This is a genomic window from Acidovorax sp. Leaf160 (genome assembly GCF_001424265.1).
In the GTDB taxonomy this organism is placed as follows: Bacteria; Pseudomonadota; Gammaproteobacteria; order Burkholderiales; family Burkholderiaceae_C; genus Paracidovorax.
Genome location: NZ_LMOV01000024.1, coordinates 168,030 through 224,530, shown reverse-complemented (window position 1 = coordinate 224,530; position 56,501 = coordinate 168,030). Strand labels below are relative to the sequence as shown.

The 56,501-nt window shown below is 69.4% G+C and carries 48 protein-coding genes (2 of these 48 cut by a window edge); 31 read left to right on the top strand and 17 right to left on the bottom strand.

Translation table 11 applies throughout. The features are described 5' to 3' along the window. A protein-coding gene (gene yccS, locus ASF94_RS14570; protein ID WP_235505376.1) for a YccS family putative transporter crosses the window boundary here: on the top strand, positions 1–1,689 show its 3' portion. It extends 546 nt beyond the left edge of the window; only the last 1,689 of its 2,235 coding nucleotides appear in the window; its start codon lies off the left edge, out of view; it ends in the stop codon at positions 1,687–1,689. Here the strand turns inward: yccS and ASF94_RS14565 are convergent. After that, positions 1,675–3,099 carry an AI-2E family transporter gene (locus ASF94_RS14565; protein WP_082493333.1) on the bottom strand — a complete coding sequence of 475 codons (1,425 nt, stop codon included), beginning with the start codon at positions 3,097–3,099 and terminating at the stop codon, positions 1,675–1,677. The two genes, yccS and ASF94_RS14565, sit on opposite strands and share 15 nt — an antisense overlap. A gap of 330 nt (positions 3,100–3,429) precedes the next feature. On the opposite strand from ASF94_RS14565, the gene ASF94_RS14560 reads away from it, so the two are divergent. Further along, the gene (locus tag ASF94_RS14560) at positions 3,430–4,110 is read left to right on the top strand and encodes a hypothetical protein (RefSeq protein ID WP_056667778.1); all 681 of its coding nucleotides are present in this window, start codon (positions 3,430–3,432) and stop codon (positions 4,108–4,110) included. Beyond that, positions 4,107–4,694 (top strand): FlgO family outer membrane protein, encoded by a 588-nt coding sequence (locus ASF94_RS14555; RefSeq protein WP_056667775.1) that lies wholly within the window; start codon positions 4,107–4,109, stop codon positions 4,692–4,694. Before ASF94_RS14560 ends, ASF94_RS14555 begins: the two co-directional genes overlap by 4 nt. Before the next feature lie 143 nt (positions 4,695–4,837). Here the strand turns inward: ASF94_RS14555 and flhC are convergent, their stop codons facing one another. The 3 genes from flhC to bfr form a co-directional block, all read right to left on the bottom strand. After that, positions 4,838–5,377, bottom strand: a complete 540-nt coding sequence (gene flhC, locus ASF94_RS14550; RefSeq protein ID WP_056667771.1) for a flagellar transcriptional regulator FlhC — start codon at positions 5,375–5,377, stop codon at positions 4,838–4,840. Between the two features lie 63 nt (positions 5,378–5,440). Then, the gene (gene flhD, locus ASF94_RS14545; RefSeq protein WP_056667768.1) at positions 5,441–5,770 is read right to left on the bottom strand and encodes a flagellar transcriptional regulator FlhD; all 330 of its coding nucleotides are present in this window, start codon (positions 5,768–5,770) and stop codon (positions 5,441–5,443) included. A 502-nt stretch (positions 5,771–6,272) separates the two neighbouring features. Further along, a complete protein-coding gene (bfr, locus tag ASF94_RS14540) occupies positions 6,273–6,749 on the bottom strand; it encodes a bacterioferritin (protein WP_056667766.1) in 477 nt (158 codons plus the stop codon). Between the two features lie 283 nt (positions 6,750–7,032). Here bfr and ahpC point away from each other — a divergent pair, with 283 nt between their 5' ends. Both ahpC and ahpF read left to right on the top strand, forming a co-directional pair. Further along, entirely contained in the window at positions 7,033–7,608 is a 576-nt protein-coding gene (gene ahpC, locus ASF94_RS14535; RefSeq protein ID WP_056667763.1) for an alkyl hydroperoxide reductase subunit C, read from the top strand. Between the two features lie 177 nt (positions 7,609–7,785). Next, positions 7,786–9,354, top strand: a complete 1,569-nt coding sequence (gene ahpF / locus ASF94_RS14530; RefSeq protein WP_056667760.1) for an alkyl hydroperoxide reductase subunit F — start codon at positions 7,786–7,788, stop codon at positions 9,352–9,354. 104 nt (positions 9,355–9,458) lie between these two features. On the opposite strand, the gene ASF94_RS14525 is transcribed toward ahpF, so the two are convergent. The 3 genes from ASF94_RS14525 to ASF94_RS14515 are packed head-to-tail and all read right to left on the bottom strand — an operon-like array spanning position 9,459 to position 15,589. Then, positions 9,459–11,045 carry an efflux transporter outer membrane subunit gene (locus ASF94_RS14525; RefSeq protein WP_082493311.1) on the bottom strand — a complete coding sequence of 529 codons (1,587 nt, stop codon included), beginning with the start codon at positions 11,043–11,045 and terminating at the stop codon, positions 9,459–9,461. Continuing rightward, entirely contained in the window at positions 11,042–14,227 is a 3,186-nt protein-coding gene (locus ASF94_RS14520) for an efflux RND transporter permease subunit (protein ID WP_056667757.1), read from the bottom strand. Before ASF94_RS14520 ends, ASF94_RS14525 begins: the two co-directional genes overlap by 4 nt. A 15-nt stretch (positions 14,228–14,242) precedes the next feature. Continuing rightward, positions 14,243–15,589, bottom strand: coding sequence for an efflux RND transporter periplasmic adaptor subunit (locus ASF94_RS14515; RefSeq protein WP_082493310.1), 1,347 nt, complete (start codon positions 15,587–15,589; stop codon positions 14,243–14,245). A gap of 237 nt (positions 15,590–15,826) precedes the next feature. On the opposite strand from ASF94_RS14515, the gene baeS reads away from it, so the two are divergent. From baeS to ASF94_RS14460, 11 genes are all read left to right on the top strand, one after another. Then, positions 15,827–17,287, top strand: coding sequence for a sensor histidine kinase efflux regulator BaeS (gene baeS / locus ASF94_RS14510; protein WP_200933078.1), 1,461 nt, complete (start codon positions 15,827–15,829; stop codon positions 17,285–17,287). After that, positions 17,284–18,042, top strand: a complete 759-nt coding sequence (locus ASF94_RS14505; protein WP_056667754.1) for a response regulator — start codon at positions 17,284–17,286, stop codon at positions 18,040–18,042. Before baeS ends, ASF94_RS14505 begins: the two co-directional genes overlap by 4 nt. Before the next feature lie 35 nt (positions 18,043–18,077). Then, a complete protein-coding gene (locus tag ASF94_RS14500; protein ID WP_056667751.1) occupies positions 18,078–18,989 on the top strand; it encodes a glutaminase in 912 nt (303 codons plus the stop codon). A gap of 364 nt (positions 18,990–19,353) precedes the next feature. Next, positions 19,354–21,030 carry a PAS domain-containing methyl-accepting chemotaxis protein gene (locus tag ASF94_RS14495; RefSeq protein WP_056667748.1) on the top strand — a complete coding sequence of 559 codons (1,677 nt, stop codon included), beginning with the start codon at positions 19,354–19,356 and terminating at the stop codon, positions 21,028–21,030. Positions 21,031–21,240: 210 nt separating this feature from the next. Beyond that, entirely contained in the window at positions 21,241–21,912 is a 672-nt protein-coding gene (locus tag ASF94_RS14490) for a DUF937 domain-containing protein (RefSeq protein WP_056667744.1), read from the top strand. Between the two features lie 81 nt (positions 21,913–21,993). Next, a complete protein-coding gene (locus ASF94_RS14485) occupies positions 21,994–22,434 on the top strand; it encodes a CBS domain-containing protein (protein WP_056667740.1) in 441 nt (146 codons plus the stop codon). A gap of 1,239 nt (positions 22,435–23,673) precedes the next feature. Beyond that, positions 23,674–26,025: an ATP-binding protein gene (locus tag ASF94_RS14480; RefSeq protein ID WP_056667738.1), complete on the top strand. Its 2,352-nt coding sequence runs from the start codon at positions 23,674–23,676 to the stop codon at positions 26,023–26,025. After that, complete coding sequence (locus ASF94_RS21935) at positions 26,025–26,780, top strand: methyl-accepting chemotaxis protein (RefSeq protein ID WP_156382552.1); 756 nt, start codon at positions 26,025–26,027, stop codon at positions 26,778–26,780. The genes ASF94_RS14480 and ASF94_RS21935 overlap by 1 nt, the downstream gene beginning before the upstream one ends. Beyond that, positions 26,777–27,394 carry a hypothetical protein gene (locus ASF94_RS14470; RefSeq protein WP_056667732.1) on the top strand — a complete coding sequence of 206 codons (618 nt, stop codon included), beginning with the start codon at positions 26,777–26,779 and terminating at the stop codon, positions 27,392–27,394. Before ASF94_RS21935 ends, ASF94_RS14470 begins: the two co-directional genes overlap by 4 nt. Before the next feature lie 193 nt (positions 27,395–27,587). Then, the gene (locus ASF94_RS14465; RefSeq protein WP_082493308.1) at positions 27,588–28,637 is read left to right on the top strand and encodes a chemotaxis protein CheX; all 1,050 of its coding nucleotides are present in this window, start codon (positions 27,588–27,590) and stop codon (positions 28,635–28,637) included. Between the two features lie 58 nt (positions 28,638–28,695). Then, the gene (locus ASF94_RS14460; RefSeq protein WP_056667730.1) at positions 28,696–29,061 is read left to right on the top strand and encodes a response regulator; all 366 of its coding nucleotides are present in this window, start codon (positions 28,696–28,698) and stop codon (positions 29,059–29,061) included. A 156-nt stretch (positions 29,062–29,217) separates the two neighbouring features. Here ASF94_RS14460 and ASF94_RS14455 read toward each other — a convergent pair whose 3' ends face one another. From ASF94_RS14455 to ASF94_RS14440, 4 genes are all read right to left on the bottom strand, one after another. Then, positions 29,218–30,030 (bottom strand): ABC transporter ATP-binding protein, encoded by an 813-nt coding sequence (locus ASF94_RS14455; RefSeq protein WP_056667727.1) that lies wholly within the window; start codon positions 30,028–30,030, stop codon positions 29,218–29,220. Further along, positions 30,027–30,992, bottom strand: coding sequence for a nitrate ABC transporter permease (gene ntrB / locus ASF94_RS14450; RefSeq protein ID WP_056667726.1), 966 nt, complete (start codon positions 30,990–30,992; stop codon positions 30,027–30,029). Before ntrB ends, ASF94_RS14455 begins: the two co-directional genes overlap by 4 nt. A 66-nt stretch (positions 30,993–31,058) precedes the next feature. Then, a complete protein-coding gene (locus ASF94_RS14445; RefSeq protein ID WP_056667723.1) occupies positions 31,059–32,303 on the bottom strand; it encodes a CmpA/NrtA family ABC transporter substrate-binding protein in 1,245 nt (414 codons plus the stop codon). 431 nt (positions 32,304–32,734) lie between these two features. Next, on the bottom strand, positions 32,735–33,361 hold the full coding sequence (locus ASF94_RS14440; RefSeq protein WP_056667722.1) for an ANTAR domain-containing response regulator: 627 nt from the start codon (positions 33,359–33,361) through the stop codon (positions 32,735–32,737). A gap of 246 nt (positions 33,362–33,607) precedes the next feature. On the opposite strand from ASF94_RS14440, the gene ASF94_RS14435 reads away from it, so the two are divergent. Both ASF94_RS14435 and tsaD read left to right on the top strand, forming a co-directional pair. After that, the gene (locus ASF94_RS14435) at positions 33,608–34,816 is read left to right on the top strand and encodes a branched-chain amino acid ABC transporter substrate-binding protein (RefSeq protein WP_235505381.1); all 1,209 of its coding nucleotides are present in this window, start codon (positions 33,608–33,610) and stop codon (positions 34,814–34,816) included. A gap of 55 nt (positions 34,817–34,871) precedes the next feature. Further along, positions 34,872–35,948 (top strand): tRNA (adenosine(37)-N6)-threonylcarbamoyltransferase complex transferase subunit TsaD, encoded by a 1,077-nt coding sequence (tsaD, locus tag ASF94_RS14430; protein ID WP_056667717.1) that lies wholly within the window; start codon positions 34,872–34,874, stop codon positions 35,946–35,948. A 169-nt stretch (positions 35,949–36,117) separates the two neighbouring features. On the opposite strand, the gene ASF94_RS14425 is transcribed toward tsaD, so the two are convergent. Continuing rightward, positions 36,118–36,939: a pyruvate, water dikinase regulatory protein gene (locus tag ASF94_RS14425; protein ID WP_056667716.1), complete on the bottom strand. Its 822-nt coding sequence runs from the start codon at positions 36,937–36,939 to the stop codon at positions 36,118–36,120. A gap of 226 nt (positions 36,940–37,165) precedes the next feature. On the opposite strand from ASF94_RS14425, the gene ppsA reads away from it, so the two are divergent. The 4 genes from ppsA (at position 37,166) to ASF94_RS14405 (ending at position 42,705) form a co-directional block, all read left to right on the top strand. Continuing rightward, positions 37,166–39,556 (top strand): phosphoenolpyruvate synthase, encoded by a 2,391-nt coding sequence (gene ppsA, locus ASF94_RS14420; protein ID WP_056667713.1) that lies wholly within the window; start codon positions 37,166–37,168, stop codon positions 39,554–39,556. A gap of 15 nt (positions 39,557–39,571) precedes the next feature. After that, on the top strand, positions 39,572–39,922 hold the full coding sequence (locus tag ASF94_RS14415; protein ID WP_056667709.1) for a DUF4212 domain-containing protein: 351 nt from the start codon (positions 39,572–39,574) through the stop codon (positions 39,920–39,922). Next, positions 39,915–41,996: a VC_2705 family sodium/solute symporter gene (locus ASF94_RS14410; RefSeq protein WP_056667706.1), complete on the top strand. Its 2,082-nt coding sequence runs from the start codon at positions 39,915–39,917 to the stop codon at positions 41,994–41,996. The genes ASF94_RS14415 and ASF94_RS14410 overlap by 8 nt, the downstream gene beginning before the upstream one ends. 160 nt (positions 41,997–42,156) lie before the next feature. Then, positions 42,157–42,705 carry a hypothetical protein gene (locus tag ASF94_RS14405; protein ID WP_056667703.1) on the top strand — a complete coding sequence of 183 codons (549 nt, stop codon included), beginning with the start codon at positions 42,157–42,159 and terminating at the stop codon, positions 42,703–42,705. 264 nt (positions 42,706–42,969) lie between these two features. On the opposite strand, the gene ASF94_RS14400 is transcribed toward ASF94_RS14405, so the two are convergent. Both ASF94_RS14400 and ASF94_RS14395 read right to left on the bottom strand, forming a co-directional pair. Continuing rightward, positions 42,970–43,329 (bottom strand): FKBP-type peptidyl-prolyl cis-trans isomerase, encoded by a 360-nt coding sequence (locus ASF94_RS14400; protein ID WP_056667700.1) that lies wholly within the window; start codon positions 43,327–43,329, stop codon positions 42,970–42,972. Positions 43,330–43,480: 151 nt separating this feature from the next. Next, positions 43,481–43,786, bottom strand: a complete 306-nt coding sequence (locus ASF94_RS14395) for a helix-turn-helix domain-containing protein (RefSeq protein ID WP_056667698.1) — start codon at positions 43,784–43,786, stop codon at positions 43,481–43,483. 525 nt (positions 43,787–44,311) lie between these two features. On the opposite strand from ASF94_RS14395, the gene ASF94_RS14390 reads away from it, so the two are divergent. The 3 genes from ASF94_RS14390 to ASF94_RS14380 are packed head-to-tail and all read left to right on the top strand — an operon-like array spanning position 44,312 to position 47,734. Then, positions 44,312–45,214, top strand: coding sequence for a hypothetical protein (locus ASF94_RS14390; RefSeq protein ID WP_156382551.1), 903 nt, complete (start codon positions 44,312–44,314; stop codon positions 45,212–45,214). Positions 45,215–45,216: 2 nt separating this feature from the next. Next, a complete protein-coding gene (locus tag ASF94_RS14385) occupies positions 45,217–46,827 on the top strand; it encodes a hypothetical protein (RefSeq protein ID WP_056667693.1) in 1,611 nt (536 codons plus the stop codon). Then, on the top strand, positions 46,805–47,734 hold the full coding sequence (locus ASF94_RS14380) for a glycerophosphodiester phosphodiesterase family protein (RefSeq protein ID WP_162244644.1): 930 nt from the start codon (positions 46,805–46,807) through the stop codon (positions 47,732–47,734). Before ASF94_RS14385 ends, ASF94_RS14380 begins: the two co-directional genes overlap by 23 nt. Positions 47,735–47,760: 26 nt before the next feature. Here ASF94_RS14380 and ASF94_RS14375 read toward each other — a convergent pair whose 3' ends face one another. Next, on the bottom strand, positions 47,761–48,438 hold the full coding sequence (locus ASF94_RS14375; RefSeq protein WP_056667688.1) for a hypothetical protein: 678 nt from the start codon (positions 48,436–48,438) through the stop codon (positions 47,761–47,763). Next, positions 48,435–49,052: an RNA polymerase sigma factor gene (locus ASF94_RS14370; protein ID WP_056667686.1), complete on the bottom strand. Its 618-nt coding sequence runs from the start codon at positions 49,050–49,052 to the stop codon at positions 48,435–48,437. The genes ASF94_RS14375 and ASF94_RS14370 overlap by 4 nt, the downstream gene beginning before the upstream one ends. A 121-nt stretch (positions 49,053–49,173) precedes the next feature. Here ASF94_RS14370 and ASF94_RS14365 point away from each other — a divergent pair, with 121 nt between their 5' ends. The 3 genes from ASF94_RS14365 to ASF94_RS14355 are packed head-to-tail and all read left to right on the top strand — an operon-like array spanning position 49,174 to position 52,656. After that, positions 49,174–49,587, top strand: a complete 414-nt coding sequence (locus ASF94_RS14365; protein WP_156382550.1) for a hypothetical protein — start codon at positions 49,174–49,176, stop codon at positions 49,585–49,587. Beyond that, positions 49,584–51,245 (top strand): SulP family inorganic anion transporter, encoded by a 1,662-nt coding sequence (locus ASF94_RS14360; protein ID WP_156382549.1) that lies wholly within the window; start codon positions 49,584–49,586, stop codon positions 51,243–51,245. Before ASF94_RS14365 ends, ASF94_RS14360 begins: the two co-directional genes overlap by 4 nt. Positions 51,246–51,273: 28 nt before the next feature. Further along, entirely contained in the window at positions 51,274–52,656 is a 1,383-nt protein-coding gene (locus ASF94_RS14355) for a caspase family protein (protein ID WP_082493305.1), read from the top strand. A gap of 144 nt (positions 52,657–52,800) precedes the next feature. Here ASF94_RS14355 and ASF94_RS14350 read toward each other — a convergent pair whose 3' ends face one another. Further along, a complete protein-coding gene (locus ASF94_RS14350; RefSeq protein WP_056667677.1) occupies positions 52,801–53,814 on the bottom strand; it encodes a LysR family transcriptional regulator in 1,014 nt (337 codons plus the stop codon). A gap of 122 nt (positions 53,815–53,936) precedes the next feature. Here ASF94_RS14350 and ASF94_RS14345 point away from each other — a divergent pair, with 122 nt between their 5' ends. From ASF94_RS14345 to ASF94_RS14335, 3 genes are all read left to right on the top strand, one after another. Further along, positions 53,937–54,875, top strand: coding sequence for a dihydrodipicolinate synthase family protein (locus ASF94_RS14345; protein WP_056667674.1), 939 nt, complete (start codon positions 53,937–53,939; stop codon positions 54,873–54,875). A 73-nt stretch (positions 54,876–54,948) separates the two neighbouring features. Further along, positions 54,949–55,914: a tripartite tricarboxylate transporter substrate binding protein gene (locus ASF94_RS14340; protein WP_056667672.1), complete on the top strand. Its 966-nt coding sequence runs from the start codon at positions 54,949–54,951 to the stop codon at positions 55,912–55,914. Further along, positions 55,904–56,501: the 5' portion of an SDR family NAD(P)-dependent oxidoreductase gene (locus ASF94_RS14335; RefSeq protein ID WP_056667669.1), read on the top strand. 119 nt of this gene lie beyond the right edge of the window; 598 of the gene's 717 nt are visible here — the first part of the coding sequence; its start codon is at positions 55,904–55,906; its stop codon lies beyond the right edge, outside the window. Before ASF94_RS14340 ends, ASF94_RS14335 begins: the two co-directional genes overlap by 11 nt.

Genomic DNA, 56,501 nt, shown 5'->3' with positions numbered 1-56,501 from the left:
CGTGAACTGGGTGCCTACCTGCGCCTGAAGGCCAGCGTGTTCGAGCCGGTGCGCGCGGTGGACGTGGAGCGCCGCCGCCTGGCGCTGGCCCAGACCAATGGCCGCGTGGTCGCCGCGCTCAACACGGCCAAGGAAAGCCTCTTCGCGCGCCTGGGCCGGCAGCCGCCCGCGGGCCGCCTGCTGCGCCACCTGAACCTCTACTTCGTCGCGCAGGACATCCACGAGCGGGCCAGCTCGTCCCACTACCACTACAACGAATGGGCCGACGTGCTGTTCCACAGCGACGTGCTCTACCGCTGCCAGCGCGTGCTGAAGCTGCAGGGCGTGGACTGCACGCAGCTGGCCGGCGCGCTGCAGCTGCACCAGCCTTTCGTGCGGGACGGCGAAGCCGAGCGCGCGCTGGCCGACCTGCACGACTCCATCGCCTACCTGGAACGCCAGCAGCAGCCCGCTTGGCAGCGGCCGCTCAAGTCGCTGCGCGCCCTGGCGCGCAACCTGGCCACGCTGGACGCGCAGCTGACCGCCGCGGCCCGCCCCGAGGGTGGCGAGCGGCCGGGCGACAGCAGCCTGCTGGACCGCACGCCGCGCTCGCTGGCCGACGCCTGGGGCCGGGTGCGCGCGCAGCTGCACGCGGGCTCGCCGTTGCTGCGGCATGCGGTGCGGCTGTCGCTGGCGCTGGCCGCCGGCTGCGCGGCCATGCAGTTCACCGATCCCACCCACGGCTACTGGATTCCGCTCGCCACGCTGTTCGTCTGCCAGCCCACCTACGGCGCCACGCTGTCGAAGGTGACGCAGCGGGTGGCGGGCACGGCGGTGGGCCTGGTGGCCGGCTGGGCGCTGCTGCGGCTCTTTCCCAGCCTGCCGCTGCAGGCGCTGTTCGCGGTGGCCTCGGGCGTGCTGTTCTTCGTCACCCGCACCCGCCACTACCTGACGGCGACCGCCGCCATCACCCTGCTGGTGCTGATGTGCTTCAACCAGAGCACGGGCAACGGCTATGCGCTGATCTGGCCGCGCCTGCTGGACACGCTGGTGGGCAGCGCCATTGCCGCCATCGCCATGTTCCTGGTGCTGCCCGACTGGCAGGGCCGGCGCCTGGCCGCCGTGGTGGCGCAGGCGGTGCGCGCCAACGGCCTCTACCTGCGCGAGATCATGTCGCAGTACGCCACCGGCAAGGTGGACGACCTGGACTACCGCCTGGCCCGCCGCACGGCGCACAACGCCGATGCGGCGCTCTCGACCGCGCTCTCGCACATGCTGCAGGAGCCCCGCGCCGTGCGCCGCCAGGCGGGCGTGGGCATGCAGGTGCTGGTGCGTTCGCACACCTTGCTCAACTTCCTCTCGGCGCTGGGCGCGCACCGCGGGCAGCTGGCCGTGGAGGACAGCGATCCGCTGGTCACCCGCGCTGCCGACCATGCGGCGCTGCGCATCGAAGCGATCGCGCAGGCGCTGTCGCAGCGCCTGCCGCCCCTGCCGGACGACGGCACCGCCGCTGCGCTGGCCGACGCGCTGGAACGCCAGGCCGACACCGCGCAGGAGCCGCTGCGGCTGGTGCTGACCCAGCTGGCGCTGGTGTGCCGCCAGATCGCGCCGCTGGCCACCCTGGCTGGGCAGCTGGTAGCCGTGTCGGGGCCGGGGCAGGGGGGAGCCCCGCACGCCGGGCGGCCCGCGCCGGCGTCAGTCGCCCAGTAGCTCGCCCACCGGGCGCAGGTCGTCCACCCGGTCGCACACGGCCTTGACGATCATCATCACCGGAATGCCCAGCAGCAGGCCCCACAGGCCCCAGAGCCAGCCCCAGGCCAACACGCTGACGAACACCGCCACGGGGCTCATGGCGCTGGTGCGGCTGGTGAGCCAGGGGGTGATCAGGTTGCCGATGATGGTGTGGATGATCAGCGAGGCGCCGCCGATGGCGATGGCCATGTCCAGCGTGCCGAACTGCAGGAAGGCGACCAGGCCCGATGCGCCCGTCACCACCACCGAGCCGATATAGGGCGCGAGGTTCAGCGCCGCTGCCACCACGCCCCAGACCGCCGCGTTCTGCATGCCGAGCGCCGCATACACCGCCCAGGTCGCCAGCCCCACCAGCACGCTGGTGAAGACCTGCACCAGCAGGTAGCGCTGGATCTGCCCGGTGATGTCTTCCAGCACGGCCGCCGTGATCTTGCGCCGCTCCAGGCTGCTGCCGGCGATGCGCATCAGCTTGCGCTTGAAGAGATTGCCCGACGCCAGCGAGAAGAAGGTGAGAAAGATCACCACCGTCATCTGCCCTGCGGCGGAGGCGAGGCCCATCGTGCCGGTCCAGATGTAGTCGCGGACGTTGAAGGGCGGCCGCTCGATCACCACGCGCTGCACGCCGCGCTGGGTCTGCGGCGGCGTGCTGGCCGCGGCCTGCTCGATCTGGCTGGCGGCGCGCTGCACCGTGTCCAGCGTGCTCGGGCCGCTGACCCGCGTCCGCACCGCGTCGCGCACCTTGCGGGCGGCCACCGGCAGCGATTCGACCAGCTGCGCGGCGCCATCGCTGAGCTTCCAGGCCGTGGTGCCCAGGCCGCCGACGATGCTCAGCAGCAGGATGCCGGCGCCGGCCCAGCGCGGCACATGCCAGCGGTACAGCCATTGCACCGCAGGCTGGAGCGACGTCGTCAGCAGCACGCTCAGCATCAGCGGGATGAACACGGCGCTGGCCCAGTGCAGCACGGCGATGCTGGCAAACAGCGCCAGCAGCGCCAGCGACAGGCTGCGGATGTCCACCGGCATGTTCAGCACGACCCGCTGGGCCTCGGCCTGCACGGCGGCGGCGGCCTGGGGCGTGAGGGTCGGGTCCGGCGGCGGCGTTACCACCTTGGCGAACGGCTCTTGGGCGGGCGGGCCGATGGGGGACTCGGCCGGTGCGCGGGTCGCGCGCTGGTCTAGCAGATCCTCCACGTCGGCCGGCTCCGGCACGGGTGGCGGCCGGGGGGCGTCCAAAGATGTCCGCGTGGCCGGGGCAGCCGGAGGCTCTTCCGCCACGACGCCGGTGGGGTCGGCCGCCTGCGCCGGGGTGGCAGTCGGCTCGGTGGGGGCACGTCCGGTGACGGCAGCGGAGAGGGGCGTTTCAGGCATGCGCGAGATTGTGCGTCGGCGGATGTCGACTTGGGCGTAGGCGGCCACCGCAGCGCCGCAGGGCGGAATGCGCCGCTGCGCTCCGCCTGCGAACAGGCCCACCCTGCGTGGTTTTTGGGGGCGGGCTTCGGTCCCATGGCCCGTATCCCATTGCAGTAACTGCGTTTCGCGCTATAGAAACGATAGCTGAACACGAGGCAGGTCGCCGACCCGGATCGTGTGGGCAGCCGCGAAGGCGGGTGCGGCACCGCGCGCCACCGCCCGAGGTGCCCCGGAAAGCCCGCGCTGTTCGGCCCATTCGACAGCGCGGGGCGCCTTAGGATTTCGTCCATGCTTTTCCGACCACGCGCGCGGGCCGTCGCCCGTCTTCCCCTCTCCGCAGCCCTGGCTGCTGCCGCTTCGCTGGCGGCCTTCGGCGCGCTCACCGGCTGCGTCGCACCGCCGCAGGACCTGCCGGTGCCGGTGGCGCACGCGCCGTCCACCCAGAAGACGGCGGCGGCGACCCAGCACTGGGAGGCGCTGGCCGCCGATGTGGCCGCGCAGGTCGCCGACCGGCTGCGCGAATGGCCTGCGGGCGAGCATCCGATGCAGGTGGTGCTGGCGGAGGGAGATTCCGGTTTCGGGCGCGGCTTCACACAACTGGTGGTCACCCGGCTGGTGGAGCGCGGGGTGGCCGTCACCACCGAGAAGGGGCCGCTGCAGCTGCAGATCTTCACGCAACTGGTGCAGCACCATGCGGGCGCCGCTCCCGTGTCCCAGGGGCCCTGGGTGGCCGATGGCGTGCGGCCCGACCGGGTGCCCGCCGTGTGGCCGACGCCCGATCTGGCGGGCGGGCCGCTGCGCACCGAGGTGCTGGTGACGACGTCGCTCGAACGCGAGCAGCGCATTCTGGCGCGCACGTCCGGCGTCGTCTCCATCGCCCAGGACGACGCGGCGCTGTATCAATCCCGCGCGCCCTTGCCGGCACCGGCGCCGGCGCCGGTCATGCGCACCTGGAGGGTGGTGCCATGAACTGGAACCCTTCCAGCCGCCCGGCAGCCGTCGATGCGCCCCGTCGCCGGCTGCTGAGCGCCGCGCTCGCGGTGACGGCTCTGGCCACGCTGGGTGGCACGGGCTGCGCGCGCTATTACTACGGCAGCGCAGCGCCATCCGGTCCGTTCGATCTGGTCGAAGCCAACTACCGCGCTGCCGACGTGCTGCTGCAGACGGCTCCGCTCGATCCAGCCTTGCCGGTGCTGGTCGCCACCATCGTGCAGGTCGACCGGCTGGGTGAGTCTTCGCGTCTGGGCCGCGTCATCACGGAACACGTCTCCGGCCGGCTGGCGCAGCGCGGCGTGCGCGTGACCGAACTGAAATTGCGCGAGACGCTGGCGATGCGCCCGAGCCAGGGCGAGTTGCTGCTCTCGCGCGAAGCCCGCGAAGTGACCCAGGCGCAATCCGCCCAGGCCGTGGTGGTGGGCACCTACGCCGTGTCGAGCGGATCGGTGTTCGTCAGCCTGAAACTGGTCAATCCCATCGGCAACACCGTGCTGGCGGCCTGCGACTACGCGCTGCCGATGGATCCCACGGTGCGCGGGCTGGTGATGGCGCAGTGATGCCCGTCGCGCCTGGCCGGGTGGCGCCGACGGGATGGCGTGAGCGGCCCTGCCGATGGCTGAAGGGGTAGCGCGCCATGCAGAAGGGGCCCTTGAGGCCCCTTGTCTTTTCGGCGACGGTCGTTGACCGGCTCCCCGCTGGTTCAGTGCAGCATCAGCGCGCCTGCGCTCTTGCTCTTGCCGGCGCGGGCGGGCGGGTTGCACAGGCCGCACACGTAGCCGCGGTTTTCATACAGCTCGGTGACGAACTGGCCGCTGCATTGAGTGCACTGCGTGCGGGTCAGCATGCCGGCATCGACGAACTTGACCAGGCGCCAGGCGCGGGTGAAAGACAGCAGCGGCTCGATGCCGGCGGTCTCGACCTGCTCGTTGTAGAGGCGGTAGGCCTTGGTCAGCAGTTCCACCGCATCCAGGTCCACGCCCTTGGACAGGTATTCGTAGATGTTCAGGAACAGCGACGAGTGGATGTTTTCCTGCCAGGTCAGGAACCAGTCGGTCGAGAAGGGCAGCTGGCCCTTGGAAGGCGACTTGCCGGCGATCTCCTTGTAGAGGCGGATCAGCCGCTCATAGGACAGCGTGGTTTCCGACTCCAGCACCTGCATGCGCGCGCCCATCTGGATCAGCAGCGCGGCGCGCTCGATCTGCTTGGACTCGTTCAGAACGCTCTTGACGGGTGCGGACATGGCGGGCTTTCTCGGGGGATTCGGTGGAGGGCGGGCGATGCGGTGGGGCCGTGAAGCAGTGCGTCAGAGCACTTCCGACACGCGGCTGGCCATCAGGATGTTGGCGTGCAGGGCGTTGGTCGCTTCGTTGCCCACCTTGCGGGGCGTGTTGTGGTTGGTCAGCAGGCTCCACACCAGGTTGTCGTCCATGCGGAAGCTGCACAGCAGGGTGTTGCGGGAAGCCAACTTGAGCACCTGCGCCGAAGACAGCGAAGCCAGCAGATCGGCCGAGTCTTCGTTCATGCCCAGACGGAACACCGCCTCCGCCTTGTCCTGGCGGATCAGCGTCTGGGCCAGCATCAGGTAAGTGAGGTTGGCTTCGCGGATTTCAGCGAGAAGTTGTTCGGAGGTCATGTCCAATCCTTTTTTCCAGTACCCGGTGGGCGTTGCATGCGGTCTGCATGTGTTGCCCGATCCGTTGAAATGGATTGTGAATTCGGCCCAAACAAAAATTAAGTCGGGGCCTCGCTGCGCGTGGTGTCTGGTCGGCACGCCGGCGTTGTAAGAATTTGCCTTACAAGACTGTCTGGCCGTGTGCCTGCAGTTCCCGTCCGCAGGTGCCGTTTCCCCTCAGCGGCCGGCGTCGGGGGGGCTCAGCGGCCCTGCTGTCGCGGCCGGGGCCGTGTCGCGCACGCAGGGAATGGGCCGCCCGACTGTTACATATCGGCGGTCCTCCGAAAGGCCGGGCAACTGTCTATTTCCGCGGTCTTATCGACCCGTTCGCAGTGCTTCAAAAATGCTAGCGATTCCTGCCCGCCTGCTGGCGCTGGGCGCGGGCAAAAAAAAACGGGCCGAAGCCCGTTGCGTTAAGGGTGAAGCGCGGGGGGCGGCAGCAGCGCGGCCGGCCCCACCACCCTCAGTCCTCTTCGCCCATCTGCGACTGCAGATAGTTCTGCACGCCCACCTTGCCGAGCAGGTCGATCTGCGTTTCGAGGAAGTCGATGTGCTCCTCCGTGTCATCGAGAATGCCCTGCAGCAGGTCGCGCGAGACATAGTCGCGCACCGTCTCGCAATGGGCGATGCCGGCCTTGATGGTGGCTTGTGCGCCCAGTTCGGAGCGCAGGTCGCATTCCAGGATTTCTGGCACGTCCTCGCCGACCTGGAGCTTGGCCAGGTCCTGCAGGTTCGGCAGGCCATCCAGCATGAAGATGCGGTCCATCAGCTTGTCGGCATGCTTCATCTCGCCGATCGACTCGTCGTATTCCTTCTTGGCCAGGCGGTCGAACCCCCAGTGCTTCAGCATGCGGTAGTGCAGGAAGTACTGGTTGATCGCCGTCAGTTCGTTCTTCAGTTGCGCCTGCAGGTGCGCAATGACTTGTTCGTCGCCTTTCATAGGGCTCTCCTCTTGCTTCTATCGATTTATGAACGGCGCCATTGTCGTGCCCCCTGGCCGGGCGGCACAAGGCATGCCCCCGTGCGGCGTTCTGCGTGCGTGTGATGCTGAGTCGCTTTCTCGTTCACCGGCTGCGACGCGGCGGGTAATCATCCATCGTCCTCGGCATTTGATAGCAATAGACAATCAGATTAATGGTTTCAATTAATTGGATCGATTGGTTGTTTGCCTCTAGACTTCAGTCTTGTTCTTACCAACCGCTTCACTCTTAAAGGAAAAAGCAATGTCCCTGATCAATACGCAAGTGCAGCCCTTCAAGACCACCGCCTTCGTGAACCGCGACGGCAAGGGCGACTTCGTCGAACTGACCGAAGCCGACCTGAAGGGCAAGTGGTCGGTCCTGATCTTCATGCCTGCCGCCTTCACCTTCAACTGCCCCACCGAAATCGAAGACGCGGCCGACAACTACGCTGAATTCCAGAAGGCCGGCGCCGAGGTGTATATCGTCACGACCGACACGCACTTCTCGCACAAGGTCTGGCACGAAACCTCCGACGCCGTCGGCAAGGCCAAGTTCCCTCTGGTGGGCGACCCCACGCACCAGCTGACCAAGGCATTTGGCGTGCACATCGACGAAGAAGGCCTGGCACTGCGCGGCACGTTCGTGATCAACCCCGATGGCGTGATCAAGACGCTGGAAATCCACTCCAACGAAATCGCCCGTGACGTGTCGGAAACCCTGCGCAAGCTCAAGGCTGCCCAGTTCACCGCCGCCAACCCTGGCCAGGTCTGCCCCGCCAAGTGGAAGGAAGGCGCCAAGACGCTGACGCCTTCCCTGGATCTGGTCGGCAAGATCTAAGCGCCCAACAGCGCGATCCGGGAGCGCCTCGCGCGCTTCCCAGGCCGGACTTTGGCAAGCGCGCCCCCGCGCGCCTTGCCGTCCGGCTTTTTTTCGCCCGTCTTTTCAGCGTTTCCTGCCTTTTTTGGGGCTCGCAGCGCTCTCCATCTACAACTCGAAATACCTCAGGACACCGCCATGCTCGACGACCAACTCAAATCCCAACTTTCCGCCTACCTGGAACGCGTGACGCAGTCGTTCGAGATCGTGGCGTCGCTGGACGACAGCGAAACCTCGGCCCAGACCCGCGAGCTGCTGGAGACCGTCCAGTCGCTGCGCAGCGACAAGATCAGCCTGCGCACCGACGGCAACGACGCCCGCAAGCCGTCCTTCACGCTGCAGCGCGCCGGCACCCAGACCAGCCTGCGCTTCGCCGGCCTGCCGCTGGGCCATGAATTCACCTCGCTGGTGCTGGCGCTGCTGTGGACCGGCGGCCACCCGCCGAAGGTCGAGCAGGACGTGATCGAGCAGGTGCAGGCCCTGGACGGCGACTTCGACTTCGAGGTCTACATGAGCCTCACCTGCCACAACTGCCCGGACGTGGTGCAGGCGATGTCCCTCATGGCCATCCTCAACCCCCGCATCAAGACCACCATCATCGAAGGCGGCGCCTTCCAGCAGGAAGTCACCGATCGCGAAATCATGGCCGTGCCCATGGTGTTCATGAACGGCAAGGTGTTCGGCTCGGGCCGCATGAGCATCGAGGAAGTCGTGGCCAAGCTCGACACCGGCGCCGCCCAGCGCGAGGCGGCCAAGCTGTCGGCCAAGGCGCCCTACGACGTGCTGATCGTCGGCGGCGGCCCGGCCGGCGCGGCAGCCGCGGTGTACGCGGCGCGCAAGGGCATCCGCACCGGCATTGCGGCCGAGCGCTTCGGCGGCCAGGTCAACGACACGCTGGACATCGAGAACTACATCTCGATCAGCAAGACGGACGGCCCCAAGTTCGCTGCCGCGCTGGAGCAGCACGTGCGCGACTACGAGGTCGATCTGATGAACCTGCAGCGCGCCCGCGCCCTCACGCCCGCCGCCACCGAAGGCGGCCTGATCGAGATCGAGCTGGACAACGGCGGCAAGCTGCAGTCGCGCTCGGTCATCATCTCCACCGGCGCCCGGTGGCGCAACATGAACGTGCCCGGCGAAGAGCAGTACCGCACCAAGGGCGTGACCTACTGCCCGCACTGCGACGGCCCGCTCTTCAAGGGCAAGGCGGTGGCGGTGATCGGCGGCGGCAACTCCGGCGTGGAGGCGGCCATCGACCTGGCCGGCGTGGTGCGCCATGTGACGGTGCTGGAATTCGCCGGTGAACTGAAGGCCGACGCGGTGCTGCAGCGCAAGCTGCGCAGCCTGCCGAACGTGGATGTGATCCTGAACGCCCAGACCACCGAGGTGAATGGCGACGGCAACCGCGTCACCGGCCTCAGCTACAAGGACCGCACGACCGACGAGCTCAAGCAGCTGGCGCTGGAAGGCATCTTCGTGCAGATCGGCCTGCTGCCCAACACCGACTGGCTCAAGGGCACGGTCGAGCTGTCGCGCTTCGGCGAGATCGTGGTGGATTCGCATGGCCGCACCAACGTGCCGGGCGTGTTCGCTGCCGGCGACTGCACCACGGTGCCGTACAAGCAGATCATCATCGCGGCCGGCGACGGTGCCAAGGCGGCGCTGGGCGCTTTCGACCACCTGATTCGCACATCCGCACCGGCTTGAGGTGAAATACGCCTCCAGCGCTTGTGAATCAAGCGCTGGTAGCTATAAAAAAAGGAGCATTCGGAAGAACGCTCCTTTTTTTTCTTTCACGGCCGGTGCTGCTTTCAGTCGGGCGCCGGAGCCGGCCCGCCGGCCCAGCCGCCGCCCAGCGCCTTGTAGAGCGTGATCCGGTTGGCCTGCTCGGCCAGTTGCAGCGAGATCTGCGTCTGCTGCGCGGTGTAGAGCGTTCGCTGGGCGTCCAGCACGGCCAGATAGCTGTCGGCGCCCAGCCGGAAGCGGCCCACCGACAGGTCGAGCGCGCGTTGTGTCGCGTCGACCAGCGATGCCTGCGCGGCGATGCGCTCCTGCAGCGTGGCACGGTCGGCCAGCGCGTCGGCCACTTCGCGGAAGGCCGTCTGGATGGACTTGTCGTACTGCGCGATGGCGGTGTCGCGCGCCACCTGCGCCACCTGCAGGTTGGCCTGGTTCAGGCCGGCGGTGAAGATCGGCAGGCGGATCTGCGGCGCGAAGCTCCAGGTGCGGTTGCCCCCATCGAACAGGCCCGACAGCGCATTGCTGGCGGTGCCCACGGAGCCGGTGAGCGTGATCGACGGGAAGAACGCCGCCCGCGCCGCGCCGATGCTGGCGTAGCTGCCGCGCAGCGCATATTCGGCCGCCTGCACGTCGGGGCGGCGCAGCAGCACGGTGGCCGGCAGGTCGGCGGGCACCGCCAGCAGGGCGGTGGCGGGCGGGGGCGGCGGGGCCAGCGGTGCGCTGCTGGTGGTGCGCAGCGTGTCGCCGGGCGATCCGGTGGCTGCGGCGGCGGGCGCCGGGTCTGTGGCTTCGGCGGCGGCCACGCTGTCCGGCAGCAGTGCGGGCGGCACCGGCGCGCCGGCCAGCAGGGCCAGCACGTTGCGGTCGCGCGCCACCTGGGCGGCGTAGGTCGCCACATCCACGCGGGCCGAATCGACCGTGGTCTGGGTCTGCGCGAGGGTCAAGCCCGAGACGCCGCCCAGCGCGTGGGCCTGGCGGGTCACGTCCAGCGACTGCTGGCGGGTGCGCAGCGTTTCCCGCGCCAGGCGCAGGCGTCGAGCGTCGGCGTCCAACGTGAGCCAGGCATTGGCCACGTCGGCGATGAGGCTGAGTTCCACGCTGCGGCGGCTCTCGGCCGTGCGCAGGAATTCCTGCAGCGCCGCATCGTTCAGGTTGCGCACCCGGCCGAAGAAGTCGATCTCGTAGCTGGCGAAGCCCAGTTGCGCGCTGTACTGCTCGGTGGTGTTGGAGCGGCCAGCGGTGGTCAGGTCGTCCGCCGTGCGGCTGCGGCTGCCGCCCGCGGTGGCGTTGACCTGCGGCAGCAGGCCCGCCTGCTGGATGCCGTACTGCGCCCGCGCCCGTTCGATGGCCAGCAGCGCCACGCGCAGGTCGCGGTTGTTGGCGAGCGACAGCGCGATCACGTCGGCCAGCCGGCGCTCCTGCACGAAGGCGCGCCAGTCCATCGGCCCGGCATCCTGCCCCAGCGGCACGGCGCCGGGGTCGTTGACGGCCGCCGTGCCCACCGCCGGCCGGGGAGCATCGGCCAGGGTCGGGGGCACCGGCAGGGCCGGCGTCTGGTAGGAAGGCGCCAGGTTCACGCAGCCGGCCAGCAGCACGGCGATGGCGGCCGAGACGGCACCGGCGGCGCGGGTGGGGAAAGACAGCAGGGCGGTGCTCATGCGGCGGCTCCCGGTGCGGGCGCGTGCGCGGCGGGGCCGGACGGCGGTGGCGGTGGCGACTTGCGCTGGGTGAAGAAGCTGCGGATCAGCACGAAGAACACCGGCACGAAGAAGATGCCCAGCACCGTGGCCGAGATCATGCCGCCCAGCACGGCGGTGCCGATAGCCTGGCGGCCGCCGGCGCCCGCGCCGGTGCCGATCGCCAGCGGCAGCACGCCGAAGCCGAAGGCGAGCGACGTCATCAGGATGGGCCGCAGCCGAAGCCGCACGGCCTCCAGCGTGGCGTCGATCACGCCCTTGCCGGCCGCCTGCAGCTGCGTGGCGAACTCCACGATCAGAATGGCATTCTTCGACGCCAACCCCACGGTGGTGAGCAGCCCGACCTGGAAATAGACGTCGTTGGACAGGCCCCGGATGCCGATGCCCAGCAGCGCGCCGACGATGCCCAGCGGCACCACCAGGATCACCGAGAACGGCACCGACCAGCTCTCATAGAGCGCGGCCAGGCATAGAAACACGAAGAGGATGGAGACGGCATAGAGCAGCGGCGCCTGCGAACCCGAGAGCCGCTCCTGGTAGGAGGCGCCCGTCCATTCGTAGCCAATGCCGGCGGGCAGCTCCTTCATCACTTGGTCCACCGCGTCCATCGCGGCGCCGGAGCTCACGCCCGTGGCCGCGTCGCCCACGAACTCGTAGCTGGGGCTGCCGTTGTAGCGCTGCAGCTGCGGCGAGCCGTAGGTCCAATACGTGCTGGAGAAGGCCGAGAACGGCACCATCTGGCCCTGGTTGTTGCGCACCGTCCAGGGCGCGATGTCCTGCGGCAGCATGCGGTAGGGCGCGTCGCCCTGCATGTAGACCCGCTTGACGCGGCCCTTGTTCAGGAAGTCGTTCACGTAGGTGCCGCCGATGGCGCTCGACAGCGTGCTGTTGATGTCGCCGGTGGCCAGGCCCAGCGCGCCCGCCTTGGCGTCGTCGATGGTCACGCCCAGCTGCGAGGTGTCGTCCGGGTTGTTGCTGCGCACGTTCGACAGCTCGGTGCGCTGCCCGGCCAGCTGCAGCACCTTGTCGCGCGCGGCCACCAGCGCCTCGTGGCCCACGCTGTTGATGTCCTTCAGCTGGAAGTTGAAGCCCGCGTTGGCGCCCAGGCCGCGCACGGCCGGCGGCAATATGACGAAGATCCGCGCATCGCGGATCGCCCGCAGGTCGGCCGTCGCCTTGCGGGCGATGGCATCGGCGCTCTGCGATGCGAGCGGGCGCTCGCTCCAGTCCTTCAGGCGCACGAAGCCGCGCGCCGAGCTCTGGTCGCCGTTGGAGCCGGTGATGGAGTTGAAGCTCACCACGTCCGGCTGCGCGGCGAAGTATTTCTGCACCTCGCCCATCACGGCCTGCAGCCGGGTGTTGGACGAGCCGGCCGGCAGCGTGATCTGCACCTGCACGGCGCCCTGGTCTTCGTTGGGCAAAAAGGCGGTGGGCAGGCGCATGAACAGCACCGCCATGCCGCCCACGATGAGCGCGTAGACGACCATCATGCGGCCACCGCGCCGCACGATGCGGCCCACGCCGCGCTGGTAGCCGTCGGCGGTGCGGTCGAAGCGGCGGTTGAAGCCGGTGAAGAACCGGTCCACCCAGCCCAGCGGCCCGCGCCGGGGCGCCGCGCCGTGCGGGCTGTGCGACCCCTTTTCGATGGGTTTGAGCAGCGTGGCGCAAAGCGCTGGCGTGAGCGTGAGCGCCACCAGCACCGAGAACACCATCGCCGACACGATGGTGATGGAGAACTGCCGGTAGATCACGCCCGTGGAGCCGCCGAAGAACGCCATCGGAATGAACACCGCCGACAGCGTGAGCGCGATGCCCACCAACGCGGGCGTGATCTCGGCCATGGACTTGCGCGTCGCCTCCTTGGGCGGCAGTCCTTCTTCGCTCATCACGCGCTCGACGTTCTCCACCACCACGATGGCGTCGTCCACCAGCAGGCCGATGGCCAGCACCATGGCGAACATGGTCAGCGTGTTGATCGAATAGCCGGCCGCGGCCAGCACGCCGAAGGTGCCCAGCAGCACCACGGGCACGGCGATGGCGGGGATCAGCGTGGCGCGGAAATTCTGCAAGAAGAGGTACATCACCAGCACCACGAGGATCATGGCCTCGACCAGCGCCTTGACCACCTCCTCGATGGAGGCCTTCACGAACGGCGTGGTGTCGTAGCTGGTGAAGGGCTTGAGCTGGTAGGGAAAGAACGGCTGCAGCTCGGCGATCTTGGCGTTCACCGCCTCGGCCACGGCCATGGCGTTGGCGCCGTCGGCCAGCACCACGCCCATGCCCGCGCCGGGCTGGCCGTTCAGGCGCGAGGTGATGGTGAGGTTTTCCGCGCCCAGCTCGATGCGGGCCACGTCCTTCAGGCGCACCACCGCGCCATCGGTCGCCACCTTGAGCACGATGTTCTCGAACTGCTCGCGCGTCTGCAGCTTGCTGCGCGCGGTGATGGTGGCGTTGAGCTGCTGCTGGCCCACGGCGGGCAGGGCGCCCAGCTGGCCGGCCGACACCTGCGCGTTCTGCGCGTTGATGGCGTTGCCCACGTCGGAGGGCATGAGCGCGAATTTCTCCAGCTTGGCCGGGTCCATCCACACCCGCATGGCGTAGGGCGTGCCCAGCGTGGCCACGTCGCCCACCCCGTCGATGCGGCTGACCACGTCCACCAGGCTGCTGGAGATGTAGTCGCCGATGTCCACCTGCGTGACCGACGGGTCGGGCGAGGTGAAGGTGACGATCATCAGGTAGTCGTTGCCGCCCTTGGTGACGGTGACGCCCCGGCTCTGCACGGCCGGCGGCAGGCGGGACATGGCCTGCTGCAGCTTGTTCTGCACCTGCACCTGGGCCACGTCGATGTTGGTGCCCGCGTTGAAGGTGAGCGTGGTGCGCGAGCCGCCCGACGCATCGCTGGTCGAGCCCATGTAGATCAGGTTGTCCAGCCCCTTGAGTTGCTGCTCGATCACCTGCGTGACCGATTCCTCCACCGTCTTGGCCGAGGCGCCCGTGTAGGTGGCGCTGATCGAAACGCGGGGCGGCGCGATGTCGGGGTACTGCTCCAGCGGCAGCTGGCGGATGGACATGGCCCCCGCCAGCATGATGACGATGGCGATCACCCACGCGAAGATGGGCCGGTTGATGAAGAACTGTGCCATGGGCGCGTCCTGCGGTCAGCGCGCCGCAGCCGAACTGGCGGGCGTGGCCGCAGCGGCCGGTGCGGACGAGGCGGGAGCCGCTGGGGCGGCGCCCTGGCCCTGCGGGCGGGCGGGCCCCTGGCCTTGCGGCTGGACCTGGACTTCCACCGGCTGCACCGTGTCGCCCACCTTCACCCGCTGCAGGCCGTCCACCAGCACCCGCTCGCCCGTCTGGATGCCGCCCGTGGCCAGCCAGCGGTTGCCCACGGCGTCGCCCACCTGGATGCGGCGGCGCTCGACCTTGTTCTCGGCGCCCACCAGCAGCACGCTGGCATTGCCCGCCGCATCGCGCGTCACGCCCTGCTGGGGCACCAGCAGCGCCTGCTCGTTCACGCCGGCCTGCAGCACGGCGCGCACGTACATGCCGGGCATCAGCAGCCCGTCGGGGTTGGGAATGACGGCGCGCAGCGTGATGGCGCCCGTGGTCGGGTTCACGTTCACGCCGCTGAACTGCAGCCGGCCCGGGTGCGGGTAGGGGCTGCCGTCTTCCAGCAGCACCGTGATGCGCGCGTCGCCCCCGTCCATCTTCTGGAACCGGCCCTGGGCCATGTCGCGCTTCAGGCGTAGCACCTCGGTGGTGGACTGGGTCACGTCCACATAGAGCGGGTCGATCTGCGAGATGGTGGTGAGCGCGGCGGTCTGGTTGGCCGTGACCAGCGCGCCCGGCGTGACGGTGGAGGTGGTCGTGCGCCCGCTGATGGGGGCCTTGATGCGCGTGTAGCCCACGTTGATCCGGGCGTTCTCCACGGCGGCGGTGGCCACTGCCAGGTCCGACTGGGCCTGCGCCAGCAGCGCCTGGCTGTCGTCATAGACTTGGCGACTGATGGCGTCGATCTTCACCAGCTCGGCATTGCGGCGGGCGTTGTTCTGTGCCGTGGCGACGGCGGAGCGGGCCTTGGCCTGCGCGGCCTGGGCGCTGCCCAGCGCCACCTCGAAGGGCGAGGCATCGAGCTGGTAGAGCACCTGCCCGGCCTTGACCTGGGCGCCTTCGGTGAAGAGGCGCTTTTGCACGATGCCGCCCACCTGCGGCCGGATCTCGGCGCTGAGGAACGCCGTGGTGCGGCCCGGCAGCTCGGTGGTGACGGTCTGGCGCTCCGGCTTCAGGGTGACCACGCCCACCTGCACCGGCCCCCGCGGGGCGGGCTTCTGCGCTGCCTTGTCCGAGCAGGCGGCCAGCCCCAGCAGGGCGCCCGCCGCCAGCAGCGTGGCCGTGGCCAGCCGCCAGCGCGGCAGCTCGAGTGCGGGGGCGGCGGCAGGCGTGGGGAGCGGGAAGGCGGGTTGCGCGGGGCGCGTGTCGGTGCGAAGGCGGGAAGGCAGAGTCATCGGGCGGGCGCAATCCGGATCGGGGGTGGGGTGCGCGCATTCTGCCGGTCAATATGGGAGAAAGGTTGAAGCGCCCACGGCGCGGTCGGGCAGTCCGGCCGGCCGGGCGCGGCGGTGATGTAATCGGGCCGCGCGCAGCCTGCCCCAAGCGCAGCCCGCCCGGTGACCCGGCGGGCGGGCGGGTGCCGCACCTGCTTTCTTCTTCCATCCGTTTGCATCGTTGCCCCACCCCTGCCCGTGACCTTTCCCTGGCGTCGCTTCCAGCCCGGCATCACCGCCCGCCTGTTCCTGGCCGTGCTGTCGACGGCCGTGTTCGTGGTGATCGCCATGGGCGCGGCCGCGCAGTGGAGCTTCAGCCGGGGATTCCTGGGGTATCTGAACCAGTCGGCCGGCGAGCGCCTGGAAGCCGCCCGCCCGCGCATCGTGCAGGCCTATGTGGCCGAGGGCGGCAGCTGGGACTTCCTGCGGGGGGAGCGTTCGCGCTGGTTCAAGCTGCTGCGCCCGGTGGCCGACCCGGAGGCGCCCCTGGCCGCCGGCCCGGCCGCGCCGCCCCTGTCCGACCTGACCGGCGCCGCCCTGCGCACCACCTTGCTGGACGAAGACATGCGCTTCGTCGTGGGCTATGCCGATTTCCACACCGACTCGCCGCGCTGGCCCCTGCTGGTGCAGGGACGCACCGTGGGCTGGATCACCACCGCGCCGTTCGAGAGCGTGAGCGCGGCCGGCGACGTGCGCTTCGCCGCCAGCCAGTACCGCGCCAGCTGGACGATGGGCGCCGTCTCGGTGGTGCTGGCTGCGCTGATCGCCCTCTGGGCGGCGCGCACGCTGCTGCGCCCCCTGCGCGCCGTGGCCGCCGCCACCCACCGCCTGGCGGCGGGCGACTACGCCACCCGGGTGCCGGTGCAGTCGCGCGACGAGGTGGGCCAGCTGGCGTCGAACTTCAACCGGCTGGCGCTGACGCTGGAGCGCAATGAACAAATGCGGCGCGACTTCATGGCCGACATCTCGCACGAGCTGCGCACCCCGCTGGGCGTGCTCCACGGCGAACTGGAGGCGATGGAAGACGGCGTGCGCCCGCTCACCCGCGCATCGGTGCAGTCGCTGCAGGCCGAGGTGGCCACCCTCAACAAGCTGGTCAGCGACCTGTACGACCTGTCGCTGGCCGAGGCTGGCGCCATGACGTACCGGCACACACCGCTGGACCTGGCCGAGCTGCTGCAGGCCAGCGCCACCGCCTACCGGGCACGGCTGGCGGGTGCCGGGGTCGCGCTGGAAATGCGGCTGGCCGCCGAGGCGCTGGTGGTGTCCGGCGACGCCCGGCGCCTGCACCAGCTGTTCGGCAACCTGCTGGAGAACGCGGCGCGCTACACCGACGCGGGCGGCACGCTGCGCATCGAGGCCGCCTGCGAGGCCGGCGGCTGGGTGCGCATCGCCTTCAGCGATTCGGCGCCCGGCGTGGCGGCGCAGCACCTGCCGCGCCTTTTCGACCGTTTCTACCGGGTGGATGCGTCCCGCAGCCGGGCCAGCGGCGGCGCCGGCCTGGGCCTGGCCATCTGCCGCCGCATCGCCGAGGCGCACCACGGGCGCATCGAGGCCGCGCAGTCGCCCCTGGGCGGGCTGTGTGTCACGGTGCGTTTGCCGGCGACGAAAGGCCTGGCCGACGAGCAGGCCGCAGCGCCGGGTGAGGGCGCTGCATGAGCCCCGTGAGCACGGCCGCTGCCGCAGCGCTGCCCGCGCACATCCTGATCGTGGAGGACGAGCCCAAGATGGCCGCGCTGGTGATGGACTACCTGCGCGCCGCCGGCCACCGGGCCGAGTGGCTGCACGACGGCCGCGACGCCGTGCCCTACGTGCGCGACCACCAGCCCGACCTGGTGCTGCTGGATTTGATGCTGCCCGGCCGCGACGGCCTGGAAGTGTGCCGCGAGCTGCGCACCTTCAGCGACGTGCCCGTGGTGATGCTCACCGCCCGCGTGGAAGAGGCCGACCGGCTGGCCGGCCTGGAATGCGGTGCCGACGACTACATCTGCAAGACTCCTTTCAGCCCCCGCGAGATCGTCGCGCGCATCAAGGCCATCCTGCGGCGCAGCCGGATCGCCGCACCCGTCGCCGCCCCTGTCGACGCACCAATCGCCGGGGCGGGCACCGCATCGGCCGCCCCGCCGGGGCCGGTGCTGCGCGTGGACGTGGAGAGCTACCGTGCCTACTTCCAGGGCGCGCTGCTCGATTTGACGCCGGTCGAGTTCCGCCTGCTGCGCACGCTGGCCTCGGCGCCCGGCCACGTGTTCTCGCGCGACGTGCTGCTGACGCGGCTGCACCACGACCACCGCGCCGTGACCGACCGCGCGGTGGACAGCCACGTCAAGAACCTGCGCCGCAAGCTCGCGCAGATCGACCCCGGCTGCGACCCCATCCGCGCCGTGTACGGCGTCGGATTCCGGCTCGATCTCTGACACCGGCCGCCGCAGGGACGTGCGAGAGTGAGCGCATGAACTTCCAGAACGTCCTCGACGAGATCAACGCCGAACTGCGGCCCGAAATGGGCCAGGCCGGCAAGGTGGCCGACTACATCCCCGCGCTCGGCCGCGTGCCGGCCGAGCGCCTGGGCATCGCGCTGCGCACCTGCGACGGGCGCGAGGCCGCCAGCGGCGACAGCACCGAGATGTTCTCCATCCAGAGTCTGTCCAAGGTGTTCTCGCTCACGCTGGCCATGAAGGCGCTGGGCGAGGAGCTGTGGAAGCGCATCGGCCGCGAGCCTTCCGGCACGGCATTCAATTCGCTGATCCAGCTGGAGCTGGAGGAAGGCATGCCGCGCAACCCCTTCATCAATGCCGGCGCCATCGCCGTGGCGGACCGGTTGGTGAGCCTGGGCGATGCGCCCGAGATGATTCTGGAATTCCTGCAGAGCCTGTGTGGCGAGCCCATCGCCATCGACCCCGAGGTGGCGGATTCGGAAGCCGCCAACGGCCACCGCAACCTGGCCCTGGCGCACTTCATGAAGAGCTTCGGCAAGATCGACAACCCGGTGTCGCAGGTGCTGGATGCCTACTTCCACCAGTGCGCCATCCGCATGAACTGCGTGCAACTGGCCCGCGCAGCCGCATACCTGTGCTGCAACGGCCTGCACCCGCTGCATGGCGAGCCCGTGGTCACCGACCGGCAGGCGCGCCGCATCAACGCGCTGATGCTGACCTGCGGCACCTATGACGCAGCGGGCGAGTTCGCCTTCCGCGTGGGGCTGCCCTGCAAGAGCGGCGTGGGCGGCGGCGTGGTCGCCATCCTGCCGGACGAGCTCACCCTCTGCGTGTGGTCGCCCGCGCTGGACGACAGCGGCAACTCGGAGCTGGGCATGCGCGCTCTGGAGCTGTTCGTGGCGAAGACCGGGTTGTCCGTGTTCTGACGCAGGGCCAGGAGGCTGCTGGACGCCGCCGGACGCTGAAGGACGCCGCACGACGCACGGCGCCGTGTGCGGTGACGGGCGGCCCGGCTGCGGCATTGCGATCCTCCCGGTCCGCACCGCTCCCTTTCCGCACGTGTCGCGCACGGTCTCGCTTGGGTGCGGGGGTGGACTTGATCTAGATCAAGATTCTTGCAAGCCGATGCTTCGCCCGCAGGAAAATGCTTTCATGTGCGTTGATCGGCTCTTAACATGCGTTGAAACCGTGTGTGCGAACCGGTAGCGCCGGATCCGCACCTTCTTGCCAACCCATGGCCGGCGCACCCCGACATCGGGCAGTGTCCAGTGGCCAGGACGGGGTACCCCTGTGCGCATCAATCTACCGGTCACTGCCCGTGAATACGCGTTTCCGCGCGGAGAAACGCTGGTTTCCACCACCGATCTGCAGGGCCGCCTGCTCTACTGCAACCCGATGTTCATCGAGGTGAGCGGCTATGCGCGCGAGGAACTGCTGGGCCAGCCCCACAACATGATCCGCCACCCCGACATGCCCGAGGAGGCGTTTCGCGACCTGTGGACCACCATTTCGGCGGGCTTGCCGTGGTCCGCCGCCGTCAAGAACCGGCGCGCCGATGGCGACTTCTATTGGGTGATGGCGAACGTCACGCCGCTGATGGAGGGCGGCCGGCCCGTGGGCTACATGTCGGTTCGCACGGAAGCCTCACGCGAGCAGATTCAGGCGGCAGAGGCGCTCTACGCACGCATGCGTGCTGAGAAGGAGGCCGGCCAGCGCATCCACACCCTGCGCGCTGGCCGGCTGGTGCGGCGCACTGGGATGGGGCGGCTGCAGCAGGCGCTGAACCTGGGCCTGGGCGCCCGCCTCGCAGCCGGCTTCGCGGCCGTGTTCGGCGCGTGCGGGGCGGCGTCGGTCGCGGGTGGGCAGACGCTTGATGCAGGCGCCGTGGCGGCGTGGCTGGGCGCGCTCATCGTCACCGTGGGCGCATTCGTCTATGCGCAGCGCGTGGCCGTGGCGCCGCTGGGCCAGCTGGTGCACGCCGCCAACCGCATCGCGGCGGGCGATCTGACGCAGTGCATCCAGGTCACGCGGCCCGACCTGATGGGCGACCTGCAGAAGGCGCTGGCGCAGCTGAACGTGAACCTGCTGTCCATCGTGCGCGATGCGCGCCAGGAAAGCGAGAAGATGCGCGCTGCCACGCAGGAGATCGCCGCCGGCAACCTCGACCTGTCCGCGCGCACCGAGACGCAGGCCAGCAATCTGGAGGAGACTGCCGCGTCGATGGAGGAGATCACCGGCACCGTGAAGCAGACGGTGGATGCGGCGCGGCACGCCAGCCAGCTGGCGGCGCAGGCTACCGGGATGGCCGAGCGCACCAGCGATGCCGTCAACGGCGTGGCGGCCACCATGCAGCAGATCCAGGCAGCGTCGGGGCGGATCAGCGAGATCACGCAGTTGATCGACAGCATCGCTTTCCAGACCAACATCCTGGCGCTGAACGCAGCCGTGGAAGCAGCCCGCGCCGGCGAGCAGGGCCGCGGCTTTGCGGTAGTGGCGCAGGAAGTGCGCAGCCTGTCGCACCGCACGCTGACGGCCGCCAGGGAAATTCGCGCGCTGATCGACGATTCGGCCGCCCAGGTGGAAGAGGGCCATCGCAAGACCGACGGCGCACAGGCCACCATGGCCGAGTCGCTGGGCCTGGTGCGCAACGTCAGCGCGCTGATCGGCGAGATCCACGGCGCAGCGAACGAGCAGCTCTCGGGCATCTCCCAGGTGAACGCCGCCGTGGCGCACCTGGACACCATCACCCAGCAAAACGCCTCGTTGGTCGAGCACAGCGCGGGCCTGGCCACCCAACTGCAGAGCCAGGCGCAGACAGTGACCGAGACCGTGCAGGTGTTCCGCATCGCAGCGGGTGCCCCGGCCGCAGCGCCACGCGATGCCGTGGCGCTGCGCCGAGCGATGAAGCACCAGCGCACCGGGGCCCACGCGCAGGCTTCGCCGGGACAGGGGCCGAGGGCCGTGTGAAGGCAGTGGGGCCTTCGCGGAGGGCTGCCGGCCAAGCGAGGTTGGCCATGGCAACAGAGCGGTCCATCCAGCGGTCCATCTGAATGATCAACAATCCTGTCACCGCGCAGGCTGGCTGCTCACTCTGTGGTCGACGGCAGGCGCTGGCACCTAACATGGTGCAACGCGCCCGTCCGGGCTGCGACAACTTGCTGTCTTGAAGGACGACTCATGAGCACTTCCCACACCTCTCTGGCCGACCAGCTGTTTTCGCAATTGCAGGGTGCACCCCTGCAGCAGATCGCCCAGAAGCTCGGCACCAGCCCCGAACAGACGCAGAGCGCCGTGACCGCCGCGCTGCCCTTGCTGCTGGGTGCGCTCGGCCGCAACGCCGAGCAGCCGGGGGGAGCGCAGGCCCTCTTCGGCGCACTGCAGCGCGATCATGCCGCCCCGGCATCGACCTCGCCCTCGGCATCCATGGCCGCCGGCTCGCCCGGCGGGTTCCATCTGGGCGGACTGCTCGAGTCGGTGCTGGGCGGCGGCCAATCGGGTGGCAGCGCATCGGGCGAGGGCGCCGACATCCTCGGTCACATCTTCGGCCACCAGCGCGGCCAGGCCGAGGCCGGCCTGGGCCAGGCCACTGGCCTCGGCGCCAACGCCGGCCAGCTGCTGCAATTGCTGGCGCCGATCGTCATGTCGTTCCTGGCCCAGCGTGTGGCTTCGGGCGGCATGGACGCTGGCTCCCTGGGCGACACGCTGGGCCGCGAGCGCGCGCAGGCCCAGCAGCAGGGGGGGCTGGGCGGCGGTGTGCTGGGCAGCCTGCTCGACCAGAACGGCGACGGCAAGGTCGATCTGGGCGACCTGCTCAAGGTGGGTGGCAGCCTGCTGGGCGGGCGCCGCTGAAGGGTTGCCAGCACGCCCCCGTTGGGCACACACTGGGGGCGACAGCTGTTTTTGTCCACCACCATTCCACGGAGGCGCCCCATGACGACCGTCGCAGAAATCCTCGGCTCCAAGAGCTCGACCCAGGTTCACACCGTCACCCCCGCCGATTCGGTGCTGCACGCCCTGCAACTCATGGCGCGCCAGGGCATCGGGGCGCTGCTGGTGATGGAGGGCGACCGCATCGCCGGCATCTTCACGGAGCGCGACTACGCCCGCAAGGTGGCGCTGCAGGGGCGTACCTCGGGTGATACCAGTGTGCGGGACGTGATGACGAGTGCGGTGCGCTTCGTGCGGCCGGGTCAGAGCACCGAGCACTGCATGGCCGTGATGACCGAAAACCGGCTGCGCCACCTGCCCGTGGTGGATGAAGCGGGCGAGCTCGCGGGCATCGTCTCCATCGGCGATTTGGTCAAGCAAATCATGTCAGAGCAGCAATTCATCATCGAGCAGATGGAGCAGTACATCACCGGGCGGGCGTGAGCCCCGGGGCGTGGGCCACCGGATCTCTGCCACCTGCAGGCATTTACAGCGTGATGACCTGCCGGGGGCGCTGGCGGGCGCCCGGCGCCAAGGAGGCTCCCCAGCCCGCCAGTCCGGGGCCTACTTCTTAGACTGGGTGCGGCAGGGGCGGGGTTGACGGATCGGCTTCTTCGAGAAGCCACATCCAGCGCCAGCTGGTCGTCAACGGAGAACTGCTGGCCCGCTAAGGCGATGCGCCCGAAAGCGAAGACCCGCTGGCGAATGCAGGCGAGCTGCCAAAATAAGTGAGCACGGCGGAGTCCGGCTAAACGCGGCACAGCTCAAGCTCAAGCGAGCCAACCTCCAACCCAACGCCTACACCGTCGTAGGCGGAGAAACACAAGCGCGCTGCGGAGAAGTCTCGCCTGCCGTGGGCATCGCCATCGGTGCGCAGGACAACTTCAGCTGGAAGAGCGTAGCCCTCTCCGCCATTGGCGGTGGGATATCCGGCGGCACGGGAATTGGGCTCCGCTAGGCGAAGCCACAACCACAGGCACGGCCGTCGGTAACGCCATGATCCGGGCCACGGTCGGCAGCATCGCTAGCCAGGGCATCGGCGTGTCGCCGAGCTGCAAAGCAGCTGCAACTGGCAATCTGTGGCCGCCTCTGCTGTGAGCGCCGGGGTGGGGCAGGCCGTGGGCGGAGCGTTCGGGATGAACGATGCGGACTTCAGCCAGCGGAGCTTTGGCGAGAAGTTTGGCGCTCGATTGTTCACGGGCTTGGCAGCGGGCACGGCGGTGGGCGTGTGGCGATCCAGCAGGTGGCCACCGATGCGTTTGGTCAGGCTTTGGGCAGTTCGCTTGCGGCGGCCTCCATCAATACATCTACGGCGGAGAAACCATCTTCCGCCTCACCGCCAACCCGGCCGACATCGGCGGGTAACAAAACCTCTACGACCACCCGAGGAACAGCCCCAACGGCCGCCGTCTCCACCTGACCCTGCCGCATCTACGGAAAGTCGATCACCGCCTTGCGGCATGGCGAGTCCACCGCACCCTCGGCCGATTCGCCCCGGCTGCGCGGATGCGCGGAACGTTCGCCCCCGGCACCTCGCCGACCTCCCGCACTGCTTGTGAGTCCCCTCCCTTGATCGGGAGAGCTTCCGGATCCTGGGGTCCGTCAGATGTCACAAGTTGTAATCGACATGTCACGCGCCAAATCGACACTCCCGGCATCTGTTGACCTTCCGTGAGTGACCCCATGACCGTTCGTTCCCGCATTGCCCTGCTCATCGCGCTGGCGCTGGCCGCGCTGTGTGCCATTGGCGGATTCGCGCTTTATCAGTCCGCCCAGGGCGCCCTGCAGGTCAAGCGGGTGACCGAGGGCGTGGTGCCCAGCGCGATCTATTCGGTCGAGCTGATGGGCCAGCTCAAGGATGTGCAGATCGCCGCGCTGAACATGGTCGGCGCGCCCGACCGCGCCACGGCCGAGGCCATGCACCAGCAGGTGGCCGAGCGCAAGACCGCGTTGCGCAATGCGCTCGACGCTCAGCGCCGCAGCGCCGACAGCGACGCCCAGCGCGGCCTCATCAAGGAGGCCGAGATGAGCCTGGATAACTACTTCGCCGCCATCGACGACACGGCCCGGTTCAAGCTGGCCGGCCAGCAGGAAGCCGCCGAGGCCTACATGGCTGCCACCGTGGACCAGTACCTGCGCGAGCAGGGCCAGGTGATCGAGGCGGTGCAGGTGGAGCGTCGCCGCAGCAAGGACGAAGCCATCGGCGCCTTGAACGCGCAGATGGAGCGCACCACCGGCATGCTGCTGCTGGTGGCGGGCGTGAGCGTCATCGGACTGGGCGCGGCGGGTTGGATGCTCTACCGCCAGATCGTGCGCCCGATCGGCGAGATGCAGCAGAAGATGACCGAGATCGCCAGCAGCCAGGACTTTTCCCACCGCGTGCCCGTGGCCCGCATGGACGAGATCGGCCGCTCGCTCACCGCCTTCAATGCGATGGTCGCACGCATCGAGGAAAGCTCCGAGCTGGTGCGCCAGAAGACGGCCGACATCCAGGCGATGCTGCAGACGCTCCCGCAGGGCATCCTGACGCTGGAGGCGGGCCGGCGCATCCACCCCGAGTATTCGGCGCACCTGTCCACCCTGCTGGAGCGGCAGGACCTGGCCGGCCGCACGCTGGACGGGGTGCTGATCGACCGCTGCGAGGGCAGCGCCGATGCACGCGCCCAGGCGGAGGCCGCCATCGACGCCTGCCTCGGCGAGGACGAGATGAACTTCGCCTTCAACGCGCACCTGCTGCCGCGGGAGCTGTGCCTGGTGTGCGACGGCGGACGTCGCAAGACGATCGAGCTGGACTGGTCGCCCATCACCGCCGCGAGCGGCACGGTGGAGCGCCTGCTGGTCAGCCTGCGCGACGTGACCGAACTGCGTGAGCTGGCGCGCGATGCCCAGGCCCGCCGGCAGGAGCTGGCCATGGTGGGCGAGCTGCTGGCCGTGCCGCCCGAGAAATTCCGGGCGTTCGCACAGTCCGCCTCCGTTCTGCTGCGCGAAGGCCGCGCCCTGGTGGCGGCGCTGCCGCAGGACCGTGCCGGCGCCGTGGCCGCCCTGTTCCGGGGCATGCACACCATCAAGGGCAATGCCCGTACCTATGGCCTGCCGGGCGTGGCCGACGCAGCGCACGCGGCCGAGCAGCGCTACGCCGCCCTGCGGGACGATCTTTCGGGTTGGGACGAGGCCGCGCTGGCGGCCGACATCGGCGCCGTCGAGCAGGCGCTGCAGGGCTACGTGCGGTTGAACGACGAGACCCTGGGCCGGGGCGAGGCGGCGGGCGGCGGCAGCGACGACGCGGTGCGCATGACCCGGGAGCGGGTGGAGGGCCTGTGCGACACCCTCGGGGCCGTGCTGCGGCAGGGCGACTGGCCGCAGGAACACCGCCTGCGCCTGGAACAGGTCGCCCACGCGCTGGCGCATCCGGGTGCGGCCCGCGTCGACGAGATCTTCGGCGCAGTGTGCGCGGCGCTGCCCGAGCTGGCCCGCGACCTGGGCAAGGACGCGCCCCATGCGGAATGCACCGGCGCACGCGTGCTGGTGCGCGCCGAGGCGAGCGAGGTGCTGCGCGATGCCTTCGTCCACCTGCTGCGCAACGCCATGGACCACGGCATCGAGCCGCCGCCCGAGCGTGCAGCCAAGGGCAAGGCTGGGCGCGGCCGCATCACCGCGCAGACCTGCGTCGAGGGCGGCGAGGTGGTCGTGCGGCTGCAGGACGACGGGCGGGGACTCGATCTGGCGCGCATCCACGACAAGGCGCTCGCCCAGGGGCTGCTCGGGCCGGACGACGCCCCCAGCGCCGACGCCCTGGCGCAGATGATCTTCGCGCCGGGCTTTTCCACCGCTGCCGAGGTGACCACCGTGTCGGGCCGCGGGGTCGGCATGGACGCGGTCAAGGCCTTCATCGAAGCGTTGCACGGGCAGGTCACGGTGGTGGTCGAGCCGGACGCCCCGGTGTACGCCACGCCGTTCGCGACCGTCATCCGCCTGCCGCTGCACTGGACGATCAGTGTCCAGGGCCACCGGGGCGCCCTGGGGGAGGCCGCGTGATGGACGGCGGATGGACCGGGATGTACTTCGCCCTGGGGGCCGGCTTCGTTCTGGGCGCCGCCATGGCGACCCTGCTGGCGTGGCGCGTCGCGCGCACGCGTGCGCGGCGGGCCGCGGCGGTGCATGCCGAGGAAGCGGGCCGCCTGGCCTCGGCGCTGGAATCGGCGCTGCGCGAGAGCGCTTGCGCGCAGGCGGACCTGGACCGGGCGCAGGCCGGCTGGAACGAAGAGCGTGAACACTGGCAGGGCGCCGCCGCGGCGTGGGATGCGCACCAGCAGAGCAGCGCGCTGCGGGCGCAGGAAGCGCTGCGCGCGCAGGCGGCGCCCGCGTTGCAGCACATCCACACCCAGGGCCGGTCGTTGCAGGAACTGCAGGGCATCGGCAAGACCTTCGAGCGCTGGCACGCCGACATGAGCGCGCTGGTGCAGCACAACCGCACCATGCACGACAAGAACGACGAGTTCGCCCGCATCGTGCGGCAGATGGTGATCGTGGCGTTGAATGCCTCCATCGAGGCGGCCCGCGCCGGCGCGCAGGGGCGCGGCTTCAACGTGGTGGCGGGCGAGATGCGCGAACTCTCGGCGCGCGCCGAGGCGCTCTCGCGCGAGTACCGGGACAGCCTCTATGCCAACGACCTGATCGCCACCACCACCTTCCAGGACATGCAGGCCGGGGGCAAGATGGTCGTCAACGCCGCCATGGGCCTGCAGATGACCAACGGGCGCATCCAGGCCGCGCTGGAGGCGGTGGCATGACGGCCACGGCGGGCAAGTCCCGCTTCGCCATACCGCGCCTGCTCAGCCAGCGCGCCTGCGACAGCCTGGACGGCATGATGGTGTCGGGCCTGCGGCAAAGCCTGGCCGGCGGCGACGTCGGCGCGGCCATCGACGTGGTCGATACCGTGCCGCCGGGCGTCGCCACGCACATGGCGGTGCTGTCGATTGCATCGTTTCCGTTCCGGCTGAACACCGCGCTGCACTTCGCCCGCACCGACGCCCTGCTGGCCTGGGCCGCGGAGCGCAGCGGTATCGGCGACGGCATCGGCGAGGGGGGCGGGTCGATCAACGAGCAGCAGTTCATCGACGTGATCTGCGAGATCGGCAACCTGTGCTGCGGCTCCATCAACCGCGACCTGGGCGAGTTCCAGTCCTTCCTGGGGCTGTCGACCCCGCAGATCCTCGATGCGCGCTGCCTGCCGCACTTCGTGCGCGACGGGGCCGAGCACCTGCGCCACTTCCGCGTTCAGGTACGGCCGGGCCTCGCGCTCCACGCCTCGCTGTGCGCGCGGGCCTATCTGCCGCTGGACTTTCACTGGAGCGGCTCGCCCGTGCAAGCGGCGGTGGAGTCGGGCGAGATGGAGATGTTCTAGCCGGCGGGCCGGCGGCGCCTGAGCGCGTGCAGCAAGGCGGTCGGGGCCGCGTAGGGCCAAGGGGAGGGGGAACGCGGCTGGCTGTGTGCCCGGCGTGCTCCCGGCCTCGCCTGCGCCTTTCTTCTCCTGTTTTTCTCTCTCTCTCTCTCACGCACCCATTTTTCTCTCTCCGATGCCGAACGGACAACCACCCATGGAAACCACCGCACCCGTGATCGAACCGGCCCCATCCGATGCCCCCGCGCCGCCCGGCGCCGCCATGCCCGAGCCAGCCGCGCTGGTCAGCAAGGTGTTGGTCATCGAGACCGACGGCGATGCGCTCGCCCGCATCCGCGCCTTCTGCGAAGCCCACGGCCTGCAGGGCCACAAGGTCCATCCCCTGAACGTGCCCGCGGTGCTGCGCTCGCGCATCGACCTGGGGGCCGTCTTCGTGGGCACGCAGCTGCAGGGCGCCTTGAGCGACGGCCTGGCGCTCGCCCGCGACATCGCCTGGCTGCGCCCCGAGCTGCCGATCTTCCTGCGCACGGATGGCATGCCCGAGGCCCAGGCGGGCACCGACGCCCACGCCATGCCGCGCGACGCCTCGGTGGTGCGCTACACGCTGGATGGCATCGACGCCCTGAAGACCGAGGTGGACCGCAAGATCTTCGACCGCGTCTATCCGATGTCGTTGGTCCGCACGCTCGGCGAGATGACACAGACCGCGCTGGCCAGCCAGTTCAGGGGCATGCAGGTACGGCTGGACCCGCCCTATGTGGTGCGCGACCGGCTGATCCACGGCGAGCTGTTCACGCTCATTCCCATGGAAACGCCGTGGTGCCGCGGCTTCATGACGCTGCAGACCGATGTCGCCTCGCTGCGCCGCGTGGTGGACGCCGGACGCACCGCGTTCTCGTCCGAGGAGGGCGAGGACTTCCGCAACCTCAACGCCATCCTGGGCGAGCTGACCAACCTGATCTGGGGCGCGTTCCGCAACCGCTTCGGCACCGAAGGCGCGAGCGGCTCCTTCGGGGTGCAGGTGCCCATCATCGTCAACCACCTGCACCGCTACATCAGCTTCGGCACCGAGAGCCCGCAACTGTGCTTCAAGTGCCACGTCTGGGCGCCAGACGATCCCGAGGCGACCGCCATCACCATCTACCAGCGGTTCGCCTTCAGCCTGAGCTGGGCCCCGGAGCTGTACCGCGAGAGCGAGGCACTGCTGAGCGGGTTCGTCGAATCGGGCGAGCTGGAACTGTTCTGAGCGGGCCGCCGCTTTTTCTTTGTTTGTCTTTGTCTTTGTCTTTTAGAGGAGTCTTTTCATGGCCAACGTTCTTGTCGTCGACGATTCGAGCACCGTGCGCAACGAGGTGGGCAACTTTCTGGGCAGCAACGGCTTCCAGGTGGCACTGGCCGTCGACGGCCACGATGGCCTGGCCAAGCTCAGGCAGGACGGCGGCATCAAGCTCGTGGTGTGCGACGTGAACATGCCCAACATGGATGGTCTGACTATGGTCGAGCGGGTGCGCAGCGAGCTGGGGAACCACAAGGTCCACGTCGTGATGCTGACGACGGAGAGTTCGCCCGCGATGAAGGAGCGGGGGAAGGCGGCGGGGGTGAAGGGGTGGATCGTGAAGCCGTTCAATGGGGCTGCGGTGCTGGGGTCTTTTCAGAAGTTGGCGGCTTGACTGACCGTTCGGGCTGAGCTTGTCGAAGCCTTGTCGGAGCCGGGGCGGTGCTGGCAGGTGCTGGCAGGTGCTGGGCGGTCGCTTCCCGGGGCCGGGAATCAACCGCTCAGCAAGCGCCAGCACTGCCGCTAACGAGGCCTCGACAAGCCCGGCAGCTCAAGCCACCTTCTCCACATGCCCCTGCCGTGTGTACAGAAAGTCGATCACCGCCTTGCGGCATTGCAGATACACGGCATCCTCCGCCAGCGCGACCCGACTCCGCGGCCGCGGAATGTCCACCCGCAGCACTTCGCCGATGGTCGCCGCCGGCCCGTTGGTCATCATCACGATCTTGTCGGACAGCAGCACGGCCTCGTCCACATCGTGGGTCACCATCACCACCGTGCTCTGCGTGCGGGCCACGATCTCCAGCAGCTCGTCCTGCAGCTTGGCGCGGGTCAGCGCGTCCAGTGCGCCGAAGGGCTCGTCCATCAGCAGCACCTGCGGCTCCATCGACAAGGCCCGGGCGATGCCCACGCGCTGCTTCATGCCGCCCGAGATCTCGCCGGGGCGCTTCTGCGCGGCGTGCGTCAGGCCCACCAGGGCCAGGGCCGCGTCGGTGCGCTGGCGCAGCTGAGCCTTGGTTTCCGTACGGCTGAAGACGCGTTCCACCGCCAGGTAGACGTTGTCGAAACAGGTCAGCCAGGGCAGCAGCGAATGGTTCTGGAACACCACGGCGCGCTCGGGGCCCGGGCCCCTGATCTCCTTGTTGGCGCAGAGCAGGGCGCCCGAGGTGGGCGTGGTCAAGCCGGCGATCAGGTTCAGCAGCGTGCTCTTGCCGCAGCCCGAATGGCCGATGAGCGCCACGAACTCGCCCTTCGCGATGGTCAGGTCGATGCCGCGCAGCGCGGGGAACAAGCCCTTGGCGGTCTTGAAGAACTGATCGACCTGCTGGACTTCGATGAACTTGGACGTGAGCGATGCATTCATGATTTCACCTCTTCGAACGTGAAGGCCGTGGCCAGCTTGACGAGCGCGTATTCGAGCAGCAGCCCGACGATGCCGATGACGAAGATCGCGATCAGGATGTTCTTGACGTTGAGGTTGTTCCACTCGTCCCACACCCAGAAGCCGATGCCGACGCCGCCGGTCAGCATCTCGGCGGCCACGATCACCAGCCAGGCCGTGCCCACGGCCAGGCGCACGCCGGTCAGCATGTAGGGCAGCACCGAGGGGAACAAAATGGTGGTGGCGATCTTCCATTCCGACAGGTTCAGCACGCGAGCCACGTTCATATAGTCCTGCGGCACGCGCTGCACGCCCACGGCGGTGTTGATGATCATGGGCCAGATGGAACAGATGAAGATGGTCCAGATGGCCGCCGGGTTGGCGCCCTTGAACACCAGCAAGCCGATGGGCAGCCAGGCCAGCGGCGAAACCGGCCGCAGCAGGCTGATGAGCGGATTGAACATGCGCGAGAGGAAGGTGAAGCGCCCGATGACGAAACCCGCCGGAATGCCGACCACCGCCGCCAGGCCGAAGCCGATGGCCACGCGCTCCAGTGACGCCAGCACGTTCCAGCCCACGCCCTGGTCGTTGGGGCCGTTGCGGTAGAACGGGTCGCTGAAGATGCTGACTGCCTGCTGCCAGGTGTCGGCCGGGCCGGGAATGCTCTGGCCCGTGGTGGCCGAGACGACGGCCCAGAGGCCGATCAGCAGGCCCAGCCCGCAGGCGGGCGGCAGCACCGCCATCCAGAAGCTGCGCGACAGCGCGGCCCAGTCACGGCGGGGGGCGGCAGGCCCCGCAGCAGTCACGGTTTTCGAGCCATTCTGGCCGGTAGCGCCCGCCGATGCTGCGCCATCAGCTACTGTTTTGATAGCATTGGAGGGTGCTGCGTGGCCGGCAGGCGGCGACGAGGAATCCAGCGGGGAGTGAAAGACGGCACTGACCATGGTGTGTGCTCCAGCGTGCGGTGGATGGGATTCGCGAAAGGAAACGGAAACGAGGCAGCCGCGCCGTCAGGCGTGGATCTTGAAGCCGTCGGCGTACTTCTTCGGGTCCTTGCCGTCCCAGACCACGCCGTCCACCAGCTTGGCGGTGCGCATGTCGCTGGCGGGCAGTGGCACCTTGGCGGCGGTGGCGGCCTGCTTGTAGACGTCGACGCGGTTGATGGACTTGGCCACGCCCAGGTAGTCAGGGTGGTCCTTCAGCAGGCCCCAGCGCTTGTGCTGCGTCAGGAACCACATGCCGTCCGACAGGTACGGGAAGTTGGCCATGCCGCCGTTGTAGAACTTCATGTGGTCGGGGTCGTCCCAGGTCTTGCCCAGGCCATCCTGGTAGCGGCCCAGGATGCGCTGGTTGATCGCATCGACGCTGGTGTTCACATAGGCCTTGCCGGCGATGGTCTCGGCCATCTTGGTCTTGTTGGCCAGTCCCTCGTCGATCCAACGGCCGGCCTCCAGGATGGCGGCGGTGACGGCGCGGGCGGTGTTGGGGTACTTCTGCACGAATTCCGACGTGGTGCCCAGCACCTTTTCGGGATGGTCCTTCCAGATTGCCTGCGTGGTGGTGGCGGTGATGCCGATGCCGTCCATGATCGCGCGGTGGTTCCAGGGCTCGCCCACGCAGAAGCCGTCCATGTTGCCCACGCGCATGTTGGCCACCATCTGCGGCGGCGGCACGGTGATCACCTTGGCCTCCTTCATCGGGTCGATGCCGTTGGCCGCCAGCCAGTAGTAGAGCCACATGGCGTGGGTGCCGGTCGGGAAGGTCTGCGCGAAGGTGTATTCGCGCTTTTCGGCGGCCATCAGCTTGGCCAGCGTGGGGCCGTTGACGGCGCCCTTGTCCGCCAGCTTCTTGCTGAGCGTGATGGCCTGGCCGTTCTGGTTCAGGTTCATCAGCACGGCCATGTCCTTCTTCGGTCCGCCGACGCCCAGGTGAACGCCGTAGACGAGGCCATAGAGCACGTGGGCGAAATCCAGTTCGCCGTTGACCAGCTTGTCGCGCACGCCGGCCCAGCTGGCTTCCTTGCTGGGAATGATCTTGACGCCGTATTTCTGGTCGATGCCCAGCACCGAGGCCATCACCACGCTGGCGCAGTCGGTCAGCGGAATGAAGCCGATCTTCACTTCCTTCTTCTCCGGCGCGTCGGAGCCTTGCGCATGCACCAGCGCCCGCAGCGCGGGGCTGATGCCGACGGCGCCGACGGTGGCGGCTTGCAGTACGGTGCGGCGTTGCAGGCTGGGTTTCAACAGATCGGTCATGAATCACGTCCTCGAAGCGGGTGGCACAAACGACAAAGGCGTCCGCACGCCGCGGCAGCGATCGACATGCGAGTGCGCTGCTGCGGGTGCGGACGCCTTTGTCCGGTGGCGATGGGCGACGCCCCCAAGGCGGGAGCTGCTCGTTCATCGGCGATGACCTGCGTTGGTCTGCCACCCTTTACGCAAGCGGTGTGCCAGGATGCGAGATCCGTGCGTTTGCTATTTTATTGATAGCATAGTGTCAAGATGCAACGGGCGCTGCACGCTGATCGGGCTGGGAGGGAGACGATGGGCGCCCCGGTGGCAGCAGCGCACGGCAGCGCTTGCGGGCGATGCTGGAATCCCCGTCTTCTGCGGCTCCCCGCACTGCGCTTGTGCGCTGCACCATCGGCTGGCATGCCGCACGCTGGTGCAGCACGCGCGGCGCGCCTTCACCCCAGCAGGTCGGCGACGTCCAGCATGCGCTGGGCCACGTCCACCAGCTTCAGGCCCTTGTCCATGGCCGTCTTGCGCAGCTTGTCGTACGCGGCCTTTTCCGTCAGGCCCTGGCGCTGCATCAGCAGGCCCTTGGCACGGTCGATGGTCTTGCGGTCCTTGAGCTCGGATCGCGCATCGGCCAGCTGCGAGCGCAATTGCTGCTCATGCTGAAACCGCGCCATCGCCACGTCCAGGATCGGGCGGATGCGCTGCGGCGCCAGGCCGGCGACGATGTAGGCCGAGACGCCCAGCGCCACCGCGTCCTTGACGTGCGTGGTGTCTTCGTCATTGGTGAACATCACGATCGGGCGGCGCTCGTCGCGCGTGGCCATCACGACGTGTTCGAGCGCATCGCGTGCCTCGCTCTCGGCGTCCACGATGATCAGGTCGGGCTGCAGCTGGGTGATGCGCTCGCGCAGGAACACATCGGCCGGCAGGGTGGCGATGAGGTTGAAACGCGCTTCCAGCAGACCGATGCGCAGGGTGCGTGACCGCTCGGCCTGCACCAGCGCATGCTCGTCGTCGGGGTCGGTCATGGCGAGGTCGGGGGCCACGACCACGATTCTCAGTGGCTCGCTCATGCCGCCAGCGCAAGCAATAAACGCACCTGCCGAAATGCCGCGCGCGGGTGCCAACCGGCGGTTCGCGGGCAGCCATGGGTGCGCGCATGCACCGGCGCAGTGCGTTGCGCACCGGGGCCCGTTCTTGCATGGGCAGCGGCGATCCACATAGCCAAACCTGGCGGCAGGGGCTCGCCCTCATAGCTTTTATCTGGCGGGTCGGCTATACACGCACGCATTCGCAAAGAGAGGGTTCACCAGATGACGATGTCGATGAAAGGGCGCGGCCCGCGGGCCGCTTCCGTGCAGCAGGGTGCGCGAGATGCGGCGCCACGCTGGCTCGCCCGCCTGGCGGCGTCTGCCGCGCTGATTGGGGCTGCCTGGGGGCTGGCCGGGTGCAGCAAGGTGCCCGACACCATCCGCATCGGCGTGGCGCAGCCGCTGTCGGGCAACCTGGGCGCGCTGGGGCAGGATCTGCTCAACGGCGCGACCATGGCGGTAGACGAATTGAACCGCGCCGGCTTCATGGTGGACGGCAAGCGTGTCACGCTGGAGATCGTCGCCCAGGACGACCGCGCCGACGCCGCCGCCGGCAAGGCCGCCGCCCAGCAACTGGTGAACGATGGCGTGGTGGCGGTCATCGGCCATCTCAATTCCGGCGTCAGCATCGAGGCTGCCCCCATTTATGGCGAGAAGGGGATTCCCCAGCTGGCCATCTCCACCAATCCCCGCTTCACCCAGCTCAATCTGCCCACCACGTTCCGCCTGGTCGCCAACGACACGCTGCAGGCCAAGGCCATGGGCTCTTTCGCGGCCACGCAGCTGTCCCACGCCAGCTATGCCGTGCTGGACGACGGCACGCCCTACGGCAAGGGGCTGGCCGACGGCGCCGCGCAGCAACTGGCGGCCGAGAAGAAGCAGGTCACGGTGCGCCAGTCGTTCGACGACCGCACCAAGGACTTCGCCGCCACGGCTGCCAAGCTGCAGGCCGCCAACGTGGGCGTGATCGTCACCACCTTGAACGACTTCCAGGTGCTGGCGCTGCTGGAGGCCTTGAAGGGCATCGGCCACACCCGCGTCTCGGTGCTGGGCGGCGACACCATCAAGACGACCGACATGGCCCGGGCCGACGGACTGGTGGACGGTCTCTACGCCACCTCGCCCGTGCTGGAGGCCCGCGAATTCATCACGGGCCGGCAGTTCCTCGACAAGTACACGACCCAGTTCAAGAAGCCGCCGGCCTACGGGGGCCACTACACCTACGACGCGATGTACGTGCTGTCGGCCGCCATCAAGCAGGCCGGCTCGGCCGATCCCAAGGCCATCGCCAAGGCGCTGCATGCCATCAACGGCTATGCGCCTGTCACCGGCACCATGACCTGGGACGCGGCGGGCGAGCAGCGCTACGGGGCGGTGGGCGTCTACAGCCTGCGCGGCGGCCGGTGGGAAATGCGCATGCGGTCCGACCGCTGGTAGGCCGGCGATGGCCTTGCGCGCAGCCGGCGGCAGGGCCTGCGCCTAAACTCCGGGCATGAGTTTGCTGATCCTCGGAATCGAATCGTCCTGCGACGAAACCGGTGTGGCGCTGGTGCGCTCACCCGACGGCCCCGGCGTACCCACGCTGCTGGCCCATGCCCTGCACAGCCAGATCGCCATGCACCAGGCCTACGGCGGCGTGGTGCCCGAGCTGGCCAGCCGCGACCACATCCGCCGCGTCCTGCCGCTCACCGAAACCGTGCTGGCCGAAGCCGGGTGCCGCTTGGCCGATGTGGACGTGGTCGCCTACACCCGCGGCCCCGGGCTGGCCGGCGCACTGCTGGTGGGCGCCGGCGTGGCCTGCGCCCTCGGCGCGTCGCTGGGTCGCCCCGTGCTGGGCGTGCACCACCTGGAAGGGCACCTGCTGTCCCCGTTCCTGAGCGCCGACCCGCCGGAATTCCCTTTCGTGGCGCTGCTGGTGTCGGGCGGCCACACGCAGCTGATGCGGGTGGACGGCGTGGGCCGCTACACCCTGCTGGGCGAAACCATCGACGATGCCGCGGGCGAGGCCTTCGACAAATCGGCCAAGCTGCTGGGCCTGGGATACCCAGGCGGGCCGGCCCTGTCGCGGCTGGCGCAGGAGGGCGACGCCACGGCCTTCAAGCTGCCGCGCCCGCTGCTGCACAGCGGCAACCTCGACTTCTCCTTCGCCGGCCTGAAGACCGCCGTGCTGACCCAGGCCAAGAAGCTGGGCGACGACCTGGATGCGCGCCGCGCCGACCTCGCCGCCAGCACCGAGGCCGCGATCGTCGACGTGCTGGTCAGGAAAACGCTGACGGCGCTGAAGGAGAGCGGTCTGCAGCGCGTGGTGGTGGCCGGCGGCGTGGGGGCCAACCGCCTGCTGCGCGAACAGCTGAACGCCGCCTGCGCGCGCTCCAAGGTGCGCGTGCACTACCCCGAGCTGCACCTGTGCACCGACAACGGCGCCATGATCGCCATGGCCGCCGCCATGCGCATCGCGGCCGGCCGGCAGGCGCCCGAAGCCCGCTACGCCTTCGACGTGAAGCCGCGCTGGCCGCTGGATGCGCTGGATGCGGTGCCGGAGCCGGAACAGTCGGTGCGGCCCGCCTGAGTGGGCGAAATTCGAGGTGTTTTCAGGCGCCAGCGCTTATCAGCCAAAGGTTTCCAGCTATTGTTTTTGATACGTTCGGGCTGAGCCCGTCGAAGCCGGGGCGTGCGACGGCCGAGCCCCCTGCGGGGCGGTTGAACCGGTCCGCCAAAGGGCGCCAGCGCCATCGCCCTCAATACATCAAGCGTTCGGGCCGCACTTCCTGCAGGATGGTCGTCGCGATCTCTTCGATGCTCTTGGTGGTGGTGGACAGCCAGCGGATGCCCGAGCGCCGCATCATCGCCTCGGCCTCCGACACCTCGTAGCGGCAGTTGGCCAGGTCGGCGTACTTCGACCCCGGGCGGCGCTCGTTGCGGATCTGCGAAAGCCGCTCCGGCAGGATGGTCAGCCCGAAGATCTTCTTGCGGTGCGGCTCCAGCGCGGGCGGCAGCTGGCGGCGGTCGAAGTCTTCCGGGATCAGCGGGTAGTTGGCCACCTTCAGGCCGCACTGCATGGCCAGGTACAGGCTCGTCGGCGTCTTGCCGCTGCGCGACACGCCCACCAGGATCACGTCCGCCCCCGCCAGGTCGCGGTGGCTCTGGCCGTCGTCGTGGTCCAGGCTGAAGTTGATGGCGTCGATGCGCTGGGTGTATTCCTTGCTCAGGCTCACGTCCGAGAAGCGCCCCACGCGGTGGTGCGACTTGATGCCCAGCTCGCTTTCCAGCGGGCGGATGAAGGTGCCGAACATGTCCAGCAGCATGCCCTTGCAGCCGCTCTCGATGATGCGCAGCACGCTCATGTTCACGAGGGTGGTGAAGACGACCGGCTTCTTGCCCTCCAGCTCGGCGGTGTGATTGATCTGGCGCACCACCTGGTGGGCTTTGTCCTCGGTGTCGATGAAGGGCAGGCGCACGTGGCGCGGCTTCATGTCGAACTGCGCGAGGATGGCGTTGCCGAAGGTTTCCGCGGTGATGCCGGTGCCGTCGGAGATGAAGAAAACGGTGCGCGTGTGCATGGACGATGTGGACAGGAAGGGGTGAGGGGGCGGCGGCGGCGGCCGACAGGCGCATGCGCCGCGGCCAGCCTACAATCGCGCCCATTATTCCCAATTCCCCCACCATGCAACGCGGCTGCCCACTACCAGAACAGCAAAGCCAGCTGCCTTGCATGGGCGCGCGCCCACCTTGCTCGCTCAGCCAGGGCGCAGGCGCAGACCCGGTTTCAACTTCTGGAGCTTTCCCATGTCTGCACTCTTCAACGCGACCGCCCTGGTCGTTCCGTTTGAAAACCTGAGAATGAGCGACGTCGAGTCGGTGGGGGGCAAGAACGCCTCTCTCGGCGAGATGATCTCCCAGCTGCCCCAGGGCGTGCGCGTGCCCACGGGCTTCGCCACCACGGCCCATGCCTTCCGCGAATTCCTGAAGCACGAGGGCCTGGCCGACCGCATCAGCCAGCGCCTGGCCACGCTCGACACCGAAGACGTGCGTGCGCTCGCCGCCGCCGGTGCCGAGATCCGCGGCTGGCTCGAAGCCCAGCCGTTCCCGGCCGACCTGGAAAAGGCCGTGCGCGACGAATTCGCCAAGCTGTCCGCCGGCAACGCCGAGGCCAGCTTCGCCGTGCGCTCTTCTGCCACGGCCGAAGACCTGCCCGATGCGTCCTTTGCCGGCCAGCAGGAAACCTTCCTGAACGTAGTGGGCATCGAGGACGTGCTGCACAAGATGAAGGAGGTGTTCGCCTCCCTCTACAACGACCGCGCCATCAGCTACCGCGTCCACAAGGGCTTCGCGCACGACGTGGTGGCCCTGTCGGCCGGCGTGCAGCGCATGGTGCGCTCCGACCTGGGCGCGGCCGGCGTGATGTTCACGCTGGACACCGAGAGCGGCTTTGAAGACGTGGTGTTCATCACCAGCAGCTACGGCCTGGGCGAGACGGTGGTGCAGGGCGCCGTGAACCCCGACGAGTTCTACGTGCACAAGCCCATGCTGGCGGCCGGCAAGAAGTCGGTCATCCGCCGCAACCTGGGCTCCAAGCTGATCCAGATGGTGTTCGCCTCGGCGGAAGAGAAGAAGGCCTCGGGCAAGCTGGTCAAGACGACCGACGTGGCGACCGAGCTGCGCAACCGCTATTCGCTGACCGATACCGAGGTGCAGCAACTGGCCGAATACGCCATGGTCATCGAAAAGCACTACGGCCGCCCGATGGACATCGAGTGGGGCAAGGACGGTACCGACGGCCTGCTCTACATCCTGCAGGCCCGCCCTGAAACCGTGAAGAGCCAGTCCAAGGGCCAGGCCGAGCAGCGCTTCAAGCTCAAGGGCACCGGCACCGTGCTGGCCGAGGGCCGCGCCATCGGCCAGAAGATCGGCACCGGCCCGGTGCGCCTGGTGAGCGACATCGCCGAGATGGACAAGGTGCAGCCCGGCGACGTGCTGGTCACCGACATGACCGACCCCAACTGGGAGCCGGTGATGAAGCGCGCCAGCGCCATCGTCACCAACCGGGGCGGTCGCACCTGCCACGCGGCCATCATCGCGCGCGAACTGGGCATTCCGGCCGTGGTGGGCTGCGGCGACGCCACCAGCCTGCTGAAGGATGGCACCCTGGTCACGGTGAGCTGCGCCGAGGGCGACACCGGCAAGATCTACGACGGCCTGCTGGAAACCGAGGTGACCGAGGTGCAGCGCGGCGAGATGCCGTCCATCAAGACCAAGATCATGATGAACGTGGGCAACCCGCAGCTCGCCTTCGACTTCTGCCAGCTGCCCAACGAAGGCGTGGGCCTGGCCCGGCTGGAGTTCATCATCAACAACAACATCGGCGTGCACCCGAAGGCCATCCTGGACTATCCGCAGATCGACGCCGACCTGAAGAAGGCCGTCGAATCGGTGGCCCGGGGCCATGCATCGCCCCGCGCGTTCTACGTGGACAAGGTGGCCGAAGGCATCGCCACCATCGCCGCGGCCTTCTGGCCCAAGCCGGTCATCGTGCGCCTGTCGGACTTCAAGTCCAACGAATACCGCAAGCTCATCGGCGGCAGCCGCTACGAGCCGGAAGAAGAGAACCCGATGCTGGGCTTCCGCGGCGCGGCCCGCTACATCAGCGAAGACTTCGGCGAAGCCTTCGCCATGGAGTGCGAGGCGCTGCGCCGCGTGCGCGGCGAGATGGGCCTGACCAACGTGCAGGTGATGGTGCCCTTCGTGCGCACCCTGAAGCAGGCCGACCGGGTGACGAAGCTGCTGGCCGAGCATGGCTTGAAGCGCGGCGAGTCCGACCTCAAGGTCATCATGATGTGCGAGGTGCCCAGCAATGCGGTGCTGGCCGACGAGTTCCTGCAGTACTTCGACGGCTTCTCGATCGGCTCCAACGACCTGACCCAGCTGACACTGGGCCTGGACCGCGATTCCGGCCTGGAACTGCTGGCGCTGGACTTCGACGAGCGCGACCCCGCCGTGCAGGCGCTGCTCAAGCGCGCCATTGCCGCCTGCCTGGCGCAGGGTAAGTACGTCGGCATCTGCGGCCAGGGCCCCAGCGACCATCCCGACTTCGCCCAGTGGCTGGCCGCGGAAGGCATCTCCTCGATCTCGCTGAACCCCGACAGCGTGATCGCCACCTGGCAGCAGCTGGCCCGCTGACGCGCCGGGCCGCCCATGCAGCCGCCGGCGACCGACGACGTGCCCCTGGTCGGCACGCCGTTTCCGCCGGACCTGCATGACGCGCGGCACCTGTGGCTGAAGGCCGGCCTGCTGCTGGCCTGGGCGGCGGCGTCGTTCGGCGCCTGCTACTTCGCCCGTGACCTGCAGCAGATGGTGGCCGGCTGGCCGCTGGGCTACTGGATCGCGGCGCAGGGCGCCATCCTCGTCTTCATCGCCGTGACAGTGGTCTACTGCCTGGCGATGGACCGCTTCGAGCGCAAGGACGCGGCGGCAGGCGCCGCTGCGCCCCTGCCGCCGCCCCAGTCGCCGCCGCCATCCGCGCCGCCGCCATCGCGCCATGGCTGAGCAGGGCGACCCCGCCGACGCGGCGCCTTCGCCGCTGCACCGCATCCTGCTCATCTACGTCGTGGGCGTGCTGCTCTTCGTGGCGCTGATGACGTGGGCCGAGCAGCAGGGGCTGTCGCGCCAGTGGATCGGCCCGCTGTTCCTCTTTCTCACCGTGATGGCCTACGCCGTCATCGGCGTCTACGGCCGCACCACCGACCCTCAGGAGTACTACGTCGCTGGCCGCCGGGTGCCGGCCGTCTACAACGGCATGGCCGCCGCGGCCGACTGGATGAGCGCGGCGTCCTTCATCAGCCTGGCGGGCGCGCTCTATCTGCAAGGCTTCGCGGGGCTGCCGCAGCAGGCGGGCGGGCTGGCCTACCTGCTGGGGTGGACGGGGGGCTTCTGCCTGGTCGCCATGCTGATCGCGCCGCACCTGCGCGCCATGCGGCTCTATACGGTGCCCGACTTCTTCCAGGTGCGCTACGGCGGGCGCTGGCCGCGCATCATCGCGGCGCTTGCGGCGGCGGCCTGCTCGTTCACCTACGTGGTGGCGCAGATCTACGGCGTGGGACTGATCGCCTCGCGCCTGACCGGCGTGCAGTTCGAGATCGGCATCATGCTCGGCCTGGGCGGCGTGCTGCTGTGCTCGTTCCTGGGCGGCATGCGCGCCATCACCTGGACGCAGGTCGCGCAGTACGTGGTGATGCTGCTGGCGTTCCTCATTCCCGTCTCGTGGCTGGCCTACAAGCAGCTGGGCAGCCCGGTGGCGCCGCTGGTCTACGGCGCGCAGATCGGCAAGATCGCCGATCTGGAAGCGCGGCTGCTGGCATCCCCCGCCGAGCACGACGTGGTGCGCGCCTACCAGCGGCGTGCGCGGGAGTTCGAGGCGCGCCTGGCCGACGTGCCCGCCGCCATGGAGCGTGAGCGCGAAGCGCTGGGCGAGCGCATCCGCCAGCTGCGGGCGCAGAACGCCGACGTGGGCCTGATCGTCGCGGCCAGCCGCGAGCTGGCCGCGCTGCCGCGCGACGAAGCCACCGCCCGCGAGCGCTGGACGCGCGAGATGCGCGAGAACCTGGAGCGGGCGCGGCCCCTGGGCGGCCTGCCGCGCCACAGCCAGGCCTATGGCGGCGACCCCAACGGCACCCCCGAGGAGCAGGCGGAATACGAGAACATGCGCCGCAACTTCCTCGCGCTGATGTTCTGCCTGATGGTGGGCACCGCCGGCCTTCCGCATCTGCTGACGCGTTACTACACGACGCCCAGCGTGTCGGCCGCCCGGGCGTCGGTGGCCTGGTCGATCTTCTTCATCGCGCTGCTCTACCTGAGCGCTCCGGCGCTGGCCGTGCTGGTCAAGTTCGAGGTGATGAACAACCTGGTGGGCAGCCGGTTCGACGCGCTGCCGCACTGGATCGCGCAGTGGGCGCGGGTCGATCCGGCGCTGCTGTCGGTGGAAGACGTCAACGCTGACGGCATCCTGCAGTTCGGCGAGATCCGCCTGGGCACCGACCTCATCATGCTGGCCACCCCCGAGATCGCGGGCCTGCCGTATGCCGTGTCGGGCCTGGTGGCGGCGGGCGGCCTGGCTGCTGCACTGTCGACCGCCGATGGGCTGCTGCTGACCATCAGCAACGCGCTGGTGCGCGACCTGCGCAACCTGGGGGCGGCGCCAGGCATGCGCAGGGCGTCGCCCGAGCAGCGCGTGATCCTCACGAAATTCACGCTGCTGATCGTCGCCCTGGCCGCGGCCTTCGTGGCGGCGCTCAAGCCGTCCGACATCCTGCCCATGGTGACCGCGTCCTTTTCGCTGGCGGCATCGGCTTTCTTCCCGGCGATGGTGCTGGGCATCTTCTGGCGCGGCACCACGCGCCAGGGAGCGGTGGGCGGCATGCTCGCGGGGCTGGGCATCACCGTCTACTACCTGCTTTCGCACGTCGCCAGCGTGAAGGCCTGGCTGCCGCAGGCGCTCGGCGCCGACGGGCTGTGGTTCGGCATCCAGCCGATCTCGGCCGGGGTCTTCGGCGTGCCGGTGGGGCTGGCCGTGGCCTGGGGGGTGAGCCTGTGCACCCGCCTGGCCAGTCGCCGCACGGCCTGAGTGGCGTGCGGGCTCGTCCGGCGCTGGGTCGTCGGGGCCTTGCCAGACTGGCGAGAGGCCCTCGTTGGCCCGATTCACAACTGGCTACAAATATGGCAATCTCGTGCCCCTGCAGCGAGGCATCGCGCCGAAGCTGAGAGTTCGAATTGCAAGGGACGCCATGATTCTCGTGAAGACGCTGTCTGGTCAGCAGGCGCTGAAGGATCGCCATGGAGATCTCACGCCCCGCCAGCGTTCGGCCTTCATTCTGTTCGACGGCAAACGGGCGCTGGAGCAGGTGCTTGCCGCCACGGCCGCCATGGGAATCACGGTGGCCGACGTCAAGACCATGGTGGACCGTGGGCTGCTGCAGCTGCAGGAGGGCTCTGGCGTGGCGCCGGGCGCGCTGGACGGGGCGGCGCCCGCCGTGGCGGCCACCGCCGCGCCGTCCGCCCCGAAACCGGGGAGCCTGGCGCCGGCTGCCGGGTCGCCCGCCATCGATGTCTCGGGTGCAGCGGGCGGCAGCGAGCGCTCGCCCATGCATCGCTATCAGGCGGCCTATCCGATCGCCACCGCGCTCACGGCGCAGCTGGGTCTGCGCGGCTTCAGGCTGAACCTGGCGGTAGAAGGGGTGGGCAGTTTCGACGAGCTGGCGGCACTCGCTCCCCGCATCCGCGAAGCCGTAGGAGAGGCCAGGTTCGCGCCGCTTCAGAACGCGCTGTACGGGTGACGGGTGACGGCTTGAAGCCGACAGCGGCAGGGGCTGTGCCCTGCGGCGATGGCGGGTTGCCAGCGCGGGCCCGGCTGTGGGATTCCTGCCGCTGGTCGCCGCTGCAAAAGCGGCCTCAAATCGCCAAGCCGGTCGATGTGCCCGGGCGAGGGGCTGAACCTGGCTAAACCTGGTTGAGCCGGCGTGACGGGCCGGCATCGGCTCGCAGGGCCGTTGGAAAAGAACGGAGAGCCGAGGGCAGCTGCATCGCAGCTGCCGCGCCCATCAGCGGCCGACGCCCAGCAGTTCGACGTCGAACTTCAGCGTGGCGTTCGGCGGAATCACGCCGCCTGCGCCGCGCGCGCCGTAGCCCAGGGCGGCCGGGATGATCAGGGTGCGCTGGCCGCCCACCTTCATGCCCTGCACGCCTTCGTCCCAGCCCTTGATGACCATGCCGGCGCCCAGCCCGAACTGGAAGGGGTCGTTGCGGTCGCGGCTGGAGTCGAACTTGGAGCCTTGCTCGCCGTTGTTGTAGAGCCAGCCGGTGTAGTGCACGGTGACGGGCTGGCCGCGCGTGGCTTCCGCGCCTTCACCCAGGACGGTGTCTTCGTATTGCAGGCCGGAAGCGGTGGTGGTCAATGCCATGATAATCCTTGTTTGCTATTGAAAATGTAGCTGCATGCCCTGGTGGAATGGGCGCTGGAGCATGATTTGACCAGATGGAGGGGCCCTGGTCGGGAGCGGTGCGACGCCGGCCTGCACCTGGGCAACCGGGCAGGCGCGTGGTGCGGGCAGGTCAGCTCTTCACGCGGGCGGCGGCCCAGCGCGTGGCGAAGGCCTGCACGTCGGACAGGCGCTTGAGCAGGTCCACGCCGGAGGGGGTGACCGTGTAGCCGTCGCTGCCGTGGTCCAGCAGGCCGCATTCGCGCAGTTCCTTGATGCGGGTGTTCAGCGTGTTGGGCGTGATGCCGCCGACGCTGTCTTGCAGCAGGCGAAAAGTCTGCGGATGGCCGTCGCGCAGCGCCCACAGCACGCGCAAGGCATAGCGGCATTCCAGCTTCTCGAACAACTGGTTGATGGCGGCGTTTTCTTTGGAGCTCATGGACGCTTCTCCTGCTCTGACATGTCGGGGAATGCAGCCCGGAGCGCCATGAGGGCCCGGACCGCAAGAACGCTATCAATATAGCGGCGAATCGATTTTGCTACAAGTTTAATAGCTCAGGAGTGAACTGCACTCTGCGCTGGACGCAGAAAACGTGACGTTCCGTACAGTGTTGCAAGCCTGCCACGGGACCGGGCGGATCCGCTTCGCCGGCCGGCTGCGCCCCCTCGCGGCTGGCCGGCCTTGCCAGCCGGCGCAAGCGGCCGATGCATGGGCTGAATGCCGCAGGGCGGGGCGCCGGAGGCGGCCGAGGAATGGTTCGGCGACCTGCACCTGAACGCCACCGGCGGCCTGCTCGACGTGACGCTGCCCGACGGCGAGCGCCTGGTCTTTTAGGACCCGGCCCCACGGGCCCGTCGCGCAGAATTTTTTGAACCTGCACGGCCGCTGCTGCGAACAAGTCAGCGAGGCGCGATGGGTGGGCTCGCCTTCTGGGCCCCGCGCGCTCGACGACAACGGGTTGGCATGACAAATTTCAGCGGATGGGGAGCCGCCCTGCACAGGGCGGCAGTGGCGGCGATGGCAACGGGGGCGGCGCTGTGGCTGGGTGGCTGCGCCGTGCAGCACGGCGGCAACGGCCGGGTCCAGATCGGCGTCGACGACGCAGCCCTTTTCGGCCGGGTGGTCCAGAGCTTCCAGCTGCCGGGCGGCGGCGAAGCCCGGTTGCGGTCGCTGGGTGGGCGGTATTCGGTCAAGCTCGAAAGCCAGATGCGGGTGATTCCGGTGGACAACGCTGCGGTCGCCGAACTGCATGCGGTGCATGCCGTGGGCGACCAGACGGTGATCGTGCTGACCAAGTCGCAGCCCTCCTGCCCGTACAAGAACCAGCTGATCGCGCTGCGCGGCAACGAAGCCCTGAGCTGGGACATGGGCGACTGCTGGCACCGCCCGGAAGTGCGGGAGCTGCCCGGCGGGCTGGCGTGGGACTACGTGCAGGACAACGGCAGCGCTCAGCGCTTCGTCTATCAGAACGGCCGGTTGACCCGGGGTGACCTGTCGGCGCTGCAACTGGCTTCGGCCCGCAAGACTGCGCCGCCGCCGGGCACGGGCGCGCCGCTGCGGGAAGGCCGCGCCCCCGCCGGGCACGGGCCGCGCTACCTTCCTCCGCCGCCCAGCGCGGCGGTGGAGGGGTCTGCGCCCGAGACGGGCAAGCCGTCGCCGTCCGGGTCAGCGGCGACAGCGGCGGCAGCAGCGACAGCGGCCGCAGACGAAGGCAATCGCACCGCGCCCCCGCCCCGCGCCGCGCTGGCCGGGCCCAGCGCCCGCGCCACGCCCGGCGCAGCACGCCCGCGCGACCCCGCGCCTGCGCGGCCGCTGGAATTCCATGCGCAGGAGCAAAAGCCGCTGCGCATCGTTCTGGACAGGTGACCATGCGTCCACGCCAAATCCTTCTCCTGATCGCGCTCACGCTCGTCTACCTGTGCTGCGAGCTGGCATTCAACGCGCGGCTGCTCGACGTGGTCGGCGGCAGCGCGGACAGCCAGCAGATCCACCAGATCGAGAGGTTCGGTCGTGCGCTCTCGGGCATCGCCGCCGCGCTGTTCGTGCTGCAACGGGTCATCAGGCGGCGCAACGCCAGCCAGGGTGTATCGCCCAGCCCGCAGTGGGGTGCCGCGCTGGTCTTGGGCTCCGCGCTGCTGGTGTATGCCGCGCTCAACGTGCTGGTCGATACGCTGGTGGCCCGCAGCACGCCGGAGTTCCGGCGCGTCAGCCAGAACATCGTGCTGGTGCAGCGCGCGCTGGTGCAGGGCCGGGTGGAGCTGGACGGGCTCGGCGACGATCCGGAGTTGCTGCGCCAGCCGGCCGGCAAGGCGTTCCTGGCGCAGTTCTCCTGGATGGCTGCGTCCGTCGACCGCCTCGACGACAAGATCCGCAGCGCCAAGCTGTCGCTCATCGAGTCCAGCATCGGCGAGCGCATGGGCGACGCCCAGGGCCTTCACGGCAACTACCAGGAGGCCGTGAAGGAAACGCAGTCGCAGTGGCGCCGGTACGCCAGTGCGCCTCCCTTGCCCGATGTCGATGCGGAAGTGGCCAGGCAGCAGGACAAGGCCTGGTCGAACTATGTGTCCGACCTGGGCCGCCGCGGCTGGACGCCTTCCAAGGTGCCCGCTCATGCCCAGGCCACCGTCCGGCGCAAGGTGCGCTCGCGCGTGGCCGTGCCTGCTGGCTGGGAGCTGAGCGATGAAGCCGGCTTCCGCCGCGCGGTGGAGCAGACCGTGCGCCGCCAGCTCGAGGCAGCCTCGGGTGCCCGGCGCGCCGCCGCCGGCATGCCGCCGGACCTGTCGTGGCCCGCTTTCTTTGCCCACGCCCGGGTGCAGGAGGCGCTGCGCAGGCAGATCGAGGAGCGCATCCGGCAGAAGATGGGCCACGGTGGTTCCCCACTGCTGCGGCTGCCAGCCGGCCTGCGCCTGCTGCCCTCCTACCCCACGGGCAGGGCCTTCCAGGACGAGGTGTTCACGCCTGTCGTGAAAAGCTTCGCCCAGCAGGAACTGGCGCGCTACGACGCGCCGGTGTCCGCCTTTGCCGATGGCGCGGAACTGGCGCAGCGCGGCAGGGACGCGGCGCGGCTGGCGCTGGTGCCGCCCATCGCGCTCTTCTTCTCCATGCTGGGCGCGCTCCTGCACTGCACCAAGCTGCTGTACCTGGTGCTGACGCTGGCAAGAGAGCGGCTGCCGCGCTGGCAGGCCCATCGGGTCGTCCACCCCTTGCCCGTGGCGGTGGGGGCGTGCCTGCTGTCCATCGGGCTGCTCGCGACCATGGACAACGCCGTCACGCGCAGCCGGCTATTCACCTACCTGCACCAGCAGGTGCTGGCCAGCGCGGACGACACGGTCGCCTCGCAGCTCAAGCACCGGTTCATCGCCGGTAGCCTGCGGGTGGTGGCCGTCGGGCAGGACCGGTTCTACCCGCTTTTCGAATTCATCCGCGTGCATGCATTGCGCGGCTTTCACTTCGGCTATGACGGCTCCACCAAAAACTGATCCGAACCGGCTGCTGGCTGCCGTGCTTCTGGGCGGCGCGCTGGTGCTGCCGCTGTCCAGCCCGGCGGCCTGCCTGGGCATGGCGCTGCACGCACACCGCGGCGATCCGGAACGCCCGGAAAACAGCGCGACTGCGGTGGAGGCGGCGCTCGCCGGCGACTGGGACGGCGCGGAAATCGACATCCAGCAACTGCGCGATGGCGCGTGGGTGCTGCACCACGATGCATTCGTGGGGCGCACGACCAGCCTGAAGGGGCGCGCGGTCGCCAGCATCGACCGCGCGACGTGGGAGGAAGTGCGCTTGAAGGACCGCAGCGGCCGCGCGACGACCGAGCCCGCAGCGTTGCTGAGCGACGCGGTGCAGGTTGCGGCTGCGCATGCCGGCAAGGTGCTGAACGTGGAGATCAAGCAGGTCAACGGCGACTGCCAACCCGCGCAGGCCGCTGCCAGGCTGCTGCAGCAGGCGCTGCCCGAGGGCCAGTGGTTCCTGACTTCCGTGGACCGGCGCCAGCTGCGGTGCGCCCGCCAGAGCGATCCCGCCGGCTACCTGGGCCTGATCGTGCTGGACCCGCAGGCGCTGGCGATGGCCAGCACGAGCCGGCTCGCGCAGCGGGGCGCAGCGCGGCTCCATGCGCCGACCATCGACCGACAGTGGCTGATGCGCCTGGCGCAGGAGGTGGGCCCGCCCGTCGGTGTGCATGTCGACATCAACACCCTGCGAAGCAACCCCGAGCTGCTGCCCACGGCGCGTGCGCTCGGCATGCCGGTGTTCACCTACCACCTGGGTGCCGACCGCGACCATGCCCAGGCGCTACAGGCCGCACGCCGGCAGAGCGGACTGCTTCCGAGCGGCGCCGTCATCGACGGCCCTGCCGCGCCGTTCTGCCGCATGGTCTCTGCGCCGTGACCGGGCCGCCAGCGCGCCGGTCGTCCTCAGGGCGCGCAGTCGGGTGCGCGGCGCACGTCCTGCGACAGGTCGGCCAATAGCGCGCCGGCTTCCTCGGCGAAGGCGCCCGGGCCGACCACACGGAACGCTCCCCGGGTGTCGGGACCATCGACCACCCGCGCCCCGGCCTGCATGAGCACGCGTGCGAAGTCGCTGGCGGAGGCCTGCGGGTTCAACCGCACCAGCACGGCGGGGCAGGCGGCCGGCGCGCCTGCGCCGCGCATCGTGGCAGGGTCCGCCGGGCGTTGCGCGAGCCACACCAGTCCACCGGCCTGCACCGCGATCACCAGGCCGGCACACAGCGCCGCCAGGCGGGGCAGCCCCTGGCCCGGAAGCAGGCCCTGCCGCTGCAGCCAGCCGCGCCACCCGCCTGCGCCGGCGGTCTGCGCATGCGTGCGTGCAGCGCCGGCATGCTGGCGGGCGAGTTGCTGGAACTGGTCCCACGACGCGGCCTCGTGCCGGGCCATGCGCTGCTCCAGGCGTGCTGCCCGCAGCAGCTCGTAGACGGCGACTTCGTCCGCCACGGCCGGGTCGGCGCTGGCCGCCGCCCGCAGCTGCTGCGCTTCCTCCGCCGACAACCCGCGTTCCAGGCTCGCCTGGAGCAGCAGGTGCGCGGCGCCGGCGGCGGGGTCCCGTTGCCCGGGTTCGCCTGCGGATGGGGTCATGGCCGTTCCTTCCCGATGCCCATGCATCGCTTGATCCGCTTCACCGCTTCGCTCATGCGGCTTTTAACGGTGCCTTCTGGAATGTCCAGCGCGCGGGCGATGTCGGCCTGGCGCACGTCTTCCAGCACCTGCTGCACCACGTCGCGCATCCGCGGCGGCAGGTGGTCCACGCACCGCGCCAGGCGGTGGAGCAACTGGGCGCGCTCCGCGCTGGCCGTCACTTCGTCACCACACGGCGGCAGCACCTGGTCGAAGAGCGCATGCTCGGAAAGGTCGTCCTCGCCGGGCCGCACCCAGTCGCTCACAGGCACTTCGCGGCCGGTTCGCCGCAGGTGGTCCACAAGGCGACGCGGCGCGATCACGTGCGCGAGGTAGCGCACCAGGTCCTGGCGGAAGGCATCCGAGCCGGGCGGATGGGTGGAGAAGAATTCGCCGATGAGGCCGCTCCACAGCTGCTGGAAGACCTGCATCGCCACGTCTTCCAGAAGTGCGTGGGAAATCGCGGGATACTTGCGCGCCAGCGCGACCAGCATCGCGCGGCGCGCTTGATCGAAGAAGTTGCGCTGCGCTGCCTGCGAGGAGGCGAGGGCATTCAGGAAGCTGTGCAGCGACATGGCGCGGATGATAGGTGCAAAAAAATGAACCTCTGGCCGAGCGGCTGCGAATAACCCAGGACGCATTCCGAGTCCTGGGGACGCTGCGAACCAAGAGGCTCACAACAAGCTGGGAGATGCCATGAGAGCAGGGGAATCTTTCGTGGAGGGAGGTTGGCTGACGCGGGTGGCCGACTGGCTGAGTGCCCGCGCCGCCCTCGTTTTGCTGCTGTTGATGGTGCAGCTGGGCGTGCTGGTGGCCCTGTTTCAGATGTCCGGCGCGCTGGGCGGCCCGGCAGCCGCCACCAAGACCCGGGGCGGGCGTGCCGGTTGCGGCATGTTCGAGGTGGTCTTCTCGCCCGCTGCCGATCTGCGGGGCTTGCGCCAGTGGGCGCTGAACTTCGATGCCCAGGTCGTGGCCGGGCCCAATTCCCGGGGCGCTTTCGAGCTGTCGGCGCCGCAGATGGGCACGGACGACCTGCGCGAGGCGCTGGGTCCCTTGGCGGACGACGTCCGACCGAACCCGCTCTGCCCGCCGGAGGCGCCGGCCCCATGACGCCATCGCCATCGCCATCGCCATCGCCATCGCCATCGCCATCCTCTACGGCTGCCCCGGCCCGTGTCCAGGGGGGAGACGTCGCCATCGGTGCGCTGGCAGCGCTGATCTACGTGGGCGAGTACCTGGGGCAGGGCGCCATCGCCAACAAGGCGGTCAATACCGGCTCGGTCACGGCGCTGGCCACGGCGGCGTTCGCCACGCTGCTGGCGGTGGCGCTGTCGGCGCGGCGCAATCCGCTGGCGGGGCCGCGCTTCCTCTCCGTCGTCTGGTATGCCACCGTGCTGGACTACCTGCTCGGCGTGCCGGCGCTGAAGGCCGGCGGGGCGCTCTGGGCCTTCGCGGTCGCGTCGCTCTGTGTCTGCCTGTCCGGCGTGTGGCTGATGGTGGTCTGCCGGATGGGTTGGGAAGGCCGCGTGCGGGCGCTGATGTCGCTGCCCGCGCTCAGCGCGCTGGGGTTCATCGTGGCGACGACCACGATCGTCGGCCAGTTGCGCAGCATCGGCCGCTGCGGCGACGGCCCGGGCTGGCCCGCCCTGGCGGTGATGGCCACGGTCGTGGTGGTGGCGTTCGGCATGAAGTGGGGGCTGCGCGCCGGCAGCGTGGCCCATCGCGCACGCCTCTGCGTGGCGCTGCTGTGCGCCAGCCTCGTCTACTTCGCATGGCGCTCCTGGGCGCCCACGCCCGCGCTCTGCGGGCCGATCGGGCAGATCGATGGCGCCGGGCTGACCGATGCGCTGATGGGCGCGTGGCGGTGGCCCGCGCCGGTCTGGGGCGCCCTGGCGCAGGCCCAGGTGCTGCTCGCCCTGCTGGCCGGCAGCCTGGTGCTGGCACTGCTGTGCCTGGTGGACACGGTGTCCGCCGCGTCCACGCTGGCCAGCGACGAGGGCCGCCCTGACGAGGACACCGCCCGGGAGCTGTGGGCCACTGGCGTGGGCAACCTGATCGGCGGCTTCCTGGGCCTGCTGCCGGTATCGCTGTCGCTGTCCCGCAGCCGCACGGTGGCGCAGCTGCACCCCGTCAGCGGTCGGGTTCCCGCGCTGGCGCACGTGGCGGTGCTGGTGGCGCTCATCGTCCTGCTGGTGCCGTTTCAGCTGCCGCTGCTCGACTACCTGCCCAAGGCGGCAGTGGCGGGGGCGTTGGTGGTGGCCTCCATCGAGATGATCGACGACAAGACCGCCTTGCTCTGGCGCGCCGGCCTGGGGGCACGGAATGCGCGCCGCACGCTGGCTGGCGGCGTCTGGGTGTTCGTGGCCGCACTTGCGGTGGCCATGGGCTTCGCGATGGGGCCGCTGGCGCAATACGCGGTCAGTGCCGGGTTCGCCGTGGCGATCGCCTGCTCGCTGCTCGGGTTCGTGGTGTCGAGGGCCGATGCCGGCGCGCCGGGCGGCCCGTTCAGCGGCCGCCTGCACTTCCTGAACATCGGCCGCCGCTTGCAGGCCTGGAAGGAGGAGGGCGGCCGCAGCATCGATTTGTCCCGCACGACACACATCGATTTCAGTGCGGCCTGTGCGCTGGCCGACCTGGCGCGCGGGATGGAGAGCGAAGGCCCCGCGCACCCCTTCCGGCTGGGCCCCGGCACCGGCGCGCAGGTGCGCGAGATGCTGGAAACCTGCCATCCGCAAGCCCTGCTGCCGCCTGCACCCTCCAAGGCCTGAGCGCCCGGTCCACCCTGTGGGAGTTTTCATGATCCACCGTCGTCCCTTCCTTCAAGCCTGCGCGGGCGCCGTGCTGCTGGCCAGCGGGGGCGGCTGGCTGCGCCCGGCCTCGGGGGCTGCGGCCACGAAAGTGGCCCTGGTGGTGGGCAACGCCGCCTATCCGGGAAGCGAGCGTCTCAACAACCCGGTGTCGGACGCCAGGCTGACGGCGGAGAACCTGCTCAAGCTCGGTTTCCAGACCACCCTGGTGACCGACCGCACGGCGGTCCAGCTCAAGGGCGATCTGGAGTCGTTCGGGCAGTTGGCGAAGGGGGCGGACGTTGCCGTGCTGTTCTATGCCGGCCACGGGGTCGCGGTGGACAGCACCAACTACCTGCTGCCCGTCGACCAGAGGATGGCCACGGCCACCTCGGTAGAGATGAAGCGCAACGGCATCTCGCTGAAGTGGGTGGAGGCGCTGATCAGCCCCCACCCCAGAGGTGTGGCCTTGATCGTGCTCGACGCCTGCCGCAACCCGCTGATGCGCGGCCTGGCGCAGCAGGGCATGGTGGCCGGCGACCGCCCCGCCCGGGGAACGCTGACGCTGTATTCCACCGCCCCGGGAGCGCTGGCGCGCGACGGCTCCGGCCGCAACAGCGAGTTCAGCGCCGCTTTCAACCGCCATCTCGCCAACCCTGAACTGTCCGTGAAGCAGATCGCTGAATCGACCCAGCGCGACGTGAGCGCCGAGACCGGCGACACGCAGGTGCCCTGGATCCACAGCGGCCTGATCGGCGACGTCAGGCTGTCGAGCGGGCAGGTCGTACAGGCCGCTCCGGCCGCCAAGGCGGGCGCTGCCCGCGGGCTGTCGCGCGGCGCGGGCGGGGAACCGCCCCGTGTGTCCACCCAGTTCTGGAACGAGAACCTGGCCCTGCTGGAAGAGGAGATGCAGTTGGCGGTGCTGAATTTCGACGTCAACAGCCGGCCGGTGCTGGAGCAGCGGGCTGCCGCCGGGGACGTGATGGCGCTGACCATCCTGGGAAGCGTCTATCTGCCCGAAAGCCAGCCAACGCTGCGGGTGCAGCGCAGCGGCCAGGGCCTGTCCGTCGCGCAGGCTGCCCCCCGCAACCGCGCTGCGCCGGCCGACCCGGTCCGCGCGGCGCGCTACCTGGGCAAGGCCGCCGAGCGGCGCTTTCCCATCGCGCAGACGCTGCTGGCCGAACTGCTGGTGGAAGCTCCGGCCGGTGTGCCCCGCGACCTCCAGCGCGCCGAGAACCTGCTGCAGGACGCGGCAGCCACCGGCTACGGCCGTGCCCGGCTGGATCTTCTCTCCCTGCGGAGCCGCCGCGGCAACCTCGGCCCCCAAGACCTGCTGGACAACGCCAAGACACTGCAGCACTACCTGCTGCGTGTGCCAGGTGCGGGCGGGTGAGTCACGGCGCGCCGCTGCCCCGATCTTGCTATTGTTTTAGTAGCTATAGGCGCTTGAAAGACGGGCGCGAGAGCCGGTTTTGATGCCTGATGTGCACCTCGCCTCGCCTGCGGGCCGGGCACGGCGCAAGGACCGGCGCCGCTTTCAGCCGCCGCCATCCGCACGCGCCATCGACAGGTGCCACAGCGATTCTGCTGCCGGCGCCATTTCCGCGCGTTGGCGGTAGAGCCGGATCTCCACCGGCACGTTCCACGCCGCATCGGCCGCGGGGACGAGCGTGCCCGAACGCAGTTCGGTGGCGACAAGGCTTTCGGGCAGCCAGGCCACTCCCCGGCCCTCCAGCGCCATGGCCTTGAGCAGCGCTGCGTGGTGCGCGGTGAAGACCACCGACACGCCCTGCGGCACGGCCGGGGTGCCTGCGCCCGGCACGGGGCTGGCGCCGTCGCCGAACCCACCGAACACGCGCCGCAGCCGCGCCCGCATGATGCGGCCCAGGCCCGACGCCTCGCTGTACGCCAGCACCGGCAGGGGCTCGATCGGGCCGTCGACCGGCGCGGTGCCCGTATCGCCGATGGCATGGCGCGGCGGGCCGCCGGAGCCGCCGCGCGGCGCGCTCACGGGCAGCAGGCGGTCGTCCGCCAGCCGCAGCACGGGGTAGCCGGCGTCGTCGAGCCGGCCCGGCACGTCGGCGTGGCCGTGGCACAGCACGAACTGCACCCGGCGCTGCAGCATCAGGTCTTCGCAAGCGTGCGAGCTGTCGCTCATGGTCTGGATCGGTCCCAGCCGCAGCTGCGATTCCAGCCCGCCCAGCCAGCGCGGGAAGAAGGTGAGCGACAGCACGTGCGTGGCGGCGAACCGCAGGCTGGCCGCGGCTTGGTCGTGCGCGGCCCGGGCCTTGATGCGGGCGGCTTCGAGCCGGGCGAGCAGGTCTTCCAGCAGGGGCTGAAAGCGCTGGCCGGCAGCCGTCAGCGCGGCGGGGTGGGCGCTGCGGTCGAACAGCTCCACGCCCACCCAGTCCTCCAGTGCGCGGATGTGCCGGCTGAAGGCCGGTTGGGCGATGGAGCGGGCCTCGGCCGCGCGCGAGAAATTGCCGGACTCCGCCAGCGCCAGGAAGTCTTCCAGCCATTCCAGATCGAGAGGGCGGTTGCCGGGTCCCATGGTGGTGCGTGTCTCCGCTGCTGGATAGTTGTATGCGTTTCGGGTATTGGACGGGCAGGGGCGGGGCAGGAAATCATGCGTCCCGTACACACCCCAAGCCCACCAGAACGGAGACAGCCAGCATGCCTGCCATCGCGAATTATCGGGGGATCATCCCCGCCATCTCGTGCCCCTTCACGCCCGACCACCGCATCGACGAGCGCGCGCTGCGCAAGCTGGCCTCCTGGCTGGCAGGCCACGAGGGCGTGGTCGCCATCATGACCAACGGCCACACGGGCGAGGTGTTTTCGTTGACGCCTGCCGAACGTGCCGAGGTCACCCGGATCGTGGCCGACGAGCTGAAGGGCCGCTGCCCGGTGATCTCGTCCATCGTCTGCGAAGGGCTGAAGGATGCGGCCGACCATGCCCGCGCCGCGGTCGAGGCCGGCGCCGTGGCGCTGGACGTGATGCCCCCGCACCACTGGCTGCGCTTTGGCTTCACCTCCGGCCACGCGCTGCAGTACTTCGACGCCATCCACCAGGCGGCCCCGCAGGCGGATCTGGTCTGCCACGTCTACCCGGCCTGGACGCGCGCCTCGTATTCGTCGCAACTGCTGGCCGACCTGGCCAGGCTGCCCTATCTGCAGGCCTTCAAGGTGGGCCAGCGCGACATGAACAAGTACGCACGCGACATCCAGGCGATCCGGGAGGCCGATGCGTCCAAGGCCATCCTGACCTGCCACGACGAATACCTGCTCGCCTCCATGGTGCAGGGCGTGGATGGCGCGCTCGTCGGCTTCGCCACCTTCATCCCGCAGCTCATCATCGACCTGTGGAATGCCGTGAAGGCGGGCGACCTCAGGAAGGCCATGGAGGTGCAGGCCGTCATCACCCCGCTGAAGGATGCGGTGTACGGCGGCGGCGAGCCCACCGGCGAAGCCCATGCGCGCATGAAGGGCGGCATGTACCTGGCGGGCGTGATCGACGACGCCACCGTGCGCCCGCCCACCGAAGCGCCAAGCGCCCAGGAAATGGACGCGCTGCGCGCTGCGGTGAAGCAGGCGGGCTTGCTCACGCGCTGAGCGGCAGGTGGAGCCGGGGATTATGAGTCCCTTGCTGCGTGAGTCACAAACCAAGAACCGGAGACAAGACACCATGCAACGCAAGCAATTCCTGTATGCCGCACTGGCCGCCGCAGCGCTGGCGGTGGCGCCCGGCGCCATGGCGCAGACCTATCCCGCCAAGCCTGTGCGGGTGGTCATTCCGTTCCCGCCGGGCGGCACGCTCGACGCGGTGGGGCGCCAGCTGGCGCAGCGCTTAAGCGAGCAGACCGGCCAGTCGTTCGTCATCGAGAACAAGCCCGGCGGCAACGGCGTGATCGGTGGCGACATCGTCGCCAAGGCCCCGGCCGACGGCTACACGCTGCTCTTCAACGCGTCCACCTTCACCACCGCGCCGATGACCATGAAGTCGGTGGCCTACAGCGTGACCAGGGACTTCGCCCCGGTGGCGCTGGTGGCCAAGGCGCCGCTGTCGGTCGCCATCAACAAGAACCTGCCCATCACCGACATCCGGTCGCTCATGGCCTACGCCAAGGCCCACCCCGGCAAGATGACCTTCGCGGTGGGCTCCATCGGCTCGGCCGGGCACCTGTCCACCGAGATGCTCAAGCGCGCCGGCCAGCTCGACTACCTGATCGTGCCGTACAAGGGCACGGCCCCGGCCTTCCAGGACCTGATCGGCGGGCAGATCGACGGCTTCATCGACCCCATCCTCGGCTCGCTCCAGTACCACAAGAGCGGCATGCTGCGGGTGGTGGCGGTCACCTCGGCGCAACGCGCGGCCAGCCTGCCCGACGTGCCCACGGTGGCGGAAACCATTCCCGGCTATGAGTTCTACAGCTGGTATGGGCTCTGGGCGCCGGCCAAAACCCCGCCGGACGTCGTGCAGCGGCTGAACAGCGAGGTGAACAAGGCACTGGCCGGCGACATGAAGGCCAAGCTGCAGGAGCAGGGACTGCTGCTCACCCCGGGCAGCGTGGAAGACTTCGCCCGATTCCAGCAGAGCGACATGGAGCGCTCGCAGAAGATCGTGACGGAAGGGAACATCCGTGTCGAATGACGCGGTGACTCCCGCTGCCCCGCGCCATGCGGTCGTCACCGGCAGCAGCAGCGGCATCGGCCGCGCCATTGCCGAAGCGCTGCTGGATGCGGGCTGGCGCGTGACGGGGCTGGACGTGGCCTTGCCCGCCATCGTGCATGCCGACTTCCGGGCCATGGCGGTCGACCTGGCCGATGGCGGCGCCGTCGGCTCGGCAGCCGCAGCGCTGCCGCCGGTGGATGCGCTGGTGCATGCCGCCGGGGTGCTGCGGGTGGGTCCGCTGGGCCAGCTGGACCATGCCGGGGGCGAGCTGATGTGGCGCCTGCATGTGGATGCCGCCGCGCGGCTGGCCGACGGGCTGGTGCCGGCCATGGCGCGGCGCGGTGCTGGCCGGGTGGTCTTCGTCGGCAGCCGCGTGGCCCAGGGCATGGCAGGCCGCGGGCAGTACGCCGCCACCAAGGCCGCGCTGATCGCGCTGGCCCGCAGCTGGGCGGCCGAGGTGGCGGGGCAGGGCGTGACGGTGAACGTCGTCTCGCCCGCCGCCACGGCCACCGGCATGCTGAGCGACCCGGCCCGCGCCGGCAGCGCGCCGCGCCTGCCGCCCATCG

Bases quoted from the DNA above. Each gene is read 5' to 3' on its own strand.
- ASF94_RS14500 (WP_056667751.1), top strand. From the start codon at position 18,078: ATGAACTTCCAGAACGTCCTCGACGAGATCAACGCCGAACTGCGGCCC.
- ahpC (WP_056667763.1), top strand. From the start codon at position 7,033: ATGTCCCTGATCAATACGCAAGTGCAGCCCTTCAAGACCACCGCCTTC.
- ASF94_RS14370 (WP_056667686.1), bottom strand. From the start codon at position 49,052: ATGTCGCTGCACAGCTTCCTGAATGCCCTCGCCTCCTCGCAGGCAGCG.
- ahpF (WP_056667760.1), top strand. From the start codon at position 7,786: ATGCTCGACGACCAACTCAAATCCCAACTTTCCGCCTACCTGGAACGC.
- ASF94_RS14390 (WP_156382551.1), top strand. From the start codon at position 44,312: ATGACAAATTTCAGCGGATGGGGAGCCGCCCTGCACAGGGCGGCAGTG.
- ASF94_RS14465 (WP_082493308.1), top strand. From the start codon at position 27,588: ATGGAAACCACCGCACCCGTGATCGAACCGGCCCCATCCGATGCCCCC.
- ASF94_RS14470 (WP_056667732.1), top strand. From the start codon at position 26,777: ATGACGGCCACGGCGGGCAAGTCCCGCTTCGCCATACCGCGCCTGCTC.
- ASF94_RS14515 (WP_082493310.1), bottom strand. From the start codon at position 15,589: ATGACTCTGCCTTCCCGCCTTCGCACCGACACGCGCCCCGCGCAACCC.
- ASF94_RS14380 (WP_162244644.1), top strand. From the start codon at position 46,805: ATGACGGCTCCACCAAAAACTGATCCGAACCGGCTGCTGGCTGCCGTG.
- tsaD (WP_056667717.1), top strand. From the start codon at position 34,872: ATGAGTTTGCTGATCCTCGGAATCGAATCGTCCTGCGACGAAACCGGT.
- ASF94_RS14415 (WP_056667709.1), top strand. From the start codon at position 39,572: ATGCAGCCGCCGGCGACCGACGACGTGCCCCTGGTCGGCACGCCGTTT.
- ASF94_RS14350 (WP_056667677.1), bottom strand. From the start codon at position 53,814: ATGGGACCCGGCAACCGCCCTCTCGATCTGGAATGGCTGGAAGACTTC.
- flhC (WP_056667771.1), bottom strand. From the start codon at position 5,377: ATGTCCGCACCCGTCAAGAGCGTTCTGAACGAGTCCAAGCAGATCGAG.
- ASF94_RS14485 (WP_056667740.1), top strand. From the start codon at position 21,994: ATGACGACCGTCGCAGAAATCCTCGGCTCCAAGAGCTCGACCCAGGTT.
- ASF94_RS14565 (WP_082493333.1), bottom strand. From the start codon at position 3,099: ATGCCTGAAACGCCCCTCTCCGCTGCCGTCACCGGACGTGCCCCCACC.
- ASF94_RS14560 (WP_056667778.1), top strand. From the start codon at position 3,430: ATGCTTTTCCGACCACGCGCGCGGGCCGTCGCCCGTCTTCCCCTCTCC.
- ASF94_RS14460 (WP_056667730.1), top strand. From the start codon at position 28,696: ATGGCCAACGTTCTTGTCGTCGACGATTCGAGCACCGTGCGCAACGAG.
- ppsA (WP_056667713.1), top strand. From the start codon at position 37,166: ATGTCTGCACTCTTCAACGCGACCGCCCTGGTCGTTCCGTTTGAAAAC.
- ASF94_RS14365 (WP_156382550.1), top strand. From the start codon at position 49,174: ATGAGAGCAGGGGAATCTTTCGTGGAGGGAGGTTGGCTGACGCGGGTG.
- ASF94_RS14400 (WP_056667700.1), bottom strand. From the start codon at position 43,329: ATGGCATTGACCACCACCGCTTCCGGCCTGCAATACGAAGACACCGTC.
- ASF94_RS21935 (WP_156382552.1), top strand. From the start codon at position 26,025: ATGGACGGCGGATGGACCGGGATGTACTTCGCCCTGGGGGCCGGCTTC.
- ASF94_RS14360 (WP_156382549.1), top strand. From the start codon at position 49,584: ATGACGCCATCGCCATCGCCATCGCCATCGCCATCGCCATCGCCATCC.
- ASF94_RS14425 (WP_056667716.1), bottom strand. From the start codon at position 36,939: ATGCACACGCGCACCGTTTTCTTCATCTCCGACGGCACCGGCATCACC.
- ASF94_RS14395 (WP_056667698.1), bottom strand. From the start codon at position 43,786: ATGAGCTCCAAAGAAAACGCCGCCATCAACCAGTTGTTCGAGAAGCTG.
- flhD (WP_056667768.1), bottom strand. From the start codon at position 5,770: ATGACCTCCGAACAACTTCTCGCTGAAATCCGCGAAGCCAACCTCACT.
- ASF94_RS14375 (WP_056667688.1), bottom strand. From the start codon at position 48,438: ATGACCCCATCCGCAGGCGAACCCGGGCAACGGGACCCCGCCGCCGGC.
- ASF94_RS14440 (WP_056667722.1), bottom strand. From the start codon at position 33,361: ATGAGCGAGCCACTGAGAATCGTGGTCGTGGCCCCCGACCTCGCCATG.
- ASF94_RS14520 (WP_056667757.1), bottom strand. From the start codon at position 14,227: ATGGCACAGTTCTTCATCAACCGGCCCATCTTCGCGTGGGTGATCGCC.
- ASF94_RS14405 (WP_056667703.1), top strand. From the start codon at position 42,157: ATGATTCTCGTGAAGACGCTGTCTGGTCAGCAGGCGCTGAAGGATCGC.
- ASF94_RS14340 (WP_056667672.1), top strand. From the start codon at position 54,949: ATGCAACGCAAGCAATTCCTGTATGCCGCACTGGCCGCCGCAGCGCTG.
- ASF94_RS14505 (WP_056667754.1), top strand. From the start codon at position 17,284: ATGAGCCCCGTGAGCACGGCCGCTGCCGCAGCGCTGCCCGCGCACATC.
- ASF94_RS14455 (WP_056667727.1), bottom strand. From the start codon at position 30,030: ATGAATGCATCGCTCACGTCCAAGTTCATCGAAGTCCAGCAGGTCGAT.
- ASF94_RS14480 (WP_056667738.1), top strand. From the start codon at position 23,674: ATGACCGTTCGTTCCCGCATTGCCCTGCTCATCGCGCTGGCGCTGGCC.
- ASF94_RS14345 (WP_056667674.1), top strand. From the start codon at position 53,937: ATGCCTGCCATCGCGAATTATCGGGGGATCATCCCCGCCATCTCGTGC.
- ASF94_RS14435 (WP_235505381.1), top strand. From the start codon at position 33,608: ATGTCGATGAAAGGGCGCGGCCCGCGGGCCGCTTCCGTGCAGCAGGGT.
- ASF94_RS14410 (WP_056667706.1), top strand. From the start codon at position 39,915: ATGGCTGAGCAGGGCGACCCCGCCGACGCGGCGCCTTCGCCGCTGCAC.
- ASF94_RS14490 (WP_056667744.1), top strand. From the start codon at position 21,241: ATGAGCACTTCCCACACCTCTCTGGCCGACCAGCTGTTTTCGCAATTG.
- ntrB (WP_056667726.1), bottom strand. From the start codon at position 30,992: ATGGTCAGTGCCGTCTTTCACTCCCCGCTGGATTCCTCGTCGCCGCCT.
- bfr (WP_056667766.1), bottom strand. From the start codon at position 6,749: ATGAAAGGCGACGAACAAGTCATTGCGCACCTGCAGGCGCAACTGAAG.
- ASF94_RS14385 (WP_056667693.1), top strand. From the start codon at position 45,217: ATGCGTCCACGCCAAATCCTTCTCCTGATCGCGCTCACGCTCGTCTAC.
- ASF94_RS14525 (WP_082493311.1), bottom strand. From the start codon at position 11,045: ATGAGCACCGCCCTGCTGTCTTTCCCCACCCGCGCCGCCGGTGCCGTC.
- ASF94_RS14555 (WP_056667775.1), top strand. From the start codon at position 4,107: ATGAACTGGAACCCTTCCAGCCGCCCGGCAGCCGTCGATGCGCCCCGT.
- ASF94_RS14355 (WP_082493305.1), top strand. From the start codon at position 51,274: ATGATCCACCGTCGTCCCTTCCTTCAAGCCTGCGCGGGCGCCGTGCTG.
- ASF94_RS14445 (WP_056667723.1), bottom strand. From the start codon at position 32,303: ATGACCGATCTGTTGAAACCCAGCCTGCAACGCCGCACCGTACTGCAA.